The sequence below is a fragment of the Paraburkholderia oxyphila NBRC 105797 genome, assembly GCF_000685075.1.
Classification (GTDB): Bacteria; Pseudomonadota; Gammaproteobacteria; order Burkholderiales; family Burkholderiaceae; genus Paraburkholderia; species Paraburkholderia oxyphila.
On sequence record NZ_BAYD01000013.1, the window covers coordinates 112,846 to 169,124 of the forward strand.

The 56,279-nt window shown below is 59.9% G+C and carries 50 protein-coding genes, 1 tRNA gene and 4 pseudogenes (1 of these 55 running past the window's edge); 38 read left to right on the forward strand and 17 right to left on the reverse strand.

All coding sequences use genetic code 11. The features are described from left to right. Positions 1-566 carry the 5' portion of a YceI family protein gene (locus tag BO1_RS11885; protein WP_043284573.1) on the reverse strand. It extends 43 nt beyond the left edge of the window, so only the first 566 of its 609 coding nucleotides appear in the window; its start codon is at positions 564-566; the stop codon falls past the left edge of the window. A 768-nt stretch (positions 567-1,334) separates the two neighbouring features. Here BO1_RS11885 and BO1_RS11890 point away from each other — a divergent pair. The 4 genes from BO1_RS11890 to BO1_RS11905 all read left to right on the forward strand — a co-directional run bounded on the left by BO1_RS11890 (position 1,335) and on the right by BO1_RS11905 (position 4,032). Then, positions 1,335-1,937 carry a DUF1326 domain-containing protein gene (locus tag BO1_RS11890; RefSeq protein WP_028217752.1) on the forward strand — a complete coding sequence of 201 codons (603 nt, stop codon included), beginning with the start codon at positions 1,335-1,337 and terminating at the stop codon, positions 1,935-1,937. A gap of 33 nt (positions 1,938-1,970) precedes the next feature. Next, positions 1,971-2,759, forward strand: a complete 789-nt coding sequence (locus tag BO1_RS11895) for a DUF2182 domain-containing protein (RefSeq protein ID WP_028217753.1) — start codon at positions 1,971-1,973, stop codon at positions 2,757-2,759. A 176-nt stretch (positions 2,760-2,935) separates the two neighbouring features. After that, the gene (locus BO1_RS59020) at positions 2,936-3,364 is read left to right on the forward strand and encodes a hypothetical protein (RefSeq protein WP_156992222.1); all 429 of its coding nucleotides are present in this window, start codon (positions 2,936-2,938) and stop codon (positions 3,362-3,364) included. Positions 3,365-3,819: 455 nt separating this feature from the next. Then, positions 3,820-4,032: a hypothetical protein gene (locus BO1_RS11905; RefSeq protein ID WP_028217755.1), complete on the forward strand. Its 213-nt coding sequence runs from the start codon at positions 3,820-3,822 to the stop codon at positions 4,030-4,032. Between the two features lie 788 nt (positions 4,033-4,820). On the opposite strand, the gene BO1_RS11910 is transcribed toward BO1_RS11905, so the two are convergent. The 3 genes and pseudogenes from BO1_RS11910 to BO1_RS11920 form a co-directional block, all read right to left on the reverse strand. Further along, positions 4,821-5,927 (reverse strand): aromatic ring-hydroxylating oxygenase subunit alpha, encoded by a 1,107-nt coding sequence (locus BO1_RS11910; protein ID WP_028217756.1) that lies wholly within the window; start codon positions 5,925-5,927, stop codon positions 4,821-4,823. 1,447 nt (positions 5,928-7,374) lie between these two features. Further along, positions 7,375-7,704: pseudogene (locus BO1_RS57365) on the reverse strand (IS110 family transposase); the annotation flags it as partial. Next, positions 7,655-8,131, reverse strand: coding sequence for a hypothetical protein (locus BO1_RS11920; protein WP_028217758.1), 477 nt, complete (start codon positions 8,129-8,131; stop codon positions 7,655-7,657). The pseudogene BO1_RS57365 and the gene BO1_RS11920, both read right to left, overlap by 50 nt. 526 nt (positions 8,132-8,657) lie before the next feature. On the opposite strand from BO1_RS11920, the gene BO1_RS11925 reads away from it, so the two are divergent. After that, positions 8,658-10,085, forward strand: coding sequence for a pyridoxal phosphate-dependent decarboxylase family protein (locus tag BO1_RS11925; RefSeq protein WP_028217759.1), 1,428 nt, complete (start codon positions 8,658-8,660; stop codon positions 10,083-10,085). A gap of 292 nt (positions 10,086-10,377) precedes the next feature. Here the strand turns inward: BO1_RS11925 and BO1_RS61760 are convergent, their stop codons facing one another. The 3 genes from BO1_RS61760 to BO1_RS11945 form a co-directional block, all read right to left on the reverse strand. After that, entirely contained in the window at positions 10,378-10,509 is a 132-nt protein-coding gene (locus tag BO1_RS61760) for a hypothetical protein (RefSeq protein ID WP_281179180.1), read from the reverse strand. 311 nt (positions 10,510-10,820) lie between these two features. Next, a complete protein-coding gene (locus BO1_RS11940) occupies positions 10,821-11,024 on the reverse strand; it encodes a hypothetical protein (RefSeq protein WP_028217760.1) in 204 nt (67 codons plus the stop codon). 607 nt (positions 11,025-11,631) lie between these two features. Further along, positions 11,632-12,465: a GntR family transcriptional regulator gene (locus tag BO1_RS11945; protein ID WP_028217761.1), complete on the reverse strand. Its 834-nt coding sequence runs from the start codon at positions 12,463-12,465 to the stop codon at positions 11,632-11,634. A 663-nt stretch (positions 12,466-13,128) separates the two neighbouring features. Here BO1_RS11945 and manD point away from each other — a divergent pair. The 6 genes from manD to BO1_RS60180 all read left to right on the forward strand — a co-directional run bounded on the left by manD (position 13,129) and on the right by BO1_RS60180 (position 19,860). Continuing rightward, positions 13,129-14,337 (forward strand): D-mannonate dehydratase ManD, encoded by a 1,209-nt coding sequence (gene manD, locus BO1_RS11950; RefSeq protein ID WP_028217762.1) that lies wholly within the window; start codon positions 13,129-13,131, stop codon positions 14,335-14,337. Between the two features lie 82 nt (positions 14,338-14,419). Beyond that, positions 14,420-15,382: a substrate-binding domain-containing protein gene (locus tag BO1_RS11955; RefSeq protein ID WP_167338334.1), complete on the forward strand. Its 963-nt coding sequence runs from the start codon at positions 14,420-14,422 to the stop codon at positions 15,380-15,382. Positions 15,383-15,460: 78 nt separating this feature from the next. Continuing rightward, positions 15,461-17,005, forward strand: coding sequence for a sugar ABC transporter ATP-binding protein (locus tag BO1_RS11960; protein WP_084687894.1), 1,545 nt, complete (start codon positions 15,461-15,463; stop codon positions 17,003-17,005). Between the two features lies 1 nt (position 17,006). Then, complete coding sequence (locus BO1_RS11965) at positions 17,007-18,020, forward strand: ABC transporter permease (protein WP_052409431.1); 1,014 nt, start codon at positions 17,007-17,009, stop codon at positions 18,018-18,020. Further along, complete coding sequence (locus BO1_RS11970; protein ID WP_218002800.1) at positions 18,010-18,822, forward strand: SDR family NAD(P)-dependent oxidoreductase; 813 nt, start codon at positions 18,010-18,012, stop codon at positions 18,820-18,822. Before BO1_RS11965 ends, BO1_RS11970 begins: the two co-directional genes overlap by 11 nt. A 510-nt stretch (positions 18,823-19,332) precedes the next feature. Continuing rightward, positions 19,333-19,860 carry a hypothetical protein gene (locus BO1_RS60180; RefSeq protein WP_167338335.1) on the forward strand — a complete coding sequence of 176 codons (528 nt, stop codon included), beginning with the start codon at positions 19,333-19,335 and terminating at the stop codon, positions 19,858-19,860. Between the two features lie 433 nt (positions 19,861-20,293). Here BO1_RS60180 and BO1_RS60590 read toward each other — a convergent pair whose 3' ends face one another. Both BO1_RS60590 and BO1_RS61085 read right to left on the reverse strand, forming a co-directional pair. Next, positions 20,294-20,725 carry a hypothetical protein gene (locus tag BO1_RS60590; protein WP_174490593.1) on the reverse strand — a complete coding sequence of 144 codons (432 nt, stop codon included), beginning with the start codon at positions 20,723-20,725 and terminating at the stop codon, positions 20,294-20,296. Continuing rightward, a pseudogene (locus BO1_RS61085) lies at positions 20,705-21,254 on the reverse strand (integrase); the annotation flags it as partial. The gene BO1_RS60590 and the pseudogene BO1_RS61085, both read right to left, overlap by 21 nt. Positions 21,255-22,102: 848 nt before the next feature. Between BO1_RS61085 and BO1_RS11990 the strand changes: the two are divergent. Beyond that, a complete protein-coding gene (locus BO1_RS11990; RefSeq protein ID WP_028217767.1) occupies positions 22,103-23,209 on the forward strand; it encodes a porin in 1,107 nt (368 codons plus the stop codon). Between the two features lie 143 nt (positions 23,210-23,352). On the opposite strand, the gene BO1_RS57385 is transcribed toward BO1_RS11990, so the two are convergent. Next, on the reverse strand, positions 23,353-23,685 hold the full coding sequence (locus BO1_RS57385) for a BON domain-containing protein (protein WP_084687896.1): 333 nt from the start codon (positions 23,683-23,685) through the stop codon (positions 23,353-23,355). Positions 23,686-24,396: 711 nt separating this feature from the next. Between BO1_RS57385 and BO1_RS12005 the strand changes: the two genes are divergently transcribed. The 8 genes from BO1_RS12005 to BO1_RS12040 all read left to right on the forward strand — a co-directional run bounded on the left by BO1_RS12005 (position 24,397) and on the right by BO1_RS12040 (position 33,304). Further along, complete coding sequence (locus tag BO1_RS12005) at positions 24,397-25,320, forward strand: LysR family transcriptional regulator (protein WP_028217769.1); 924 nt, start codon at positions 24,397-24,399, stop codon at positions 25,318-25,320. Positions 25,321-25,565: 245 nt separating this feature from the next. Continuing rightward, positions 25,566-26,357: a fumarylacetoacetate hydrolase family protein gene (locus tag BO1_RS12010; protein WP_028217770.1), complete on the forward strand. Its 792-nt coding sequence runs from the start codon at positions 25,566-25,568 to the stop codon at positions 26,355-26,357. A gap of 24 nt (positions 26,358-26,381) precedes the next feature. Further along, positions 26,382-27,365, forward strand: a complete 984-nt coding sequence (locus BO1_RS12015; protein ID WP_043284579.1) for an acetaldehyde dehydrogenase (acetylating) — start codon at positions 26,382-26,384, stop codon at positions 27,363-27,365. 4 nt (positions 27,366-27,369) lie between these two features. Further along, positions 27,370-28,377 (forward strand): 4-hydroxy-2-oxovalerate aldolase, encoded by a 1,008-nt coding sequence (dmpG, locus tag BO1_RS12020; RefSeq protein WP_028217772.1) that lies wholly within the window; start codon positions 27,370-27,372, stop codon positions 28,375-28,377. Positions 28,378-28,437: 60 nt separating this feature from the next. Continuing rightward, positions 28,438-29,358, forward strand: a complete 921-nt coding sequence (locus tag BO1_RS12025) for a VOC family protein (RefSeq protein ID WP_028217773.1) — start codon at positions 28,438-28,440, stop codon at positions 29,356-29,358. A gap of 52 nt (positions 29,359-29,410) precedes the next feature. After that, the gene (bphD, locus tag BO1_RS12030; RefSeq protein WP_028217774.1) at positions 29,411-30,268 is read left to right on the forward strand and encodes a 2-hydroxy-6-oxo-6-phenylhexa-2,4-dienoate hydrolase; all 858 of its coding nucleotides are present in this window, start codon (positions 29,411-29,413) and stop codon (positions 30,266-30,268) included. A gap of 114 nt (positions 30,269-30,382) precedes the next feature. Continuing rightward, positions 30,383-31,456: a porin gene (locus BO1_RS12035; protein WP_028217775.1), complete on the forward strand. Its 1,074-nt coding sequence runs from the start codon at positions 30,383-30,385 to the stop codon at positions 31,454-31,456. A gap of 84 nt (positions 31,457-31,540) precedes the next feature. Continuing rightward, positions 31,541-33,304 carry an FAD-dependent oxidoreductase gene (locus tag BO1_RS12040; protein WP_028217776.1) on the forward strand — a complete coding sequence of 588 codons (1,764 nt, stop codon included), beginning with the start codon at positions 31,541-31,543 and terminating at the stop codon, positions 33,302-33,304. A 304-nt stretch (positions 33,305-33,608) separates the two neighbouring features. Here BO1_RS12040 and BO1_RS12045 read toward each other — a convergent pair whose 3' ends face one another. Beyond that, entirely contained in the window at positions 33,609-34,493 is an 885-nt protein-coding gene (locus tag BO1_RS12045; RefSeq protein WP_028217777.1) for a LysR substrate-binding domain-containing protein, read from the reverse strand. Between the two features lie 163 nt (positions 34,494-34,656). Here BO1_RS12045 and BO1_RS12050 point away from each other — a divergent pair, with 163 nt between their 5' ends. The 3 genes and pseudogenes from BO1_RS12050 to BO1_RS12060 all read left to right on the forward strand — a co-directional run. Continuing rightward, complete coding sequence (locus BO1_RS12050) at positions 34,657-35,193, forward strand: hypothetical protein (RefSeq protein WP_028217778.1); 537 nt, start codon at positions 34,657-34,659, stop codon at positions 35,191-35,193. A 13-nt stretch (positions 35,194-35,206) separates the two neighbouring features. Beyond that, positions 35,207-35,533, forward strand: a complete 327-nt coding sequence (locus BO1_RS12055) for a hypothetical protein (RefSeq protein WP_028217779.1) — start codon at positions 35,207-35,209, stop codon at positions 35,531-35,533. Positions 35,534-35,662: 129 nt separating this feature from the next. Beyond that, positions 35,663-35,914: pseudogene (locus BO1_RS12060) on the forward strand (MBL fold metallo-hydrolase); the annotation flags it as partial. Positions 35,915-36,186: 272 nt separating this feature from the next. Here the strand turns inward: BO1_RS12060 and BO1_RS50695 are convergent. Next, positions 36,187-36,744, reverse strand: a complete 558-nt coding sequence (locus BO1_RS50695) for a winged helix-turn-helix transcriptional regulator (protein ID WP_052409433.1) — start codon at positions 36,742-36,744, stop codon at positions 36,187-36,189. 272 nt (positions 36,745-37,016) lie between these two features. On the opposite strand from BO1_RS50695, the gene BO1_RS50700 reads away from it, so the two are divergent. The 7 genes from BO1_RS50700 (at position 37,017) to BO1_RS12100 (ending at position 44,764) form a co-directional block, all read left to right on the forward strand. Continuing rightward, a complete protein-coding gene (locus tag BO1_RS50700; RefSeq protein ID WP_407669938.1) occupies positions 37,017-37,535 on the forward strand; it encodes a cysteine hydrolase family protein in 519 nt (172 codons plus the stop codon). Positions 37,536-37,634: 99 nt separating this feature from the next. Then, the gene (locus tag BO1_RS12075) at positions 37,635-40,493 is read left to right on the forward strand and encodes an ATP-binding protein (RefSeq protein ID WP_167338336.1); all 2,859 of its coding nucleotides are present in this window, start codon (positions 37,635-37,637) and stop codon (positions 40,491-40,493) included. A 203-nt stretch (positions 40,494-40,696) separates the two neighbouring features. Further along, positions 40,697-41,386: a dienelactone hydrolase family protein gene (locus tag BO1_RS12080; protein WP_028217782.1), complete on the forward strand. Its 690-nt coding sequence runs from the start codon at positions 40,697-40,699 to the stop codon at positions 41,384-41,386. A 33-nt stretch (positions 41,387-41,419) separates the two neighbouring features. Next, the gene (locus BO1_RS12085) at positions 41,420-42,109 is read left to right on the forward strand and encodes an alpha/beta fold hydrolase (protein WP_028217783.1); all 690 of its coding nucleotides are present in this window, start codon (positions 41,420-41,422) and stop codon (positions 42,107-42,109) included. A gap of 123 nt (positions 42,110-42,232) precedes the next feature. After that, a complete protein-coding gene (locus BO1_RS12090; protein ID WP_028217784.1) occupies positions 42,233-42,928 on the forward strand; it encodes a dienelactone hydrolase family protein in 696 nt (231 codons plus the stop codon). A gap of 507 nt (positions 42,929-43,435) precedes the next feature. Then, a complete protein-coding gene (locus BO1_RS12095) occupies positions 43,436-44,440 on the forward strand; it encodes a dienelactone hydrolase family protein (RefSeq protein WP_028217785.1) in 1,005 nt (334 codons plus the stop codon). Positions 44,441-44,686: 246 nt separating this feature from the next. Further along, positions 44,687-44,764 (forward strand) — tRNA-Gln (locus BO1_RS12100). A 379-nt stretch (positions 44,765-45,143) separates the two neighbouring features. Here BO1_RS12100 and BO1_RS12105 read toward each other — a convergent pair. Continuing rightward, complete coding sequence (locus BO1_RS12105; protein WP_028217786.1) at positions 45,144-45,488, reverse strand: cupin domain-containing protein; 345 nt, start codon at positions 45,486-45,488, stop codon at positions 45,144-45,146. A 91-nt stretch (positions 45,489-45,579) separates the two neighbouring features. On the opposite strand from BO1_RS12105, the pseudogene BO1_RS61090 reads away from it, so the two are divergent. Both BO1_RS61090 and BO1_RS12115 read left to right on the forward strand, forming a co-directional pair. Further along, positions 45,580-45,789 (forward strand): annotated as a pseudogene (locus BO1_RS61090) (phage integrase N-terminal SAM-like domain-containing protein); the annotation flags it as partial. Positions 45,790-45,949: 160 nt separating this feature from the next. Next, the gene (locus BO1_RS12115) at positions 45,950-46,564 is read left to right on the forward strand and encodes a dioxygenase family protein (RefSeq protein ID WP_028217787.1); all 615 of its coding nucleotides are present in this window, start codon (positions 45,950-45,952) and stop codon (positions 46,562-46,564) included. Positions 46,565-46,606: 42 nt separating this feature from the next. On the opposite strand, the gene BO1_RS12120 is transcribed toward BO1_RS12115, so the two are convergent. Continuing rightward, positions 46,607-46,858 (reverse strand): hypothetical protein, encoded by a 252-nt coding sequence (locus BO1_RS12120; RefSeq protein ID WP_028217788.1) that lies wholly within the window; start codon positions 46,856-46,858, stop codon positions 46,607-46,609. A 168-nt stretch (positions 46,859-47,026) separates the two neighbouring features. On the opposite strand from BO1_RS12120, the gene hmpA reads away from it, so the two are divergent. Further along, the gene (gene hmpA / locus BO1_RS12125) at positions 47,027-48,238 is read left to right on the forward strand and encodes an NO-inducible flavohemoprotein (RefSeq protein ID WP_028217789.1); all 1,212 of its coding nucleotides are present in this window, start codon (positions 47,027-47,029) and stop codon (positions 48,236-48,238) included. Between the two features lie 599 nt (positions 48,239-48,837). After that, complete coding sequence (locus BO1_RS50710) at positions 48,838-49,341, forward strand: lipocalin-like domain-containing protein (RefSeq protein ID WP_084687899.1); 504 nt, start codon at positions 48,838-48,840, stop codon at positions 49,339-49,341. Between the two features lie 201 nt (positions 49,342-49,542). Here BO1_RS50710 and BO1_RS50715 read toward each other — a convergent pair whose 3' ends face one another. The 3 genes from BO1_RS50715 to BO1_RS12155 all read right to left on the reverse strand — a co-directional run bounded on the left by BO1_RS50715 (position 49,543) and on the right by BO1_RS12155 (position 52,241). Further along, positions 49,543-50,448, reverse strand: coding sequence for a dienelactone hydrolase family protein (locus BO1_RS50715; protein ID WP_052409435.1), 906 nt, complete (start codon positions 50,446-50,448; stop codon positions 49,543-49,545). A 570-nt stretch (positions 50,449-51,018) separates the two neighbouring features. Then, positions 51,019-51,792, reverse strand: coding sequence for an SDR family oxidoreductase (locus BO1_RS12150; RefSeq protein ID WP_028217790.1), 774 nt, complete (start codon positions 51,790-51,792; stop codon positions 51,019-51,021). 35 nt (positions 51,793-51,827) lie between these two features. Beyond that, a complete protein-coding gene (locus tag BO1_RS12155; RefSeq protein WP_028217791.1) occupies positions 51,828-52,241 on the reverse strand; it encodes an acyl-CoA thioesterase in 414 nt (137 codons plus the stop codon). 113 nt (positions 52,242-52,354) lie between these two features. On the opposite strand from BO1_RS12155, the gene BO1_RS12160 reads away from it, so the two are divergent. The 4 genes from BO1_RS12160 to BO1_RS56325 all read left to right on the forward strand — a co-directional run bounded on the left by BO1_RS12160 (position 52,355) and on the right by BO1_RS56325 (position 56,084). After that, positions 52,355-53,059, forward strand: coding sequence for a Crp/Fnr family transcriptional regulator (locus BO1_RS12160; protein ID WP_028217792.1), 705 nt, complete (start codon positions 52,355-52,357; stop codon positions 53,057-53,059). Between the two features lie 143 nt (positions 53,060-53,202). Next, positions 53,203-54,582, forward strand: coding sequence for an MFS transporter (locus tag BO1_RS12165; protein WP_028217793.1), 1,380 nt, complete (start codon positions 53,203-53,205; stop codon positions 54,580-54,582). Between the two features lie 77 nt (positions 54,583-54,659). Continuing rightward, positions 54,660-55,580: a BKACE family enzyme gene (locus tag BO1_RS12170; protein WP_028217794.1), complete on the forward strand. Its 921-nt coding sequence runs from the start codon at positions 54,660-54,662 to the stop codon at positions 55,578-55,580. 3 nt (positions 55,581-55,583) lie between these two features. Beyond that, positions 55,584-56,084, forward strand: a complete 501-nt coding sequence (locus tag BO1_RS56325; protein ID WP_052409436.1) for a 3-hydroxyacyl-CoA dehydrogenase NAD-binding domain-containing protein — start codon at positions 55,584-55,586, stop codon at positions 56,082-56,084. Positions 56,085-56,279 lie beyond the last annotated feature (195 nt).

The window sequence follows — 56,279 nt, forward strand, 5'->3', positions numbered from 1 at the left end:
GAGCCCGACAGCACGTTCAGATTCATGACTGAGCGCAGTGCTTCGACGCCGTCCTGGAGGCCGTAATCCTTCAGGTTTACGATGATTGGCGTGCGGGTGGTGACTAGCAGCGCATGGCGCTCCAGCTTTACCACGCGTAGATGCGCGGCGACGGGATTCGATTGCCCGGCGATGACGAGCGTACCGCTTACGTCCACGTCGTCGGATCCACCCGGCGGCAGCGCGTCGAGACGGTGGACGTCGACAGAACCGGTAAACACGGCCTGCGGATGTTCGCTTACCTTGAACAGCATTTGCTTGATGCGGTCGTTGCGCAGGGGGATGTTTGTTTCGACACTCGCGAGGTCGACAGCGAACTGCAAGGCACCATCGTCGCCGACCGTGCCGCTGATCTGCCTGAAAGACTGGACTTCCTCGATTGCGGAAGTGCCCGGCGCGCCGGCCTTGGTCGTCACGAAGGTGAAACTCGACTGGCCATTATCGACCTGCCATGCGGCTTCGGCAGCGGTGGCAACGAGAGAAGCGGCGACTAGCAATGCCGTCGCGACGAGCGTGGATCGGCGCATTTCAGACCTCCTGGGTTCTCATGGTTTGGCCGGCGGTTTTGCCCCGGGGAAGGACGGTGAAGCACGAGGCGTTCAGACGAAACTAGCATAGTTTTGTATCGATTCTGGAAGCGCACTCATCAATATCTTTAGCGGCATGCCAATGCCCGCGCATGGCTGGGCGCCGATAACGCCGTGAAGTGTGGTCCGCCTGCTTCAATCCGATGCTGCCGGCGTTTGGCGTGCTTATGGCCTTGCCACAGGCCGAATGCCGACGACCAGGGTACGGGCCAGCACGCCTCTGCGGTTGTCTCCGGCGGCGCCGGGATTGCTGCGTGAGCCCACGGGTCATCATTCCTGAAGCCACAGAGCTTGCGGCCCATATTGCCAGAGGCGCGGCAAGCGCTCTCATCAACTGATACGCAAAGAAACGCTCGCTTCCGATTATGGCCATCTTCGAGCTGTCATTGGCTCCGGCCTTACGGGCAGGGGAGGCCCGTCGTGATCGAAGGAAACAATGCGCTCGCCGACTGAATACGGGGCAACACGACTTCGACGACGATTTCCGTCAGGGCGGCGGGGGATCCAGTGTATGCATCCTTGAAGGGACGTTGTCCGGGCAGACCCGTTGCGTCTGACGATAGCGCTTGCCCGCGCCGAAGCCGCAGCGTGACGTCCTGGCGACGTCTTGTATCCGGCGTCACGTGGACTATGCTCGAAAGGCATTGTCCGTGGGGTACTGGGGCAGGCTGTCCTCAGGGCCGACGTGGCTGTGAATGGGAGAAAGGCATGAGCTACCAACTGCAAGGCAGCGTTCTGGAGGTCTGTAACTGTAATGTGCTGTGCCCGTGCTGCATTGGCGAAGACGCCGACAACGGCTCGTGTTGCGCCGCCCTCGCGCATCACTTCGACAGTGGCAGGATCGACGACATCGATGTTTCGGGGTTGACCGTTGCGATCGCCACGTACATACCCGGGAATATTCTGAAAGGAAACTGGCAGGTGGCCCTGTACATCGACGAGCGTGCGACCGATGCCCAGTTCGAAGCGCTTTCGAGTGCCTACCGCGGCGAGCGCGGCGGTCCGCTTGCCGACTTCGCACAGTTGTATGGAAAGATTGTTTCAATCGAGCGTGCGCCCATCACGTTCGAACTCAAGGGCGGCAAGGGCACGCTGGACGTTCACGGCGACATTCATGCGGAAATGGAGCCCTACTGGAACCCCGGCGGCTCGCCCGCGGTGCTGGTCGGCAATCCGGTGGCGACGACGCCCTGTTCGCCCGCCATCATCAGCAAGGCGAGCGCATACCGGATGAGAAATCCGGGGTTGAATGTCGATCTGAACCTGAGTGGCCATAACGCGACGCAGGGCCATTTCACCTTTCACGCGTAGCCAGCCTGAGGCCGAACATCCCGGATCGATGCGATGCCCCCGACTATCCGTGCGGACCGCGTGACGCCTGTCGTGTTGCTGGTGACGCTTGTCTCGTGGCTGACGCTGTGGGGGTGGAACAACAGCACCTATGCGCCCGGTTGGGGCGACCAGGGCTGGCTGGGGCAGATGTGGGTGGCGCACCTGTGCAGGGCGCTGAGCGGATCGTCATACGTCGCCGCGATGGCGTTCCATCTCGTGGCCTGGTTTCTGATGTTGACCGCGATGATGCTGGTCACGATGGTGCCGCTGCTTCAGCTATTCCTTCGCCTGGTTCGTGCACGGGAGAACCGCGTACAGCTGATGGCACTCCTGCTGGCCGGCTATTTCATTGCATGGACGCAGTTCGGCGTGGCCGCCCACGTGGCCAATGAGACACTTCATGGCCTGGCGGGCCAGCTCACCTGGCTGACGCTGCATCCGTGGGTCCCGGGCGCAGCGATCCTGGCGACGGCGGGGGGCTATCAGCTGACTGCATTGAAGAGACGCTGTCTCGACCGGTGCCGCTCGCCCATGACGTTCATTACGATGCACTGGCACGGCGAGCGGGAGCGACTGGCCAGCTTCGCGATTGGCTTTCATCATGGCCTGTACTGCATCGGCTGCTGCTGGGCGCTCATGCTGCTGATGTTTGCCGTCGGTAGCGCGAACCTCGGCTGGATGCTCGCACTCGCGGCGGTGATGGCCGCGGAAAAGACCTGGCCGTGGGGCCCGCGCATCCGTGTGCCAGTGGCTGTCGGGCTGCTCGGCTGGTCTGCGCTGATCGTTGCCGGGAGCCTTTAAGCGGTCGCGCCGCCTGCGAGGCCGCACGCAGGCGTGGGCAATGCCGAGTCGTTTGCGTGCGGCCTCTGCAACGCGCCGTGCCCGATCCTCATCTATGTGCGTCTCTCCCGCATCGCAGCAGGCCGTTCGGCGCCGGCTCCGCCAGGCGTGCCGCTGGTGAAGGACGGTTTCGGCGCATGTTCCGGCGTCAACGCCGCGCGACGGGCCAGTTTGCACTGCCCGTCGGCGTCACACCGGATGGAGTCCGCAGTTCGTCTGACTGTACGGGAAAGCACGTCGCTCGAGGATGCCTTCTATTTCGTCCCGCCGCCTGGAAGACGCGCTACGATCGCACGTCGCCGTCCGGCGAGATGGCTACCTTCGAGTTAACGTTCCGGGTCGTATCGCGCGAGAAGATTACGATCGGCGCGGGAACGTTTGACGCGTTCTGCGTGCGGGCCGAGGGCTGGCGGATCGATAACCACGGACGCCGCACCGTGACTTACTGGATCGCGCCCGACAAGGTGCCACGCTATCTCTCGATGGAATTCGCCCGTTACAGAAAAAGAGGCGGAGCTGCGGTCGAATACTGGCGGGAGGAACTGGTCACCTTCGACGCGGGCTAGCGACCACACAAAAGCCAATACTCGAACCTCGGCCGGCAAGGGGCAGTTCACCGTCGCGAGTTGAAAGGACGGTTTGAGCGGAATCGACACCGGAATGTCTGAGTGGCGACGGTGCTGGCGAACGGCGCTTCTTGGCCGCACCCGAACGATTGTCGCGTACCAGCGATTCGCTTTCCCGCTTGTGGTGCCGAACTTCCGTAAGCGTTATCGGGTTATTCGACGCCTGCCGATATGTGCGGAGGCATGCACATTCCTGCGGCCGATGGCAGGCATCCAATAAGCCATAACGATAGCCGCCCGACGCGGCCGGCTGCGCCCGCACAAGGGCTACAATCAAGGCTCTCGGATCGTTATCCTCTCATGTATCCACCCCGGCTCAATCAGCTTCACCCAGGGAATACGGATGGCCGGCCTGCTATGATTCCGTACATCGGCCACGCCCCGGAGAACCTGCGATGTCCAATTCCATCGTCAAACCCACGCTCCAACCTGTGCCGATCAAAGACGGAAGCGGATACTACGTTCGAGTGACGTGGCCTGACGGCGTCCAGGAAGAGATCCACGACCTGAATACCGGCGCTCCTCCGTTCGTCAGCGAAGGCGAAGCGCGTGACTGGATCGAAAGCGATTCAGCCGACTGGCTCGAGCGTCACCCACGATCAAAATAGTCGAACCGGCCTTCGCCGTGCAAGTTTAGGGACCATTCGACTTCATTGACAAGTTCGTGTGTGACGAAGCAGCCACGAGGGCAATCTTCGAAAACTTCCGAAACATGATGACCGTCGTCGCTGTTGGCGCGCGGCATGGCCAAAGCGGGGGCGTGTCGATGGCGGGGTTGGATGCTCTGGCTGGTGTAAGTCGTTCTTGTTTTTGTCGGCTTATCAACATTCGCCACCTTTTATTAGCGCTTTGAGTAGCGACCTCAAACTTTATGCAGCTGACCGGATGCCCAATCAGTTGCGTTGGACAACTGAATAATGAGCGACCGTTCGAACGATAGCTCCGTAAAACCCTTGAATTTTGGGAATTGTTCCGCGATGGGATTTGAATAGGTAGAGGCAGTCGAATAACAGTTTGCGGGTGTATCCTCGTATCGACGCGGCATCCCACGATAGGCGAGTATCGCACCGTTTGCGTCTGGCGTGAGAGGGCCGTGTGTCCGACTCCATCGGCGCCGACAACAGCATCGAGGTCCTCACGATAACCATGCTCTCCGATGGCATTGCCTGTGTGAACCGCCGAAAGTCTCGCGCAACTCGACTAGCGGACCCGATAGCTTGTTGCGTATGTCGACGTGATTGGCGGATCGACGATCAATGACCATTTTCAACAGCATCGAAGTACAACTGCCATCGCCTCCCTTGCCATGCTGGTACGGGCTACGGTTTCGACTCGCTTCGGTAGCGCACCACACGCGCCGGCCGCTGATCGACGCGTTTGCGGCGCGGCGTCTCTGTCAGGCCGTGTCGCCCACCTCGCGAATCGGGATCACGGTGCGGCTGCCGCAGTTGCGCAACAGGTCTCGCAATTCGTTGATGACAGGGAACACCTCGTGGTTCCAGTCGGCACCCTGCCTGTCGTGGGCCTCCTGCTCGCGCTCGACGATCCAGCGGTCCTCCTTGAAGATGCGTTCCGTGAACCAGACCAGCAGCGGCCACGCCAGGTCCAGTGCAAACGGGATGCCGGGCCTGCGGATGGAAAGCAGGCCAAACGTCCGGTTGGTGCGCTGCGCCGCATCCAGCGGCACGTAGACGATCCACAGGTCCATCACTAACGTGCCGTCGTCCGAGCGGATCTGGAGCGTCTGGTACGGATAGCCGGTGCGCACCGTCATCACGTCCTTGTTGTCCCGGTCGCCGTCCGTCTTGCTGGCGCCAAACACCAGCGCCTCGCCTGCAGGCTGCTTGCCTTCCCGCGCGAACGTATAGTCCACCTCCACCCAATCCTCGCCGCGACGGCGGCCCAGCGAGCGCGCACGGATCTGCCCCATCTGCCGCCGGTGCAGGAACTGATGGTTCATGTCCATCAGGTTTTCGTGCATGAAAGAGTAGTGACACTTGACCTCGCGGCCAAAGCGGCGCGTCTTGTACGCCTTGTCTGCCACCGATGGCAGACAAGGCAGTGGCCGTTCGTTGGCAAGCTCCACATTGCCGGGGAAGACAAAGATCAGGCCGTGCACCTCGCGGCAGGGATAGGCGCGCACGCCGTTGGGCAGGCGCTCACGCCCGAGGTATGGCACATCGACGCAGTGGCCGGTGCAGTCATAAGTCCAGCCGTGATAGCCGCACCGGATGGACTCACCTTCCACCACGCCCGCGTGCAGCGGCACCTGCCGGTGTGCGCAACGATCTTCCAGTGCGAATATCGTACCGGACCCGGTACGCACCAGCACGATCGGATTGCCGGCGAATTGCACGCCGACGGCTTTGCCCCGCCTGACCTCGCGCGACCACGCCAGCGGATACCAATGATCGGGATGGATGGGGACACGGCGCAGGTCGCGCACGGGCGCGCTTGCGGGCGGGTCGATGGCACTGCTATCCAGCAAAGGCACTGCGTGCATGCGTAACGCCTCCTTGCATAACGGGAGCTTCGACCGTCGCCACAAGCGCAAGCATTGGCGACCGGGGATCTGGCACAGTCTACGCGAAATCGGGTCGAATCGAAGCTCCCGGCACAGATGTCTTGCATGACGGCCGGCTCATCGCGGGAGGTCGCGCGGCGGCGGGCCGCTGGACTGATACTCGTCGATTGCCGGGTGCAGGTGGACTTCAAGGCATCAGATTCCAAAATCAAACCGTTTCGTGACTCCTGGTCCTTGAAGTTGTATCGCAAGGCCGTGATACAAGCCTTAATGGAATTCAGGAAATGGAAATCTACTTCACCATAGGAAAGTAAACATGAAGAGCCACCACTGGCGTTTACGGATGACTTTCCGACGCGGAATGTACGCTAGTGCATATACACGTTATGGCACCGCGCCTACGCGCTAATATTGCGGGTGTATCCGAAGCAGACCGTCGACTATTGCGCGCACCTGCGCGCGTACATCGACACGTCCGTCGTACCGACGCCTGCGTTCCTGTATGGCCTGCATGATGAAGATGGAAACGCACATTGCGGCACGGCGGCACTGCCCAGGCTTTGGCCGATCAGCAACGCGGCGCGCGGCGCGTCGCGCGCAGATGATCGGCCGCTGCGATCAGCATACGGCTGCATAAGCCCGGACCACTTGAAGGCGAAAAGCCGAGGGAACCCCAGATTTGCTGGTGGTCACCGACCAAATGTAACCGCTCGGTTTTTCCTTGAACGCGTGCCACATCATGTGTTCACGAGCTGCTTGAACTACTGCTGCTCAGTGTGCGAATGGGGCCACCTGGATTGATCGGTTCAGTTGGCCCAACGGGATGAGGATCAACTGGAATTGGCTTGCAACAGCTGATTGGCGGGGATGGTGGATTCGGAGGCACGACTGGCCCAGGTGCTGGCGTTGGTCCTACGGGGTGAACAATGATGGGTGGAGAGACCGTGGTTGATGGCTGAGCAAACGCAGTGGAGGCAGACATCAATGCTGCTACAGCGCATAGGGGTAATAGCTTGCGCATCATATTCTCCTGATTGAATTAAAGGGGGGATCAACAACAGTCCAGCGGTACCGCATTGCAGACAAACGATTTCTTGGGGCTACTACGTATTCGGGTATCGGACCGAGTGATGCTTGCGCAAAGACGGTCGTCAAATCATTAACGCCGAATAGCGCATTTACTGCGCTCCGTTATTCGTGAAAGCTATTAACACAGCATCACCGCCTTACCTTTCAACAACGAGACAAAAACGTGCGCTACAACACACTCACTGGTACAGCCCCCCGACGGTCCGTACGCCGGAATCATCAACCGGGAACGCGCCCCATTTACATGAATCGGTTGTATTAGCAATCTGGGGATCCGGCGGGCATGTTCACTTCAGGCCCTTTGTGCTTGCGTAGCTGCCTGACAGACCGTTACCTCCCGTTCAGCGAAGTGCTTGTGATCCACTTCATCCCGGCAGCCGGGCGTGACGAGCAGTTTGCGCATCCGGTCGCGGTGCTGCAGCACTTCCTTCTGCAATTGGCCGCGATCGCGCATCAGCTGGCGCGACGCTTCATCTTGCAGCGAAGGCACGTGCAACACGTGCATCCGGTCGCGCTCGACGCGTAGCCAGGCGCGCAGGTTGATCACCAGCTTGATCGCATCCAGCCGGTCAGTCTTCGCGCGCCGCTTGTGGCGTTCGACCGGAATGCTGGCCGGATCAACGACGTAGCATTCGATGCCGCGTGCCTGCAGTGCACGGTAGATCCAGACAATCGTCCTCCTGAAGGCCGCGTGGAAGTCCAGTTCGTTCCGGATTCACCTCCTCGCGATTCGCCAGCGCGTCGTTTGCCGCTACCCCTGCAATCAGGAAGTTGCAATGCTCCTTAGCCTCGCGCAGGAGATTGAGGTGTCGGATGCGCGAGAGGTCTTTGACCGTGCGCACCTCGATGCTCCGGTGCGCGCGCGAGGGCGAGCCCGGCGCGCACCGGTCATCGCGCCGTGTCTGAAGCGCGTGTGCCGGGCGCTTGTGTTCGGCCACAGTGCCCAGGTCTACCTCCGTGAGGCGGTCATACTCGCGGTACAGCTCCATTTTTCCGTCAGCCCGCAATTCGATGTGCCCGCGCGGGTACTCCCAGACCTCGATATTGCGGCGCACCAATCTGCGATTCTTCGGCGTATCGTCCCGAACGCGCATCGCTCGGTGCTACTTTGCCGTCAGCGACTACGTCACGTGCAGTGCCAAACTAATCTTCCCGTTCTGGCGCGTCGGCCAACACATCCGTACGGAAGTGCTGGCTGCGCGGCTTGTCCGGGACCACGGCCGCAGTTTCGTGAATAAGAACCTGCGCTGGTCGGTTCTATAGGCGCCCAACCAACCCGCCGGCCGTGCTGCAGACTGAAATCACGCAGCAAGAATCGGAGTTTTGCGAGGCGGCTCGCGGCTTATCATTCTGCTCAGACGATCGGGCGATGCCGGTGACGCTGCCCCAGTTATCTGTGAGGACTTCCAGATGAGGGAAAAAGTACACCAACAAGACCATCGTCGGTCGCTGACTCACTGAATTTTCGAGCATAGCCGTCCTGATTGCGGAAGACATCTAGATGGGACGGTAACGAATGAACTTCGCTTCAGCACCCTGTGGGTTCATATACCGAATTAGCAGTCGTTGACTCATTCGAAAGATATCCTGCAGCAGATTTGACATGAAAGAGAGATAGAAATGACCGAGGCATCCCCGTTCCGTCCAGCTCTTGAACACGCACTAAAGCATGCGCTTCAATATCTGGAAAATTTGAAGCATAGTCCCGTCGCCGCAAGTGCAAGCGCGCAGAACCTGCGTGAGCGTTTGTGTAAGCCGTTAAATTTCGATGGTCTGGCTCCAGAAAAGGTGATCGATGAATTGGTCGCCGATACGGCCGGCGGCATCATGGGTAATGCGGGTGGGCGTTTTTACGGCTGGGTTATAAGCGGTTCCTTGCCTGCAGCATTGGCGGCTGACTGGCTAACCAGCGCATGGGATCAAAATGCGGCTTCATACTCTTGCGGGCCGGCAGAGGCCATTGTCGAAGAGGCGTGTGGCACATGGTTAAAAGACTTGCTTGGTTTGCCCGCGCAAGCGAGTTTCGCCTTAACCAGTGGTTGTCAGATGGCGCATGTTACAGCGTTGGCAGCAGCTCGCAATGCGTTGCTGACACGGTGTGGCTGGCAAGTAGAACGTGATGGTTTGTTTGGCGCGCCGCCGATTCGCATTTTGAGCAGCGACCAATTTCACGGCAGTATTACGCGCGCAACCCGCCTGTTGGGGATGGGAACGCAGGTGGTCGTTGGTCTGCCTACCAATCATGCTGGACAACTGGAGACAGCGACGCTGGAGCGGGCATTGCAGGAGGCGCCGGACGTACGGACCATTGTGTTGCTGCAAGCGGGGGACCTTAACATCGGTGCCTACGATAGTTTTGCTGAATTGATTCCGCTGGCGCATCGCTACGGCGCGTGGGTGCACGTTGATGGTGCGTTCGGGTTGTGGGCCAATGCAAGCCCGCGCTATCGGCATTTCCTGGTCGGAGTAGAACAGGCCGACTCGTGGGCCACTGATGGTCATAAGTGGTTGAACGTGCCTTATGACAGTGGTTTTGCGTTTGTGGCGCACCCAGATTCCCATCGTGAGGCCATGTCATATGAGGCGAGCTATATAACGCACAACGACGAAGTCCGTGAACAAAAGGACTGGAATCCCGAGTGGTCTCGCCGCGGGCGTGGCTTTGCAGCATATGCCGCCTTGCGGCAATTGGGCAGACAAGGCGTGGCGACGCTAATCGATGCATGCTGCGAATCAGCTCATGATCTGGTCATGGGAATTGCTGCGTTGCCCGGTGCCGAATTGATTTGGGAGCCTGGTGTCAATCAAGGACTGGTCCGTTTTCTCGATCCGCACCCTAACGCCAAACAAAGTGATCACGACAACTATACCGACGCGATCGCCGAGGCAGTCGCTAAAGGCGGTGAAGCATTTTTCAGCAATACCACCTGGCGCGGCATGCGTTGCATGCGGGTGTCCGTCTGCAGTTGGCAAACCGATTCACAGGATGTGGCGCGTGCAATCGCGGCAGTCGCTCGGGCTTTGGAGCAAATAGGGTGGCGCGATTAATTGATTTAGTTGCGACTCCGCGAAATAGGCGATTATAGAAACAAAACAGTGATGGCATCTTTAGTGAGATGATTCCTTGATAAAAAATCAGACTTGGAAACATCGCTGGGCGCGAGCAGATACTAGCGGAAGACGGTTCCTCGTTTGCGGCCGCAGCCATTGATCATCGACGCGATGCACAACCCTGGCGAAGGGGCGTGCCAGACCAACACCGCCGACGTCGGATGGGAGGGGTTTTCTTTGGGCCACTCGGGGAGCAACGCCACGCTGTACGCGGCGACCGTCGGGTCGATCACGCGAGCGTGACGTGCATGCGGAACGCGAGGTCGCTCAGCGCGACGTAGGTGGCCGCATCGGTGAGCAGGTTCGTCGGTCCAGCCACCTGCTTGAGGTCGGCACTCCTCACGCGGTCCCCGAAAAGCATCAGCGAGCGCTCTTCGTCGTGCTGGCGGGAAACCCAGCACAGCCCATCCACGTCCGGGCATTGGGACTCTAACGGGTCGCGAGCCGCCGATCGCCGACGATGCAGCGGCTGGTCAGGTTCGGCTATTCACATATGCTCCCGAACGGGCAATCGCGGCCAACCGCATGGGTTGACGACTGGCCGCCAGCAATATTGCTGGCCTACAGGTGTTCAAATTTCGGGTCGGCTGGAGCGAAACGGCGCTGAGTGGCGATACGGCTCAATTCCTGAGAAACCTGCTGGCGACCGGCGCATCCCTTATCAAACCGTCGCTAGCGACGTCCGCTGCGGCCCCAGACATAGCGCACCCACCGCTGCCACCGGCGTTGCGGCGGAGCGGCCGGGTTGTGCGCAGCCTGCGCTTGGCGGTCGCGCTCGACGCTCTTCTGGACCTGTTCGTGGATCTGCCGCAACGTCATGCCGCCGGGGCCTTTCAGTTTGTCGGGATCGGAATCAGGATCGAGATCGTCTGTCATGGGAGTCGCTTGTTCCTGATGAGGCGACTTGATCTTGATACAGATGCGCCGTCGCAGCAAGCCTGTGGAAGCAGGTCGCTGACCAGCGCGTGGTCCGCAGTGGTGCAAGCGAGCCATGAGCACTGCGAGCGCCTGCCCTGAAGGTCAATAATGTTCAGTCAGGCGTCCGGCACGCAACACCGCACGGGACGCACCTCGCCATCCAAAATTCTCCATCTGTCTCCGGGTTGCGGCACGACACACGGGCGGGTTATGCGTGGCGGCCGCGCGCAGCCCCGCCGGTGACAGTCGGGCTGGAATGTCAAAAGTAGTCAGACTACGTGACCTGGCGGTGAGTGGGATGCCTGCAGCGTCGGTGATCAACGGACGCGCTGACGACAGCGCGTCGGTCCGGTGCGAAAGCAAATGGGTCCGTCGACCCTGAGCGGAACCTTCGTCTTCCTCGAAAAGGGACATTCGGCGCATCGGTGCGTGACGATACAGGAACGTCTGTTGCCTTATGTGCGCGTTGATCGTCGTGCCGATCCCGTCTGGATGTCACCGGGTGTGACACGCTCCAGGTAAACGAATCCCGCGGCAACGCGCGGAGATCAAGGAACGTTTCCGATCAGTTGGAAAGCGGTACCCGCTCAGGCTCGTCCGCCTCGAACCAGTCCGGGTAGCGTGCAGCAATCGGCCCGAGAGAAACGAGGACTTCCCGCAGATGCTGGCGCATTGCTTCCTCTGCGGCACCTGGATCGTGAGAACGCAGCGCGGACAGGATCTCCGCGTGCTGCTTGATCAGCAGGGAGAGCGGGGATACATCCGGCAGGCTCAGGTAGCGGACACGGTCCATCTGCGCCTTGATGTCCTGGATCGTCTCCCACGCCGCCGTGCAATCGATAGACTGCGCGATCGAGAAATGGAATGCTTCGTCCAGCGCGAGAAATGCAGCCGTATCGTTCACCTTTGCCGCAAGCTTCTGGTCGCGGAGATTATCGGCCAGCACCTGCAATTGCGCGTCGGTGATTGACTCGGCGGCCTTGCGGGCGACCGCCGTTTCGATTGCTTCACGGATGAATCGCCCTTCCCGCACCTTGCGCGGGGATATCTTCTTGACCAACGTGCCGCGCTGCGGCAACACCTGTAACACGCCCGTCTCGACCAGCTTGATGAAGGCCTCACGCACAGGTTGTCGGGAGACCTGAAACATGTCCGAGACTTCCTTCTCCGAGAGCGGCATACCCGGCATTATCTGTCCAGCGAAGATCGCTTCGCGCAGCGCCCGGAAAATCTGCCTGCCGATCGACTCATGTGATTCGATCGATATCTGCGCCGTTAGATCCGGCAACGCGGCGCGCGACACAGCAGCAAGCCCCACCCGCCTTCTTGCGCGCGGCGCAGCCACGGCAGGTTCAACGGTGGTAACGGATACTGAGTTGCGAGAGGCGTTCTTTGGCATACGGTTAGTCGGGTGTAGACGCTATGCGGCAGATGATTCGACCAGATTGCAGTCGAACATACATCGCCATACTACCATTCGTCTTTCATATTTTGCCATCGTTGGACGGCTCGTGTTGCGCACGAGTGAACCTGCGTCGAAGCGCTATGGCCGGAGCAGGGCGTTCTGCAGCGTCAAGAGAGTGTTCTTTTAGCGGTAGCCTCGAAGTTAGCCGATGCCAGAACGGTGCACATGACAGCCAGCGCAAGAGCCGATAAGCGGACACACAGCCACCGCCACCAACTCCTGACCGGCAGCGATGGATGAGGAGTTTCCAGTCGGCCATCCACACGCTGCGTTCCAGCCAGGCTTCAGCATGATCCGCCCCTGGCTTGCACTAAAACCGCACTGTCAGCCTGGCGACATCGTACCGGTTTGCGTCCCCCTTTGTCCTCAAGCTGAGACTGCCCACAACCCTGCGTGGCTGAAGGTTCCGATGAGCATCGACAAGCGGAATATCAGCAATCTCAGTGTAATCCCTGGATAGGATCAAAATTATACTTGTATGGTAGTATGTCTAAAACGTACATGGCGTCGTCTGCGCAGTCGTCGCCCTGTGCATCGAGCCGTGCGTTGCGCTCCGCCGCAGCGCATGGTTGTCACCGATTTTGCAAGGATGGATTCATGAAGATCGTTCGCGCCGATGTGATCGTCACCTGTCCGGGGCGGAATTTCGTCACGTTGAAGATCGTCACTGACGAGGGCGTATATGGCATCGGCGACGCAACACTGAACGGCCGCGAACTCGCCGTTGCTTCCTACCTGAAGGATCATGTTTGCCCGACATTGATTGGCCGGGATGCCGGGTGCATCGAGGATATCTGGCAGTACCTCTATAAAGGCGCGTACTGGCGCCGTGGGCCCGTGACGATGACGGCGATTGCCGCCGTCGACGTGGCGCTGTGGGACATCCTTGGCAAAGTTACCGGAATGCCGTTATACCGGTTGCTGGGCGGCGCGTCGCGGGATGGCGTGATGGTGTACGGACACGCGACGGGACACGATATCCCGGAAGCGCTCGACCGCTACGCGGAGCACGTGGAAATGGGCTATAAGGCGATCCGTGTCCAGTGTGGTGTCCCGAACGTGCGTTCCGTGTACGGCGTGCCCAAAGACAATGGCATGTACGAACCGGCGACCAAAGGTACGGTTGAAGAGCACAGTTGGTCTTCTGAGAAGTATCTCGACTTTGTGCCAAAGCTATTCGAGGCGGTGCGTGCCAAATTCGGCTTCGATACGCACTTGCTGCATGACGTTCATCATCGCTTGACCCCGATCGAGGCGGCGCGTCTAGGCAAATCGGTCGAACCATACCGTTTGTTCTGGATGGAAGACCCCACGCCAGCGGAAAACCAGGCGGCGTTTCGCCTCATCCGCGAGCATACGGTGACACCGATTGCCGTCGGTGAAGTGTTCAACAGTATCTGGGACTGCAAGCAGCTAATCGAAGAGCAACTGATCGACTACATCCGCGCAACGCTCACGCATGCCGGTGGGATCACGCATTTGCGGCGCATCGCGGATTTCGCGTCGCTCTGCCAGGTGCGCACCGGTTGCCACGGCCCGTCGGACCTGTCGCCCGTTTGCATGGGTGCAGCGTTGCATTTCGATCTGTGGGCTCCGAATTTCGGCGTGCAGGAGTACATGGGTTTTCCTGAGGCGGCGCTTGAAGTCTTTCCGCATGCATGGCGCTTTGAGCGAGGGATGATGCATCCGGGCGACGCGCCAGGGCATGGTGTCGACATTGACGAAGCGCTCGCTGCGCGCTACCCGTATACCCCCGCATATTTGCCGGTCGCGCGCCTGGAAGACGGCACCTTGTGGAACTGGTAACGATTCACTTTTGTTCTGTGGTGACTTCACCGCCCGGACCATTGTTTTCACGTCGTATCACCATAAGAGAGAGGAGATAATCATGCAACACATCAAGAAAGCGGTTGCTCTGTCCGTGCTGGCCGCAGGCCTGATTTCCGCCGGCGCCGCGCAGGCGAAGCAACTGGTCATCGCTGGCATCGTGTTCCAGCAGGATCAGTATTTCCGGACCGTGCAGGTCGGTATGCGCGACGCGGCGAAAGCAGCCGGCGCCGAACTGCTGGAGGCCAACAGCGACAACAAGCTGGAGAAGGAGTCGCAACTCATCGACACGTACATTGCACGTGGAGTGGACGCGATTGTAATCGCACCGCTCAGCGCCAAAGGGTCGATGAACGCCATTCAGAAGGCTCGCGCAAAAGGTATCACGGTCGTCACTTACGGTACTTCGGTAGGGGGTGATCTGGCCCAGGCATCTGTCATGAGCAGCGATCGTGACCTGGGTCTCAGTGTCGGGAAGGACGCGAGCCAGTACATCCTGAAACATGCGCAGCCGGGTACCAGAATGAAGATAGCGACGATCGCATTCAAGTCCCAGTTGCCAGAGCAAAGCGATGCGCGCGTCAACGGTTTCCTGGACCAGATCAAGCCGCAGGTGGATGTGGTTGCCCAGCAGGACGCGTGGTTAGCGGAGAAAGCCGTAGCGGTAGTTGGTGACATCATCACGGCGAACCCGGATGTGCAGATTATCTTCGCAGCCAACGAAGGCGGCACGGTGGGTGCAGTGCAGGCAGTCAAGAATGCCGGAAAGGCAGGCAAGATTGTGGTCTTCGGCATCGACGGTACTGAGCAGACAGCGAAAGCCGTGCTGAGTCAAGATGGCATCCTGCAGGCGGTGGCCGCGCAGCAGCCCTACCTCGTAGGCAAGGATGCAGTTGAGGCGGCCATCACGCTTGCAAACAAGAAGACACCCGCGCAGAAGGACGAGGTCGTGCCCGTCAAGCTGCTGGCTCGCCAGCAGCCGGAGCAGGTTACGAGCTTCCTCGCCGAGGTCAAAAAGTACTGACCGGACTACGCTGTTTTCGGTGCGATTCTTGTCCCTGCCGATCGTATTGCGACGGCAGGGAGATGCGGAGACAACTCGATGTACACACAACCTGACGCTTCCCGGTCTGGATTGCAAGCCCATTCTGGCGCGCCACCGTCGTCGGCGCTGTCGTTGCGGAGCCTGAGCAAGCGCTATGGGTCGATCACCGCGCTCGACTCCTTTAGCCACGATTTCGCGCCCGCGCAAGTACATGCATTGATCGGCAAGAACGGCTCAGGCAAGAGCACGTTCATCAAATTGCTGGCCGGCGCAATCCAACCCACCAGTGGGCAGATTGGGGTCGGTGGAAATACGGTTGATTTCGGAAATCCGCAAGATGCCTTACGAGCGGGTATCGCCACGGTATTCCAGGAACTTAGCCTGATACGGGAGTTGAGCGTCGCCGAGAACATCTATCTCGGGCGACTACCAACAACTCGTGCCGGGGGCCGCGTGGACTGGGCCGCGACCCACCGCCAGGCGAGCGCGCTACTCGAATCGATGGGGCTGGACATCGACCCCGCTACGCCGGTGCGGCGACTCAGCGTGGGCCAACAACAGGTCGTGGAGATCGTGAAGGCGATGTCCAACGAGCCGGACATCCTGTTGCTCGACGAACCCACTTCGGCGCTCGCTAGCAGCGAGGTCGATCATCTCTTTCAGGTGATGCGACGTCTGCGCAGCCAGGGCGTGACGATGATCTACATCTCGCACCGGCTCGCCGAACTTGAGATGATCGCCGATACCGTGACTGTGATCCGCGATAGCCGTCACATCGGCAGCGTGCCTATCACCGAAGCGAAACCAAAAGTCATTCTGGATATGATGTTCGGCGAGACCGAATTCGCGCGTCGAACCAGCGCCCCGTGCCGCAGCCGCCACACGGTGCTCAGCGTCGAACACGTTAGCCTGCCCCCCAAGCTGCACGATGTGAGTTTCACGTTACACAAGGGCGAGGTACTGGGTATTGCCGGGATGCTGGGTTCAGGTCGCACCGAGTTGCTGCGCGCAATCTACGGGCTGTTGCCATCGGCTTCGGGCAGCATCGTCCTCAACGGCCAACCGGTCAAAAATCCGACGCCGCAAAAGATGAAGGCCCTCGGCCTGGGTTACACGTCTGAGAACCGCAAGGAAGATGGTCTGGTGCAATTTGCCAGCATACGCGACAACCTCTGCCTCGCGGGCCTTCGGCGCATTGCCCCCAAGGGGTGGATCAGCAGGAAGATCGAACAGCCTTTTGTCGACAAGAACATCCGCGACCTGCACATCAAGGTCTCCAGTGCTGACAAACCCGTGTCCTCGCTTTCGGGAGGTAACCAGCAAAAGGTGGTGATCGGTAACTGGCTTAACGCCGGACCCACCGTGCTGCTTTTCGACGAACCCTCTCGCGGCGTCGACGTCGCGGCAAAGCAGCAGATTTTCCAGATCATCTGGGAACAGGCCGAACGCGGTCTTTCGTCGATCGTCGTGTCGACTGAACTGGAGGAACTGCTGGAAGTCTGCGACCGCATCCTGGTACTGCGTGATGGACGCATCCAGTGTGAGCTAGATCCGTCTACCACTGACGCTAAAGCGCTATACGCAGCGTGTATGGAGAAATAAAGTGAACCGAGTTGTCATGGAAAAGCCGGCACGCGGCCTGAAAGAAAGGCTGAATGAAGTTGTCATAGACAGGCTCAAGTCTCGTCCGATGGAGGCGGTACTCGTCCTCCTGTATGTGACTCTGATCTGGGCTGCGCCTAACTTCTTTACGTTGGAGAACCAGCTTAACGTTTTGCGAAACGCCACGTTGCAAGGCATCATTGCGTTCGGCATGACGATAGTGATCATCTCTGGCGAGATCGACCTGAGCGTGGGTTCAGGTGTAGCGTTTGCGGGGTGCGTCGTGGCGCTGATCGTCCAGCGATTTTCCGATTCGCTCGGCAACGTGATCTCGGTCCTGCTGGGGTGCGTCCTCGCCGTAACCGCGTTGAGCTGCACAGCGCTAATGTCGGGATTGCTGCGTCAATACACGCGCGTGCCAACCTTCATATCGTCATTGGCTCTGCTGACGGGGCTCTTCGGCGTCGCCAACCTGCTCACCAGCGGCTTTCCGTTGACCCCGTTTCCGGACTGGTATGGCTTTCTGGGAAGTGGCTATCTGCTCGGCATACCCGTGCCCGTCTTTTTCTTTGTCGTGATTTTTGTGGCAACCCACATGCTGATGAAGCACACCACGTTCGGCCGTGCGGTGTATGCGGTGGGCGGCAACATGGAAGCGGCCCATCTTTCCGGCATCCGCATCTGGCGCGTGAAGACCGCTGCACTGGTCATCACGTCCGTACTGACTGCCCTGAGCGGTATCCTGGTGTCATCGCAAACCATGGCCGGCAACGCGGCCGCAGCTCGCGGCTGGGAGCTCGACGTGATCTCATCGGTGATCATCGGGGGAACCAGCCTCTTCGGCGGGCGCGGTCAGATCTGGGGCACGTTGATCGGTGTCATGTTCCTCGGCATCATCATCAACGGGATGACGCTGATGAACGTCAGCGAATATTGGCAGTACGTGGTCCGGGCACTATTGATTCTGGGCGCGGTCCTGTTGAATTCCGTGTTGGAGAAGCATCGTGAGCAATGAATTCCTTAGTCATGATTTGTCGCGTGAATTCGCCGGGCGCTCTGCGCTTGTTGCGGGCGGAAGCACGGGTATCGGCCTCGCCAGCGCCAGACTTCTAGCGTGGCGTGGTGCCGCCGTGACGATTCTGAGCCACGATGCGAAGGCTAACGCGGAAGCCGTCAAACAGGCGCAGACGGACGGGCTGAAACTGCAAGCGGTGACGGGCGATGCCAGCGACGGTGCCGCAGTGGCCGAAGCCGTGCAGCAGGCAGTACGATTCGGCGAGGGACTGCATGTCCTCGTCAATTCGGTGGCGATGCATCCGTACGGCGACGCCCAGACCACGGCCGAAGCCGTGTGGGATCGCACTATCGCCGTTAATCTGAAGAGCGCCTATCTGCTCGCACACCACGGCGTGGCGCATCTGCTGTCCGCGCGCGGTGGGGCGATCGTCAATGTGGCGTCTAATCAGGGCTCGGCGTGTCAACCCAATGTCAGTGCGTACGCAACGACAAAGGGCGCGTTGCTCGCCTTTGCGCGCACGCTGGCGGTCGACTTCGGACCACAAGGGGTTCGCGCCAATACTGTCAGCCCGGGACCCGTGGCCACGCCCATGCTGCAAATGGCGGCCACCAGGTTTCGACCGGAGGAAGCACTGGACGCGGCCTACGAGCGCTTCGGAGAATCCGTACCGCTGCGGCGCGTCGCCATGCCCGAGGAAATTGCAGAACTGATTGCCTTTCTCGTCGGGCCACGCGGTAGCTATTGCAACGGCGCCGACTTTGTCGTCGACGGCGGTCTGTTGGCTGCGCTGGGTATCTGAGGCGTATCTATGACGAATGTCTGGCCCTTGGTGTGGTCTCACGGTCGTGGTTGGGTGGAAGCTGTGGGGGGGATGCTCGGCCCCGTGCATTTCCGTTTGCCAGATGATCGCGAAGTGCAGCCTTTCGCTGTGTTTCCATGGGCCGACGAAACGCCGCCGCCTGAACAACCCGTATTGACGGGACTGATTTCACGCGGACGCGGCGAATGGCCCTGTGTACCCTTTGGGCAAGGTTCCGGGCCGGTCGATGCGGAGTGGGACCCGCCTATTCATGGCGAAGCCGCACACAATCGATGGCATCGCATCGACAACGGCGAGGACCCGTCCCGAGTGCGAGTACGTTATCACTGCGCCACTGCAGGCCCAGTTGCATCTTTGGAGCGGCATGTTAGCGGAATAGATGGTGAGCCCGGCATTGACTGCCGCTTGATTGTGCGCGTCCGGCGGCCTTGCGCGCTGCCTGTCGGATTGCATCCGACATTGCGTATGCCCGCGCGCCCGGGGGGGCTTGTGATCAATCCCGGCACCTTCGCGTTTGGGCTGACCTACCCGGAAGAGGTCGAGCCTGGCAGGGACGTGGTGGCGTCCGCGCGGGAATTCGCGGACCTCGCCGCCGTGCCGCGTCGGGATGGCGGTGCAGTCGACCTGCGAACCTTACCGCTTGCGGAGTCTTCGGAATCGCTCGTGCAGTTATGTGGTAGCGACGGGCAGGTAGACGTCACGAACCTCGACGAGGCTTACCGCTTCAGCCTGCGCTGGGACCCGCGCCAGTTGCCGTCGTATGTGCTGTGGATCAGCAATGCCGGGCGCAGAAACTGGCCGTGGAACGGTCGGCACTACGCGCTGGGCGTCGAACCGGTATGTGCCGCTTTCGACCTTGGCGTGTCAGCAAGCGTCGGCGCAAATGCCATATCCGCGCGTGCCATACCCACGTCCTTATCATTGCGCCCGGAGGTACCCCTCGTGATCGACTATCGGCTCGGCGTCAGTACGGCGAGCGAGCCCACATCGCTCTCCATCGCGCCATATTTCTCATGACCTGCCGCATTGGTGGGCGATTCGACAGGTTTGGCAGCGATCCGGGACTCGATGTCGAACGTGCGTAGATGGCCGAGAGCAGTCTCATGATTCTAGTTTGCCAGCTCGGCAGTGACAAAGGTATGCGAAGGGTATATTTCTTCCCTGATGGGACATTTACGTCACTCCAAAGCGGCCATTCGCCAACCAATGAACAGCGGGTCTATCGGTGGCTGCCTGGGGAGTTGAAGTCAAGACTTGTTCGTGACAGAGCTGGCAACTTCAGGAATCGAGCACAAGTGGTCCTAATGAATTATCGATAAGAGCTTTCCATCCGCCGCCGGGCTGCTCGCGCAGGACTGTCGTTGCGACGACTTCCCTCGTGGGAACTTCCCAATTCGACTCCTTGTACTCCAGAGTCCATCGGGACAGGAACAGTGCAAACCCATCTGCTTCAAAAACGTGGGTTTTGAGCTGCCTGGCTGACGCACCCGATTTCATCGCACGTTCGAAAAAACTGCGTAGCTGTGATCGTCCGCGGACTGTTCTTCCCGGGCCCAGTGACGACGACAGCCCCATCTTCATAGAAGCCCATGACGGTATCAATGTCGCGAGTATTGAACGTTCGATCCAATAACTCCACCACATGTTCCGGGCTGCTTGCGATCACAATTTTCCTCTGAGACACATCACATCGTGGACGGGCGACCGGTCGGGTAGCCACAGCCATTAGGGCAGGGCCTTCGACCTGACTTCTATCGTATTCTGCGGGAAGATGAACAGGCTTGTCGATGATCTGGGCATCGACGCCGACGGACCGTTCTGGGCCGGACAGCGTCCGCGCGCCGACCGGCGTTGCTGCTTCAACGTTGGTTTGCTCCACCATCTCCAGCGCGTCGTCGCCCTCGATACCCAGGTATCGAACTGTGCTCTCGAGCCTATTGACTGCTGGCAATAGAGCACGATATGTGCCCTTCCTGATTATGCCTTGTAATGCGATGTGCCAGCCGGCCGTACTGGCGTGTCGACACTTGCGGCGAGCCGTGGATCCGGCTCGGAAACAGGTAGTCACCCGACGCAAGAGTTGCCGCCTTGATCCACGCTTCCACGCTCGCACCTGTCTGCTCCGTGATCTAGAACTGGAACGGCCGCCGCGTCATCTGCTGCATGACGGTTGCTCGCACCGCCACGCGCGAGCCGTGGCAAACGTCCGAGACTCGCAGCCTCGTGAGATCGCACGCCCGAAGCTTGCTGTCGATCGCCAGATTGAACAGTGCCAGGTCCTGCGTGCTGCCCGCGAGCTGAAAACGGATACGAATCGCACAGATCTCACTGAGTTTCAGCGGTGGCTTCTGGCCGGTCAGCTTTCCCTTGGTCCATGGCACGCGCCGCGCGCTGCCGACGTCAAGAGCTATTCGCGAAGTTGCCGCTGGCCGCAACCGCAGACGACTACGCCGCGCTCAATCTCAGTGTAACCCCTGGATAGGATATCAATCATACTTGTATGGTAGTATAGCTAAACCGTACGGGGCGCCGTCTGCACAGTCGTCGCCCTGTAGATCGAGCCGTGCGTTGCGCTCCGCCGCAGCGAACGGTTGTCACTGATTTTGCAAGGATGGATTCTTGAAGATCGCTCGCGCCGATGTGATCGTCACCTGTCCGGGGCGGAATTTCGTCACCCTGAAGATCGTCACTGACGAGGACGTATATGGCATCGGCAGCGCAACAGCCATGTGGGATCGCACTATCGCTGTTAATCTGAAGAGCACCTATCTGCTCTCACCCCGCTCATCGAACCCGCCGTGCAGATCTCCCGCAATGGGCTCCGGGACGAGACATCACGCCTTCGTACACGGCAAGTCACTACCAAGGCCCTTGTAGACGTACGAGACCGAAATGCCTGTAGAGGTGCGAGGGTGGATAGCTCCCGCCTCTGCGACGCCTTACCTTGTGACTGGTCGGTAAGGATTTTGCACTCGCCGCGTCCAGGCTTGATCGCGTGTTGCGGGGTGCGTCAGTCCGAATCACCGATCGAGACGTTCGAGAGCGGTCTCGGACGTTAGTTTTCCCCACGGGGTCGGTTGAAGGCGATCGAGAAGCAAGGTCGCCGCATCGCAATGTGGCTCGATGCAAACATTATAGAAAGTAATACTAAATAATCGGCGTCTCTCTCGCAAGCAACACGGAACTTCAGATGGCTGAAGTGGGCGCTCGGGCGCCATCAATATAAAGATTGTGCCTTTTATGGGTTTGGAGAACAATGATGAAAAAGATTTTGACGGCGGCCGCGCTCGCGGCACTAAGCGGCGCTGCTTTCGCGCAGAGTAGCGTCACGTTGTATGGTCGCATCGATGTGGGTGTTGACTACATCAGCGGGTTGCCGAATTCCAGCTATACGGGTTCGACATCACGCTGGCGTGCGGAAAGCGGCAACTGGGGAGGGAGTTTTTGGGGCTTCAAGGGGGTCGAGGATATCGGCGGCGGCACCAAGGTTTTGTTCCAGCTCGAAAATGCGTTCAACACAATGAATGGTCAGTCCGCGAACAACCTGATGTTCAACGATATTGCGACGGTGGGGTTCTCGCATGATTCGTACGGCACGCTGCTCCTGGGCCGAGAAGCATTTATCTCGAATGGGGATTGGGATTTTGACCCGTTCGGTCAGACTTCATGGTCGTCGGCTTCGCTGGTGCGCGGGCGCAACTGGCCGAAGTCGAGCAACAACATTTCGTACCAGTCGCCCAAGTTCGCCGGGTTTGACGTGTACGGGCAGTATTCGCTGTCGAATGCAACGAGCTGGAACGGCAACGGAACGACAGCCCAGGGGCGTCAGGACGGACTGCAGATTACGTATACATCGGCGTTGTTTCAGGTTCGCGGCATCTATGACGAAATTCGCGACCCGCAAAACGGTTTGCTCGATAACCCGTTCACCCATTCCCGGGAGTATACGGCGGGTGTGAACGTGTTTCTGGGACCAGTGACCTTGCGGAGTGTCTACCAGGCACTCCGTACCTCGGGAGGCGCCGTTGCGGGTGCCGGACCGACTTCGCTCGATCACGAGTGGGCCGGTGTGAACTGGCAGGTTACGCCGGCCGCGTCGCTCATCGCCGCTGCGTATCACGTCAACGCGAACAAGGGTGGCGGCAACGCAACCATTTACTCTGTCGGCGGTACGTACAACCTGTCCAAGCGAACCTTGCTCGACTTCCAGGTCGCTACCGTGCGGAACAGCTCAACAGCCAACTTCGGACTTGACGCAAACAGTGAGGGTCCGGGTGGGGTGCAGGCAGACGGATCCTACAACGAAAATCCGCTGCCTGGACACAGCCAGTCGGGTGCGTTCGTGGGTATGCAGCATCTCTTCTAAGGACCGTCGCTGGAAATTTGTTTGACGCTGCTGCGAGAGGCGCGTTTTTGGGTGCGGCTCATCGAGTCGCACCGCTTTTTTGCCCTCGTCGTTAGCCGCATTCCCGTCTGCGTCAATCGTTCGCGCTTCGGACCGTCGACAGGTTAGATCGATCCGCTACCAGGGGCTCTCACCGTCAGATGATTGATGACGTTCCTGACTCCGGGGACATTCGCCGCGAGCTGCGCTGCGCGATCAACCTGCTGGGCATCTGGAGTACTGCCTTCGAGCGTGACGTCGCCGGAGGCAGAAAGCACTGAAATCCGCGACGCGTTGATGCCATTGGCGCTGGCAAGGGCGCCGCGCACTTGCGTTGCGAGGCGGGGGTCTGATGATCCGGCCTGCGGGGCGGGAGCCGTGTCGGCTCCGGCGGCATATGCACCACATGCCACCGTTAGTCCGATCAGCAGTGTTACGAACGACAGTTTGCAAGGCATTTTTCTTTCTCCTTCGAATCCTCGCCTTGGAGGCGAGCGCGCGCCCGATAACTCGGAAATGAGTTGGTGTCAGCTGTTACGATGCGCTGCACGGATCATCGTCAACGAGCTGATTGCCGACTCCAGATTGCGAGAGGTCGCGGTGATCCCGGTTGCTGTGCATCGTTCGGGCGCAAGTCGGTGCTGCCACGGGAGCACTCGGCCATCATGGCACAAATTGGAAAGTCGGTCAGGCGACGCCTCCGCGCCGATGGGAAGCTCCGGCTGGATCCGAAGATATCCGAAGCGCCGCAGACAACGGGCGATAGCATTGGTGTGACTCGCGCACTCAGTAACCACGCCCTCGGTGCTGAATCGCTGCAGTTCGACGTGCCCGGCCGCGCCGACAGCACACTGATATGCCAGACTACGTGGCTGGGCGGTGCGGGGATGCCGGCGGCGGGGGGGCGCATCCAGTGAGGCGCGGACAACTGCGCGCGATAAGCCCTCACGCGCGCGAACAACTGCCTCGCGGTTAAGATATGCGCGAAGCGCCGGGCGCATGGCGAACTCGCGTGGCGTTGAAACGCGAGTCAGCGCTCCGTCCAGTGGGAAATTCCCGACATCGTCGAGCGTGTACGGTCGCCCGCGAAGAATCACCGTGATCGCGGTAGTCGGAGGTTGCGCGAGCGGTGGTTTGAAGCGGCTTCAGTGTGATGGAGAGCGTGAAAAGTGAATCCTAACAAAATTGATTTAAACCTGTTGATCGTCTTTGATGCCCTGCTGCGCACGCGGAGTACGACGCTCGCGGCACAAGAACTACATCTCACCCAATCCGCAATCAGTAACGCGCTTAAGCGCCTGCGTTTCCTCTTCGAAGACCCGTTGTTCGTGAAGGGCGGGCGCGGAATGGTGCCGACGGCATTTGCACTCGAAGTGGCGCAGCCTGTTCGCGGTGGACTTGACTTGATCCGTTCGGCCGTAACGGCGCGCGCCAGTTTCGATCCCGCAACGTCGGATCGGGGCTTCCGGATCTACATGAACGAGCTTGGACAGACGGTTCTGATGCCGCGCCTGCTCGCAGCAATCGCCGACGAGGCACCCGGGATCACGCTGACAAGCGTCGAGCTGGCGCCTAATGAAGCCTCGGCGGCGATGGAAACCGGCGAAATTGATTTCGCGTTTGGCCATATCAGTGACCTCAAGACAGGTTTTCACCGGCAAATACTGTTCGAAGAGCGCTACGTGGCGCTGGTGCGGAAGTCGCATAGCCGTATTCGAGAGCAACTGACATTGCGTGACTTCTTCGACGCGAAACATGTTGCGTACCACCCGGCGTGGATAGCGATGTCGACATTCGAGGATACGGTCGATCGCTTTTTTGAGGAGCATGGCGAATGCCGCAAGGTGGCGTTACGCCTCGCCTATTCTTTGGGGCTCGCCGGTCTGCTCGAGGCAGCGGACGTATTGGTATGTGTGCCGAGTCTGCTTGCCGGGGTGCTTGCCCAAACCGGGAACTTACATATCTTTCCGTTGCCCTTCGATTCCCCGGTCTTTCGCGTTTCCCTTGTCTGGCACGAACGTAATCAGGTCGATGCAGGGCACCAGTGGCTGCGGGAGAGGATTCAAGAGCTGTTCATCAGTGAATCTACTTAAGTAGGTTCACCGGTATTTATGGCGTAAATGAAGGAGATTTACACAAAGCGTTAGATTCAGTCCAGATCATTGCTTATATTTCCGCGAACACCCGCCGTTTGAACGGTGTGCAAGGAAACACAGGAGACAGCAATGATCAGTTCAACGCTTCGGCGTCGGAGGGGAAACCCCGCGCGCGTGACGTATCGTTCTAACGGAGCGAACTCCATTGTTCAAAGCGCGGGTCCCACGCAAGGCGGGGCGCAATGAACGAAGACAAAATCGCGCATTACGGCCTCGAACTCTACAAGGCGCTGCGACGCGCCGTGCCGGTCGAGCCTCTGACTGAGCGGGAACCGTCGCTCAGTATCGAAGACGCTTACCGCATCCAATTGCACACGCTCGAATTGCGCACGACGCGGGACGGCGAGCGCGTCATCGGCAAGAAGATCGGGGTGACGAGCCAGGCGGTCATGGACATGCTCAACGTGCGACAACCGGATTTCGGTTGCCTGACGTCGGCGATGTCGTTTGCCGACGGCGCCAGGATCGACATTCGCACCTTAATCGCGCCCAAAGCCGAAGGCGAAGTAGCCTTTGTGCTGAAGCATGACCTCCTTGGTCCGGGCGTCAGCCCGCAAGACGTCATGGCCGCGACCGAAGTCGTGCTGCCGTGCTTCGAAATTGTGGACTCCCGTATCCGGAATTGGCAGATCCGCATTGAGGATACGGTCGCCGATAACGCGTCCTCGGGCGTCTTCGTGCTCGGTAATAAGGCAGTCGATCCGCGTGACATCGATCTGGCCAGTGTCAGTATGAAACTGGTCAAGAACGGTGAGACCGTCGTGACTGGCGTCGGGGCTGCGGCCCTTGGGCATCCAGCGAATTCGGTTGCGTGGCTTGCAAACACCCTTGGGGCACTTGGTATGCCACTTAAGGCCGGCGAAGTCATTCTTTCAGGAGCGCTTGGCGCCATGGTTCCGGTGCAAGCGGATGACATGCTTCAGATGTCGCTTGAAGGTATCGGTGACGTTACCGTCTCGTTCGGCCCCCCCTGATTTCTACATGAAATATCGACAGAAATGAATCAGTTGATTACATCGCAATCCTCAGTAAATGGTAAAAGAAAACTGAAGGGCGCAGTCATTGGGTCGGGTAATATCGGCACCGATCTCATGGTCAAGATCCTGCGGCACGGCAAGCATCTGGAGATGGCGGCGATGGTCGGCATCGACCCGAATTCCGATGGCCTCGCGCGCGCCGCGCGTCTGGGCGTGGCGACCACGCATGAAGGTGTCGAAGGCCTCACGCGGCTGCCCGTGTTCGAAGCAATCGATTTCGTGTTCGACGCCACCTCGGCGGGCGCGCACGTAAAGAACGATGCGCTGCTGCGCAGGTTCAAGCCGTCGATCCGCGTGATCGATCTGACGCCCTCCGCGATCGGGCCGTACTGCGTCCCGGTGGTCAATCTCGACGCGCATATCGATGCGCCGAACGTGAACATGGTCACATGCGGTGGCCAGGCGACGATTCCCGTCGTCGCGGCCGTGTCGCGCGTGGCGAAGGTGCACTACGCGGAAATCGTTGCGTCGATCAGCAGCAAGTCGGCGGGACCGGGCACGCGCGCGAACATAGATGAGTTCACTGAAACGACCTCGAAGGCCATCGAAGCGGTCGGCGGCGCGGCGAAGGGCAAGGCGATCATCGTGCTGAATCCGGCGGAGCCGCCCGTGCTGATGCGCGACACGGTCTATACGCTTTCCGAACTCGCGGATCGCGACGAGGTCGAGCAGTCGATCGAAGCGATGGTTGAGAAGGTGCGAGCGTATGTGCCGGGCTATCGACTGAAGCAAAAGGTCCAGTTCGACGAGATTCCCGCGAACGCACCGCTCAATATTCCGGGCCTGGGGAAATTCAGCGGCCTGAAAACCTCGGTGTTTCTCGAAGTGGAAGGTGCCGCGCACTATCTGCCCGCGTATGCAGGCAATCTCGACATCATGACTTCCGCCGCGCTCGCGACCGCCGAACGCATGGCGCAGACGCTCTTGAGCGTGCAGGGAGCCTAAAACTGTGAGCAAGAAACTCTATATCTCCGATGTGACGCTGCGCGACGGCAGCCATGCGATTCGTCACCAGTACTCGATCCAGAACGTGCAGGACATCGCGCGTGCGCTCGACAAGGCGAAAGTCGACTCGATCGAAGTCGCGCACGGCGACGGCCTGCAAGGGTCGAGCTTCAACTACGGCTTTGGCGCGCACAGCGACCTCGAATGGATCGAAGCTGTGGCCGACGTGATCGAGCACGCGAAAATCGCGACGCTGCTGCTGCCGGGCATCGGCACGATTCACGATCTGAAGGCCGCGTACAACGCGGGCGCGCGCGTGGTGCGTGTGGCGACGCACTGCACGGAAGCGGACATCTCGAAGCAGCACATCGAATACGCACGCGAACTCGGCATGGACACCGTGGGCTTCCTCATGATGAGCCACATGACCACGCCGGAGAGTCTCGCGGTCGAAGCAAGGAAGATGGAAAGCTACGGCGCGACGTGCATCTACGTGGTCGATTCGGGCGGTGCGCTGACGATGAACGATGTGCGGGATCGATTCCGCGCGGTGAAGGCCGTGCTGAAGCCCGAAACGCAGACCGGCATGCACGCGCACCACAACCTGTCGCTTGGTGTGGCGAACTCGATCGTCGCGGTGGAAGAGGGCTGCGACCGCATCGATGCATCGCTCGCGGGCATGGGCGCGGGTGCGGGCAACGCGCCGCTCGAAGTGTTCATCGCGGCGGCGGAGCGTATGGGCTGGAATCACGGCACCGACCTCTACACGCTGATGGATGCCGCCGACGACATCGTGCGTCCGCTGCAGGACCGTCCGGTGCGCGTGGACCGCGAGACGCTCGCGCTCGGCTACGCGGGCGTGTATTCGAGCTTCCTGCGCCACTCGGAAGTGGCCGCGAAGAAGTATGGCCTGAAGACGGTGGACATCCTCGTCGAACTGGGCAAACGCCGCATGGTGGGCGGTCAGGAGGACATGATCGTCGATGTCGCTCTTGACCTGCTTCGAGCGTAACAGCAACGAGGCATTGCTGCCTCACCCGTCTCATCATCATTTTAGAAAGGAGACAACACGATGACTTCAGTTTCGAATCTGGGTTACCTTGTTCTTGGCGTCAGTGATCTGGATGGCTGGGAAAGATTTGCGGTCGACATCATTGGGCTCCAGTTTGGACGCCGCGTTACGGGCGAGTCGCTGGCTTTGCGTATGGACGATTACGCGCAGCGAATCGTGCTGGAGAAGAGCCCGGAAGATGACCTGCTCGCCGCGGGTTGGGAGTTCGACTCGGACGAGGAGCTTGATGCGTTCGTTGACCGGGTCAGACAATCCGGTGCCTCTGTCAACCAGGCGGAGCCTGAACTCGCGAGCCGCCGCTGCGTCCCGCGGCTGTTCACCTGCATCGATCCCGACGGCGTAAGTCACGAGTTCTATACATGCGCCGCGCGAGCGGCGGGTACCGATCCGTTCCGTTCAAAAGTGTTGCGAGGTCGCTTCAACACCGGCCGTCTAGGTGTCGGCCACTACGTTGCGGTCCCGAAATCGGTCGAACTGGCGAATGCGTTCTGCAAAGACGTCCTTGGCCTGAAGGTGAGCGACCATGCACGCGGCGAGATGGCCCCGGGGGTCGTCCTTGAGATCGCGTTCCTGCACGCCAGGACGGGGCGCCATCATTCCGTGGCGATTGCAAAGGTCCCGTTTCCATTCAAGAAGCGCATCCACCACATCCTTGTCGAAGCGACCGACTTCAATGATGTGGGTCTCGCGTACGACCGCTGCGCGAAGGCGGGTATTCCGATGGCGATGGAGCTGGGTCACCACCCGAACGATCAGATGTTCTCCTTCTATGTGCAAACGCCTTCTGGATTCGCGCTCGAATTCGGTCATGGCGGTGTCGTGGTCGACGACAGTACGTGGGACGTTCGTCAATACGCGGAGCTAAGCGACTGGGGGCATCGTGCTCACCCGCCAGGAAAGAATGATTCGAGTGCACATTAAAAAGCCGGTTCACCGCGTTTTCCCAGCCTGCAGGATAGACAAGGAGTGAAAGATGTCCGTATTGACAGAAGCATCGACCAGCAAGTTCATAACGATCGACGAAGCGGGTCTCAAGAATTTCAGGATTCACTATAACGACGCCGGTAGCGGTCCCGCAGTCTTGATGTTGCACGGCGGGGGGCCGGGCGCGAGTGGCTGGAGCAACTATTACCGCAATATCGAAGCATTCGTCGGTGCCGGCTATCGTGTACTTCTGATTGATTGCCCAGGATTTAACAGGTCCGATGAGATAGTCTCGGACGTACCGCGCAATGTGCTGAATGCACGAGCGACGAAGGGCGTGCTGGACGCGCTGAGTATCGACAAGGCACATCTGGTGGGCAATTCGATGGGGGGTGCGACGGCGCTCGCGTTTGCACTCGACTATCCGGACCGCGTGAATCGTATGGTGCTGATGGGCCCTGGTGCACAAGGCCCAAGTATCGTTCAGCCGCAACCGAGCGAAGGCATCAAGCGCATGATCAAGCTCTACGCGCACCCGACGTATCAGAATTTCGAGGAGATGCTCGACGTGTTCGTCTTCGACCCGGCAGGAATTACAGAGGAACTGCGCCGCGGCCGCTGGAAAAACATTGAGTCGAATCTCAACCACCTGAAGAACTTCGCGGAAAGCGCCAGGCTTAGCCCGTTCACGAGTTGGGATCTCTCCGCACGTTTTTCCCACATTCCGCATAAGACGCTGATTACCTGGGGGCGTGACGACCGGTTCGTCCCGCTCGATACCGGCCTGCGCATGATCAACACGCTACAGGATGCCCGTCTGCACGTGTTTTCGAAGTGCGGTCATTGGGCGCAATGGGAATACGCTGAGGAGTTCAACAGGCTCGTTTTGTCATTCCTGGAGAGCTGATCGCAGCGAGTTGTCTGCTTGCCTCGGCCGAACAGACGCGTGGTATATGCACCGAAGTCTAACGCAGTCGCTTCAATCGATAAATTTAGTATAACTATATTTGGAGACACTTGGATGAAGTCAGCGAGAAGGGTGGGACGGACTATTGCAGCCGCGACGATGGCCTTATCAGGCGCTGCTCACGCGCAAGGGTCGGTGACGTTGTACGGCGTCGTCGATGCAGGTTTTCAGATAACCAGCAAAACGGCGGGGCCCAACGGCACCAATGCCGGACGCACGTTTGCTTTGACTGATGGGGGGGCTGGTCCGTCTGTTTTTGGCCTGCAAGGAAGGGAAGACCTCGGCGGGGGACTGCAAGCGATTTTCGCGCTGGAGAGCGGCATCGATGTTGTCAATGGTGGTTTCAACAACTCAAATGGCAATCTGTTTGGTCGTCAGGCTTGGGTCGGTCTGACCGGATCATTCGGCACGATCAAGCTAGGTGAGCAGTTTTCCCCGTTTTTCCTTTCCGTGTTTGCTTCGGACCCACGAACCTTCTCGTCGTTCGGTAGCGGCATCGTGTTGTATGGCAATAACGTGTTCCTGACTGGCGCCGTGAATGCAAACGCCATTTCGTACTCGTCGCCGACGATCGCTGGATTCCAGGGTAGTGCGCTGTTTGCACCGGGTGGCATCGCCGGCGATTTTCAGGCCGGTCGCCAGTGGGCCGCGAGCATTCAGTATGACTACGGTCCGCTGACCATCAACGCCGCGATCTATGACGGTAACGCGGGGGGCCAGGCGACGCCCGTTCCCACCGGTGTCGAATTCCTGGGCCGCACGCTCGGTGTCTCCTACCGGTTCAGTCCGCTAACGCTGAAGGCGTCTTTCACCAGCTACAAAGTAGCGGGATCGTTTAACGACGACGTGTTTGGCGGAGGCTTTGACTACGCTGCGCTCCCGTCACTCGACCTGAATGGTGGGGTGTGGTACACGACCGATCGTAATAACAGTAACAACCATTCTCTGATGGGAGCGGCGGGTGTCAATTATCTGTTATCCAAACGAACGACACTCTACACTCAGATCGAGGTGGTCAACAATCATGGGGCGATGAATACGGGATTTTCAGTATCCATGCCACAACTGCTTTTCGGTGTTCCGGGAACGGCCGTTGGTGCCAACGTGGGCATTCGCCACACGTTCTAGATAACCCAATCAGTACGCGAGGCGTGCAGGCGCCTATCCCGGTCCAATGCCAGATGTAGTAGATCTAATTCAGGAATGTTCGCAATGAGTTCTCAACCCAACGCTATTGAAACCGAAGTGCTGATCATCGGCGCCGGCCCCGCTGGCTCGTCCGCGGCCGCGCTGCTGGCGACGTACGGCATTTCGAACATCATGATCAACAAGTATGGTGGGGTATCCAATTCGCCACGGGCGCACATCACCAATCAGCGCGCGGTCGAAGTTCTGCGTGACCTCGGACTGGAGAAGTCGCTGCTTGAGAGCGCGACGCCCCAGCGCTTGATGGGCGAACACGTTTATGGCACCAGCCTCGCCGGACGTGAGTTGGGGCGCTTGCGTACGTGGTATACCCATCCGCATTTTCAGGCGGAGCATGACTTGGCCAGTCCGTGCTCGGTTTGCGATATGCCGCAGGACCGTATGGAGCCGATTCTGGTCAACGCGGCGGCTAGCCGTGGCTCGACGGTTCGGTTCAACACGGAGTTTGTTCGATTCGCACAAGACGCAGACGGCGTGACGACCCGCGTGCGCGACCGCGTGTCAGGTCACGAATACGACATTCGCAGCAAATATCTGATTGGCGCTGATGGCGGCAATTCGATGGTCGCAAAGCAACTCGAACTGCCGCTCGAAGGTCAAACGGGCCTCGGTGGTTCGATCAACATCGTGTTTGATGCCGACCTGACACAGTATTGTGCCCACCGACCCGGTGATATGTACTGGTTCATTCAGCCCGGCGTCGGCATGAATGGCTTTGGTATTGGCGTGCTGCGCATGGTTCGTCCGTGGACCCGATGGATGGCTGTCTGGGGCTACGACGTCAATGGCCCGAAGCCGGAACTGACGGAAGAAGAGGGCGTCCGTATAGCCCATCAAATCATCGGGGACAAAAGCATCGTGGTGAAGGTGGAGTCGATGTCGCTGTGGACCACGAACGACATCCATGCAACGAACAATATGAACGGCCGCGTCTTCTGCGCGGGCGATGCGGTACATCGCCATCCGCCAATGAATGGGCTCGGATCCAATACTTCGATTCAGGACAGCTACAACCTTTGCTGGAAACTGGCGATGGTGCTTCGTGGGCATGCTGCGCCGTCGCTGCTCGAAACGTACCGTGACGAGCGCGTCCCGGTTGGTAAGCAAATCGTCAAGCGAGCCAACAAGAGTATGCATTTGATGCCGCCGCTATTCGGGGCGCTCAAGCTGCCACAAAGCCCGGATGTGGATACGATGAACAAGGTATTGGACGATCTGGGTGCGCCGACCGAAGAAGCGGAGCAACGTCGCCGTGACTTCGACGCTGCGCTGCAGAATACGGTGATGTGTTTCAACACGCACGGTGTCGAACTGAACCAAAGCTACACGTCGGCGGCGATTGTCGACGATGGCACCCCGAAGCGGGACGCGCCGCGCGACGAGGAAATCTATTACTGGTCGACCACGCAGCCCGGTCGCCATCTCCCGCACGTTTGGCTGATCAAGGATCAGCATCGCGTTTCAACGTTCGATCTTTGCGGCAGGGGGGAGTTCACGCTGCTGACCGGTATTTGCGGTAATCGTGCGTGGCGTGAAGCGGCTGGCCGTGTGACTGAAGAGTTGGGTGTGCCGGTGCGTGTTCACACCATTGGGCGTGGTTGCGAGTACGAAGACAGCTACAACGACTATCGGACCATGTGCGAAGTCGAAGAAGACGGTGTCCTTCTGGTTCGCCCGGACCATATGGTTGCATGGCGGGCGAAGGATGCATCGGGCGATCCGTCTACGCAACTTCGCAATGTGTTTGCGCAGATTCTCGGCCGGCAGTAAGCGCGCCGGCGTTTGCTTGCTCCCGCGACAGATCGCGGGAGCTCACCCTGGTACCCGAACCACCCGTTTTCCCGATTGTCGAGGCTTGATCGTCCAGTGTGCTGTCTCGCTGTGGAAGCAGTGGTCGCTACGACCCATAGGAGCCATTGGACCCAACCTGACCCGTTTGGCCGCTTGCAAGATACAACGCTCGTTCGTTGAGTCGCGGTGAACGGAGTTCAGTTCGAAGCGAGGCGATCACTTGGTGATGGGGCCCTGGTGAGTTTTCGGTTTGTGATGAGCTTCAGGTGCTGCTCTGAAGCCCTTAGCCTCGGGCTTCGTCGAGAATCCATGTCGCAAATGCCTGCAGTGGTGCCGCACTCAATTCGATCGGCTCGGGAAGAACGAGGCAGAAGTTTTTCGCAACCCCTTTACCCTCCGGCCAGGGCGCAACCAAACGGCCTTGTTCAAGCTCTGTTCCGATGTAAAGACGCGGCACCAATGCCACACCCAAGCCGGCTAGCGCCGCCTCAATCAGCATGGAATGGAGATCATAACGAGCACCGACCGCAGAATTGGTCAGCACGATGCCGGACTCCTGGGCATAGAGCTGCCAGGCGTCCGGGTTTTGCCGCCTGTGAAGGCGTGGCAGTTCATCCAGCGACATGTTCGCACCGGCGTCTTCGAGTAGCGCCGGACTGCAGACGGGCACTAGCACCTCCTCGAGCAGGTGGTGCAGATGCATACCCGCCCACGCGGGATGCTCGAAATGAATGGCGGCGTCGAAGCCGCTACCTGCAAGAAGGAAGGGATCCATCTGCTCTGCGATATGCACGGTAAGGTTCGGGTGCTTAGCTTGAAAACGCTTTAACCGCGGGATGAGCCAACGCGTTGCGAAGGTCGGAATTGCGGCGATATCAATGCTCGCGCCCTCGTTGGGCTGCCCCATCAGATAAAGGCTGTCCCGTTCCAGCCGATCCAGACTCTCGCGAACCTGCATTGCGTATCGCGCGCCATTCGGTGCGAGCCGAATGCGATTTCCGACTCGCTCGAATAGCGCAACACCCAAAAATGCCTCCAACCGACCAATCTGACGACTGATGGCGCCCTCGGTGAGCGCCAATTCCTCGGCGGCGCGGGCGAAGCTTCCGTGTCGCGCCGCCGCCTCAAACGCGAGAAGCGCGGAATTGCTTGGGATTTTACGTCGCATTGGAGTCTTGTCGAGGTGTTGGACGGACGTCAGCTTGAGTAAATATCACTGAAGGATGACGTTATTTCGATTTTCACGCGGAAAGTGTCAGCTTAGCATTACTTTTCCGCAATGAACGTGGCACTTGCAGCGAGATGCGCATCCGTCACGAAGGACAAATCCGATGATCTATACCGTGGAATGTAGCTTCTCCGATCCCCGCAGCGAGGCCGAATGGAACGACTTCTATAGCCTCGAAAAGTTGCCCGCTCTTATCTCGGTGACCGGCTTTCACACTTCGCAGCGCTTCAAGGCGATAAGCGATGGTTGCCCTGTCTACCTGGCCGTCCACACGATCGACCGTCTCGACGTTCTGACCGGAGACGAATATCACCGCAAGGGCGGCGGTAATTTCGCAAGGTGGCAGCAACATATCACCGACTGGCATCGAAATCTCTACAGCGATATCGGCGTGGCGCCCGCGGTTAACGCCGACGAACTGCTCGCAATGTGCGCGAGCGGCCCCGATCCCCTGATTCAGATGGGCCTCGAACCGTTGGCCATGCAAGCTGTTGCGCTGGAGAGGTTTCCGGAACGCCGTTGGCTCGCAAAACTGCCTCGGAGTAACGCCCGGCTCATCGAGAACCTTGAAGGCGCTCATCTTTATTCGCCAATGACGGAACAACTGACGAGCGCCCACACCGTTTCGACCGAGCGGTAAATATAGGTCTGCGATGCCCAAAGTCACTTTCTATATTCATGCGGTGCAGATGCCGTCCGATGAACGTCTTGCCGCGCTTTCCGGCGACTGCGTCGAACTCTGTACGAATGTCCTTGAAGCGGACCTCAAAAACGTTCACGTCATCTACGTGGATGTTCGGCATGGACATGGACATCCCGTCTTCGTGGAAGTCCAATATCGCCTTGCGACGCTTCGCACGTGCGCCGTAATGAACCAGTTCATGGAAGCGCTGGAGAACGCCATCGCGTGCCGCACGGGTCTCACGGCGCGCATCCGTTGTTTTGGCTATGCGGCGTCGAACATCCACGCCCGAAACTAGCAGGTCTGGAGACGAATGGTGCCCACCCTTAACTTTCCACGTCAGCGCGTCGGCGATTTCACGATTACCGCGATCAGCGATGGCTATCTCACTGCGAGTCTCGACTTCCTTGCGAATATCGACACCGCAGAGGCCACCAGAATGGGTCTGCTGGTTTGGGGAGACGTGGTTCACTTTCCTCACATTCAAATTGAGCGGCCGGACGTATCGATCGCATTCGATCAAGACGCGTCGTTGGCCGCCTCCACACGATCCCGGCTTTTGGACCAGGTCAGTTCCGAGCGGCTTCTGATCGCCGGCATGCATTTGGGTGAAGCCGGTTTCGCGCGGATAAAGCGAACGAGGGGGAAATACGGTCTGCTTTACGAGACCGAAGCATGAGCCCCATCGGCCGCTGACTGTGAGTCGCTTGCCGTGGACGTATGCGGCCGGGGCTTTACGAAGCACTCGGGGCGGCGTCCGCCCGTTTGCCTTGTCCGACCCGTGTCTTACGACGGTTGCCGAGGCTGAAGCTGCCGCTCAAAGCGCAAACTGGCGAGATGGGCGAGTGACGCCTCTTGGCGTGCGCCGTGACAAGGCGGCGCTTTTCCGCGGACGCTCGCTGAATCGCCTTGCGACGGCATCAACCCTGGCCAGCGAACAGGCATCAAGGATCAATCCTTAACGGAAACAGCATTGCGCTTTCGAGGGGCACGCCTCGAAACCTGGGTCTTCCGCTCAAGAGCAAAGGCCTCTGCACGAGCGGCGCGTTCGGCCGCCCACGATGGATTGACCTGCGTTTCAACCTGGCTAAAGCTAAAGGGCAGGTCGGCTTCTTCGGGGTGCCAGTCTGCGTCGATGGTCGCGCCGGTCCGACGATGCGTCATCGTCACTGCGCTTTCAGCCTCCGGATCGAGCCCGCAGTGCCGCATTCCCCACAGGCGAAGGGTCAGCATCATCCCATCGAGCTCGCGCGTCTTGTCCGTGACGCAGTAGGCGTACCGCTTGGGGCGCTCTTGATAGAGCCGCCGCTCGACGAGTTCGTTGTCCTCCATGGTTTTGAGGCGCTGGGCAAGCAGGTTGGGCGACATCCCGGTCTGTGCCTGAATGCCGTCGAAGCGATCGTTGCCCATTCTCAGTTCGCGCAGAATCAAGATGGTCCAGCGATCCGCAATGACGGCAGCCGCGCGGGCAAGGGGACAAATCGTCTCGCCGGTATCCTGTTGTTTCATCTCGATCCCTCATCAAACCCCACATTTTGAACCTGTCCGCGCAGCGAACCAAGATCGCTGACGTTCATCGCTCCAATCTTGGGCCTTTACAAGCTATGTGACTTCAAATATTGTAGCAACACATCCAACGTACCGGAGGGATCCTCAAAATGGCCAATCAATCTGCGTCCGGGCTGACGTATGAGCCTGATTTGACGGGACTGCTGATCGTCGATCCCTATAACGACTTCCTCTCGTAGGGCGGCAAGCTCTACGAACTCTGCCGCAGCACCCTGGAGGCGAACAACGTCGTCGAGCATATGCGCCAGATCCTCGCTGCTGCTCGAGCGGCGGGTGTGCAAGTCTTCATCGCCCCTCATCATCGTTGGCGCGAAAGCGATCTGCACAATCACTGGAAGACCATTCCGCCCATCGGGGCCGCCGCCGACAAGGGGCGTGTCTTTGCTGACGGGACTTGGGGCGGATGTTTTCACCCTGATTTCGAACCGCGCCCCGGTGAGATCGTCGCGCAGGAACATTGGCTCTCGAGCGGGTTCGCCAACACGGATCTCGACTTGCAGCTCAAGAAGCATGGTCTGCGCAAAGTCATCGTGATTGGCATGCGCGCGAACACCTGCATTGAATCCACCGTTCGTTTTGCGGCCGAGCTGGGCTACGAAGTCACGCTCGTGAAAGATGCCATCGGCAGCTTCGGACAAGCCGAGATGGACGCCTCGCTACAGTTCAACATGCCGGCTTACGCATGCGCCATTGTCTCGACTGACGAAATCATCGGCAAGCTCTCAGTCTGAGGGGCTGGAGGTGCAGCACTGCGTCGAGGACGTCGCCGGGCGCAGCCAACGCTCACATCTGCGGTTACGCTGTCTCCCGTACTCATCGCGGAGTTCGACGTGCACCCCAATGCTCTCTCCCCGAATGACGGCATCGCGTTTGGCCCGTTCTTGCTGCTTCCGGCACGGCGCGAGCTATTGAAGGATGGCGAATCGGTCACGATAGGCAGTCGCGCGCTCGAAGTCCTGATCGCGCTTGTCGAGCGCCACGGTGAAACGGTGGAAAAGCGCGATCTGATTGGCAGGATCTGGCCGCGGACTGTCGTTGAAGAGTGCAATCTGAAAACCCACGTGGCGGCGCTGCGCAAAGCCCTGCAGGACGATGGGCACGAGCATCGCTACGTGGTGAACGTACCGGGCCGGGGCTATTGCTTCGTTGCTGCCATCGAGTACATCGGGCGCGCGCCCCCGCCCGCGCCGCTCACCAACGAACTCCAGCCGGCGTTACGCATCCCCTCCCGACTCAGGCGCCTCGTCGGGCGCGAAAGCGCGATCGAGACGATTGACTCGAAGCTTCTCGACGGGCGTATCGTGACGATCGTCGGACCCGGCGGAATCGGCAAGACGACCGTCGCGCTGGCCGTTGCACACAAACGCCGGGCCGAGGCGGGCGGGCTGGTCAGCTTTGTCGATCTCGCACCGCTAAGCGGAGCGGCGCTGGTGCCAAGCGCGCTCGCCACGGCGCTCGGCAGCGGCGTCCGGTCGGACAACCCGATTCCAAGCCTCGTTGCGTGGCTCGCCGGCAAGCGCATGCTGATCGTTCTCGACAGTTGCGAGCACCTGATCGACGCGGTTGCGTCGATGGCCGCCGAACTGCTCGAAGGCGTGCCCGATCTGCAGATCCTTGCCACGAGCCGCGAGCCGGTCAAGGTGACGGGCGAGGTCCTGCATCGTCTGCCCCCGTTGAGCACCCCCACGGTGTCGGACGCACTGACGGCGTCGAGCGCCATGGGCTACGCGTCGATCGAACTCTTCGTTGAGCGAACCTCCGAGCGTCTCGGCGCGTTCCAGCTTGGCGACCCGGTTGCGCCCATTGTCGCGGATATCTGCCGAAGGCTCGATGGCAATCCCCTCGCCATCGAGCTTGCCGCGGGACGTGTCGACGCGTTTGGTGTGGAAGGGGTGTCGTCTCTGCTGACTGACCGCTTTGCGCTGTTGACAGGGGGGCGGCGCGACGCGCCAGCGCGTCAGCAGACGTTGATGGTCACGCTCGACTGGAGTTACGACCTGCTCCCGGAAGTCGAGCGGATTGCCTTCCGGAGATTGGGCATCTTCGCAGGCTACTTCGATAGGGAGGCGGCCGCCCGGGTAGCCGCGTACGATGCCGTCACTGCCGCGGACATGCTCGGCATCGTGGCGAATCTCGTCGACAAGTCACTGGTCTCTGCCGATATCAACAGCGGCGTCACCCGCTACCGACTGCTTGATACGACCGTTGCGTACGCACGCAAACGCCTTCTCGATCTCGGCGAATTCGACGAGCTGGCGAAGCGGCACGCGAGCTGGTATCTGCAATTTCTGCAGCAGACGGATGAAGCCGATCAACAACCCCTGGACGGTATTCAACGCGGTGAGCGAGGCAATGTGGCAGACAATGTCCGCGCGGCGCTCGACTGGGCCTTTACCGGGGGAGGGGATCTGAATCTCGGTATCCAGCTCTCGATCGCGTCGGTTCCGCTGTGGCTGAGGCTCTCGCTGATGAACGAGTGCCGGATCCGCATTTACCGCGCGATCGAGGCCAGGGCCGCTGCGAATATCGACGATGAGTGGATCGACATGCAACTCCAGACTGCGCTCGGCGTTGCCTTGTATTCGATCGGGCCTGGTCCTGAAGCGAGGTCGGTATGGACCAGGGTCTTGCAGATCGCCGAGCGGCTCGACAACACGGACTATCGCCTGCGTGCGCTTTGGGGGCTTTGGGTTGACACGGTCACGGGCGATAACCACGCAACCGGGCTGACCCTTGCGAAGGAGTTTGCGCAGCTTGCCTCGAAGGTGGACGATTCGCTGGCATGGTTCGTTGGCGAACGGCTGGTGGGGACCTCGCTTTATTTCCTGGGCGAGCAGGGCGAAGCGCGGACGCACTTCGAGAGGATGCTGAGCCGGCCGCCCGCAGCGAGCCATCAATCGCAGATCCGTCGCTTTCAGTTCGATCAGATCGTGGCCGGCCGAGGCTTTTTTTCGCGGATTCTCTGGGTGCAGGGCTACCCCGATCAGGCGTTTCGCGAAGCCCAGGCCAGCGTCGATGAGGCATTGGCCCATCAGCATTCTTTGTCGCTGTGCTACGCGCTTGGACAGTCCGCATGCGCTGTCGCGCTGCTCGTCGGCGACTTCGAAGCCGCCCGGCGCAACGTCCAGTTGCTAATCGAGCACGCCGCGAGGCACGAATTGCGGCTATGGCAGAGCATGGGCCGTTGCTTCAGTGGCATTCTTCAAATCAAGGTTGGCCACAAGAACGCGGGAATCGAACTCCTTTCGCAAGCGATCAATGAGCTTCGCAATGCCGGGTTCGCGCTGTATCACACGGCTGCGCTCTGCGAGTTCAGTGCCGCGCTCGGCAGCATCGGTGAACTGCACGCGGCGCAGCGTGCAGTTGATGAGGCGCTCGAGCAATCGTCGCGAAACGATGAGCGGTGGTGTCTGCCCGAGTTGCTGCGCACCAAAGGCGAGCTATTGCTTGCCCAGTTTGGTACGAGCGCGGCGCCGGCCGCCGAAGATCTTTTTCAACGATCACTTCAACTCGCGCTGAGCCAGGGCGCGCGCGCCTGGCAGCTTCGCACGGCTTCTAGCCTCGCGAAGTTGCACCGCGAAGCGCCCGATCAGGCATCCCACGCGTTGCTCGCGCGCACGCTCGAATGGTTCACAGAAGGATTGAAAACGCCTGACCTCATAGAGGCCCGAGCGCTGATGGACAGATAGTCCACCCAGCGCCGATCCCGGCGTGCCTCGCCCGCTCCAGCGGCGCGATGGAGCGCCATTCACCACGATTCACCGCGATTCACTGACGCCCGCATCCGCCAGCGGCTAGCCTACGTCGTGCGATCCACAAGCGCATCCTCAGACCATGTGGCGTGTCGTGCGTCCGCAAGACGGTCGCGGCGCGCGTGCAAAGGGAGGTGGCCATGGCGTCGAGCGTCGAAGTCATTGTGCCCGACGGGGCCTTTTACGCCTATCTGGCAGAGCCCGTTTCGGTGCCGGCGCCCGCCGTGGTGGTCGTGCAGGAAGCGTTTGGCGTCAATGCCGACCTTCGCACGACCTGCGACGAGCTCGCATCGAAGGGGTTCATCGCCGTGAGTCCCGATCTGTACTGGCGTCAACAGCCGCTCGTCGAGCTGTCCGACAAGACCGATTGGCCGCAGGCGCTCGCGTTATACGCGGCGCTTGACCTCGACAAGGCCGTTTCCGACCTGCAAGCGACGGTCGAGCACGCGCGCGCGATGACCTGGTGCACCGGGCGCGTTGGCGTGGTCGGATTCTGCCTCGGCGGGTTGCTTGCCTATCTGGTCGCTGCGCGCTTTGGCGTCGATGCGGGCGTCGGCTATTACGGCGCAAGAACGGACGAATTCCTCGATGAGGCGCGGGCGGTGCGTGGGCCGCTGCTGATGCACTTCGGCGATCAGGACGAGTCCATCGGCCCCGCCGCGCACAAGGCGATCCGCGACCGCCTCACGCCGCTCGGTGTCGAGATTCGGACCTATGTTGGCTGCTCGCACGCGTTCGCGCGCCATGACGGTGCGCATTTCGACGCCGGGGCGGCCGCGCAGGCCAGCATGAGAACCGTTGAATTCCTCAACCAGCATCTTTTTGAGTGAGGGGCGCGCAAGCGCTCATCTTGGGAGAGCACGATGAAGCCAAGTATCGTTTTCGCGCACGGCATCTGGGCCGATGGGTCCTGTTTTCAGAAGCTGATCCCGACGCTGAAAGCGGAGGGGCACGACGTGATGGCGGCGCAATATGGCCTCGATACGCTGAAAGGCGATGTCGACGCGACCGTGCGCACGATCGCACGAGTCGAAGGCCCGGTGGTGCTGGTCGGCCACTCCTACGGCGGAACGGTCATCACCCACGCCGGCATGGACCCCAAGGTCGCTGCCCTGGTGTATATCGCCGCCCTGGGCCCGGATGAGACCGAGACGTCGCAGGGGCAGCAGGACAAATTCCCGAAGACCGAAGTCTTCAACCACATCGAGGTGGCCAACGGCCGCGTCTGGCTCAAGCATTCCGGGCCGGCCGCGTTCGCTCAGGATCTGTCGCCGGAAGAGCAGGAGATCGTCTATGCGACCCACTTCGCGCCGGCGCTCGACCTCTTCAACCAGAAGCACGAGGGGATCGCCTGGCGTACGAAGCCGAGTTGGTCGATCGTCGCCACGGAGGACCGAACCGTCCATCCGGACCTGGAGCGCTTCGCCGCCAGGCGCATGGGTGCCACGACCGTCGAACTCAAGGCCAGCCACGTGCCGATGCTCTCACAGCCGCAGGCTGTGCTCGACGTCATCCGCAAGGCCTGTGCCGCGGTCGCCGCCACGCAGGGATAGGCGCTCCGGGGCAGCGCTTCTGCCCGGCTCGCCGCCGCCTGGCGAGCGCGCCGAAGCGCTGCGTGTGACGTTCCGGCGACCGCGGCGGGACGCTGGGAAATGGGGTCGTGAAAGGAGATAGCGATGGAAAGCCGTATCGTCATCGAGGGCCGGGAGGGTGCCTTCGGCGCCTATATTGCGCGGCCGGCCGATCTACCCGCGCCGGCTGTCGTGGTGCTGCAGGAGGTGTTCGGGGTCAACGCCGATATCCGCAAGCATTGCGATGAGCTGGCCGGATTGGGCTTCATCGCGGTGGCGCCCGATCTGTACTGGCGACAAGAGCCCGGCGTCGACCTCGACGTCAGATCAGAACCTGACTGGCAGCATGGGCTGCGTCTCTATCAAGCCTTCGACCGGGACGCCGGCGTGAGGGACATCGAGGATACCGTCACGACCACGGCGGGGCTACCCGAGTGCACCGGGAAGGTCGCCGTGCTGGGCTATTGCCTGGGAGCCCTGATGGCATTTCTCGTCGCGGTCCGCTCTGAGGTTGATGCCGCCGTGGCCTACCACGGCGGCGACACCGAACGATACCTCGATGAGGTGGGCGGCCTTCATGCGCCACTGCTGATGCACCTGGGGGAGGAGGACGAATTCATCTCCAGGCCAGCTCAGGAGGCGATCAAGGCGGCGCTCGCTGGCAAACCGGATGTCGCGGTCTACAGCTACCCCGGCCAGCGCCACGCGTTCTCTCGCAACAATGGTGCCCACTACGATGCCGCCGCTGCCGCCCTGGCCAACGGTCGAACCCGCGACTTCCTGAACCGCGAGCTGCGGTGATCCTTGTCGATCCTGGCTGCTCGCGTTGTCGGAGAGCGGTGGGGTGGGTTGTCATGGATTGGCGCACGCTCAACAGGTGGCCGTTCAACCTCGGAAAGCCGCTATTGAACGGATCACACGCGATTGGCCGCAACGGGTCGACTACGGCGAACCGTGTCAGGCGGTAGTCGGCCAGTTGTTGCCGTTCGCAAAAGATATAAAGCCGCCATTCCAACGGCCGATTCACTCAGTGAACGGACAATTTTCCGGTGGACATGCTCGTCACCTCCCAGGTCCGGGAAGTCGCGCTGCGCGGTCCGCATACACAGCAGATGACGGTCCGCTTTGGCGAGCCTGTCGCGGGCTTTTGCTGTCGAATCCCGTTGGCGGCGACTGGATCGACAGTTGACCGGACACTCAGGCCGGCCACTCGGCAAGAGCAGTTTGGCAGTCAGGAATCCTCTGTCTAGAATACTTGGGCCCGACGCTGCGAACTTTCGCGCGATGTGAGTTGAAGGAGGGCGTGCCATGAAGGCAGCCATTACTGGCTTCGTTGCCCAACTTGCTTTGCTATTTGCGCTCGAAGACCTGTCAAGCGCCGGAATGGCACAAGTGGTCCGGACTGAGGTCATTGCGGTCCCGTCTGTCACGATGACGGATCAGGAATTCCTGACCGGTCGTGAGGACGGGCAACCGGTCACGATCGCAGGCGAACTTCGACTTCCCAAGGCGGCGGGGGGGCGAGTTCCGCTCGTGGTCCTGCTGCATGGTTCAGGCGGAATTGGCAGTTCGGTGACCGACTGGGAGCAGGATCTGCTTGCCATGGGCGTTGCCACCTTTGTCCTGGATAGCTTCTCGGGACGCGGCATCATCAACACAATCAACGATCAGGCTCAACTGCCTCGTCTGGCACAAGCCGAGGACGCCTTCCGCGCGCTCGCGATTCTTTCGAAACATCCCAGGATCGACCCGGCAAGGATCATGGTCATGGGATTTTCGCGAGGCGGGCAAAATGCACTGTATGCAAGCCTGAAGCGGTTCCACCGATTGCATGCCTCACCCGGGACTGAGTTCGCGGCCTATGTGGCGTTCTATCCAGACTGCACTTACACGTACCGTGAAGATGACGATCTTGTTGCAAAGCCTGTAAGAATTTTCCAGGGCGGCGCAGACAACTACGACCGGGTTGCCGCATGCCGTGCCTACGTAGAACGGCTAAAGGCAAAAGGTAACGATGCTCAGCTGACCGAGTATCCAGGGGCCAGTCATGCCTTCGACTCGGCGGCGCTCACGCAGCCGGTTCAGTTTCCGAAGGCGCAAACGACCAGAAATTGCAGGACCATCGAGCAGGAAAACGGACTGCTGGTCAACGCGCGGACAGGGGAGCCCTTTACCTACAACGACCCCTGTGTCGAGCACGGGGTGACGACGGCGTACGACGAACAGGCGGCAAGGGCGGCAAAGCAGGCTGTTCACGAGATAGTGGTGACAGTGTTAAAGCCCAGCGTTGCCGCCTCAGCGGCACACCCGTGATCATGGGGAGGGCGCCCCGGCGTTGGATGCGGCGATGGCTGCAGATAAAGGGATGACTGTTGTACGGCTCAAAGCGGTCGCACAGATAGCGCCGGGTTCTACGTCCGTAGTGGGTCGGCACCGGTTCTCGCCCCCAGCTCCATACCGTCATCGCACAGTGGAAGTCTCACCAGACTCGGTGACGGCCGAACCGTCCTGCGCTACCCTTTGCTCATTTCCAATCCTCTGGTACGATCTCGCCCTCGTAGGGGAGTCGCCAAGCTGGCCTAAGGCACCGGATTTTGATTCCGGCATTCGAAGGTTCGAATCCTTCTTCCCCTGCCATCACGCCCCCCAAGCATTATCGATCCAGGCATAAGTCTTTCTGGCTGCGATCATTCGCCAGGACGCTCTGCGTAGAGCCCACCAGCCCGTCAGCTGCCGGGAGGATTGCGAAAGCGCTGGGCCTCCGATCACGCTGCGTTGATCAGTCCAAGTTGTCGCAGCGCGGTCACGAACTGGTCTAGCCGCCGCCATCGAGCCTGTCAAAACAGAGTTACTGGCAGGCGCCATCGTCGACGTTCCTGTGAAGGAGCCCGGGGCCGACAAGTCGTCGGCGAGCGTCTCATGCAGCCTCGGGAGCGGACAGTAAGGCACGAGTTTCTGAGCGACTCAAGCGGGTCCAGACGACAACGATATGCGTGAGTCGAATCGATAGGCCTGCTCAGGCGAAGACAAAGTACTTGCGCACCGTCTCCACCACCTCCCAGGTCCCTTTCATGCCGGGTTCGATCACGAACACATCGCCTGCCTTCAGGTGCACCGACTCCTCGCCTTCCGGCGTGATAATGCAGTAGCCGTCGAGGAAGTGGCAGAACTCCCATTTCTCGTAGTTCACCTCGAACTTGCCCGGTGTGCAGATCCAGGTGCCCATGATCTTGCTGCCGTCCTTGGAGAGGTAAGCGTTGAGGTTCACTGTGTGCGGATCGCCGCCGATGCGCTTCCACTTGGTGGCATCAAGGACCGGAGTCGGGCAGGTTTCGCGCAATATGGTTATAAAATCGGACATGTCAGCTCCAAACGATCGAATAAGAGGTCCATCACCTTAGTCCAAAAGGGCTAATGGGGCTTGTATGCTTCCGACACCGACGCATATATTTCCGACAACGACTCCCCTGTATCTGCGCATCGTGCGCGAGATCGCCCGGTTTCTCGAGCGCTCGCCTGAGACAGCCACCGTCGAGGACCTACGGCGCTACCCGTTGCATCTGGTCGATCACGGCACATCACCCGTCTCACTGAACCGCACGATTACCGGCCTGAAGTTGTTCTTCACAGTCACGCTCGACCAGCCAGAGCTGATGGCGCAAAGGAATGTGCGGCCGGCTCACCGGACCAGAAGTTTCGGCTTACCATGGTTGGCACTGTACAGGCTCTGGTAACTTCGACGGGACCTGCACGGAGGCCTGTCGACTCCGCACCGCGGATCGCGCGGCGTGACGATCGAGCGCGAAACAAGGAGGGTCCACGATGCGCGCACGAAGTATGAGCCAGGGGCGGCGCGATTTTCTTCGCAGATCGGGTGCGCTGCCGTCCACGTTGCTGCTGTTGGCGCTCGGAAAAACCGACGAAGGCCGGGCCGACGCAGTTTCACCGACGCCCGCCTGCGACGATGGTCACGGACCGACGCCGCCGCAGACGGCAGGCCCGTTCTTCCTGCCGCGATCGCCGCAACGCACATCGCTGTTCGAACCGGGGATCAATGGAACGAAGATCGTCCTGACCGGGCAGGTGCTGTCGAAACGATGCAGGGCGGTGTCGGGGGCTTTGCTCGATTTCTGGCACGCTAATGACGCCGGGGAATACGACGTTGAGGGGTTCCGGCTGCGCGGTCACCAATTCGCTGACCGCGAAGGACGCTACCGCCTCGAGACCATCGTGCCGGGTCTGTATCCGGGACGCACACGACACTTCCACGTGACGGTGCAAGCGCCGAACGGGTCTACCCTCACGACCCAACTTTACTTTCCGGGCGAGCAGCGCAACGCTCGCGATTTCCTGTTTGATCGCCGGCTGCTGATGACGATCGACGACCACGGCGGGCGCAAGGCGGCCCGGTTCGATTTCGTGCTCGCGTTCGCGTAGCGCAAGTCACGGATTTCGATGGCGCCCGGGATCTCATTCCGGTCAGCCGAAGACGCCCGCGTTGAGATCTCTCGTGAAATGCTGTAGCCAATCGCTTTCGTCGCATAACGGGTATTCCTTCGTAACCTGCGTCGATAGCCTGGTTATGCAGACATAGCCCTGTAGACCGCAGTTCTCGTCACTCTTGGGGTCTGTCGTGTCGGTTTCCCGAAGACTGAAATCTCCTTCTGACAAACCGTTGCGCCGCAGGGTCGCGAGAAAATCTTTGTGTTCGTCTGGTTCGATCAGGCGCATGTTCGTCCCCCCGATGTGTTCAACGGAGATATCGTCAACCATTGCCAGTATGCTCCCGGCCGCCGCTTTCGGCTCGCGCCGGGCCGACTTGGTATCATCAAATGCGGCATCGTTGTATAGACTTGAGCCAGGTGGGGATGCTCCCCAGCGTTGTGAAGGAGCCAGGTCATGCTGACGCAGCGAACGAAGGACATCGTCAAGGCCACCGCGCCCGTTCTGGCCGAATATGGCTACCCCATCATCCAGCGCTTCTATCAGCGCCTGTTCGAGACCCATCCTGAATTGAAGAATGTGTTCAACATGGCACATCAGGAACAGGGCCAGCAACAGCAGGCGCTCTCGCGTGCCGTCTATGCGTACGCGGAAAATATCGAGGACCCCGCGAGCCTGACGGCAGTGCTGAAAAACATTGCCAACAAGCATGCGAGCCTCGGCGTGCTGCCGGAGCACTATCCGATCGTCGGCGAGCACCTGCTTGGCGCCATCAAGGACGTGCTCGGGACCGCGGCGACCGAGGATATTGTTTCTTCGTGGGCACAGGCCTACAGCAACCTCGCAGACATGCTGATCGGCATGGAAAGTGAGTTATACGAAGGCTCCGCGGAGAGGCTGGGCGGCTGGACCGGCTGGCGCACCTTCGTCGTTCGCGAGAAGCGGCCGGAAAGCAGCGTCATCACATCGTTCGTTTTTGAACCGGCCGATGGCGGACCCGTCGCCAACTTCGAACCCGGGCAATACACCAGTATCGCCGTGAACGTGCCGGCTCTGGGTTTGCAGCAGATTCGGCAGTACAGCCTCTCGGATATGCCAAATGGACGCAGCTACCGCATCTCGGTCAAACGCGAGAGCGGCGGTGCGCACACGCCAGGCTATGTCTCCTGCCTGTTGCACGATCACGTCAATGTCGGAGACGAGGTCAAGCTGGCCGCGCCATATGGCAGTTTCCATATCGATGTGGGCGCCAGTACACCCATCGTGCTGATCAGCGGAGGCGTGGGGCTAACGCCGATGATCAGCATGCTCAAGAAGGCCATACAGGATCCGCAGCGGCTGGTGGTATTTGTCCACGGTGCTCGCAACAGCGCGGTGCATGCCATGCGTGACCGGCTGCGTGAGGCAGCCGCGGTGCATGCCAATTTTCATCTGGTGGTGTTTTATGACGCGCCATTGCCCCAGGATACTCAGGGCCGTGACTACGATCACGCAGGCTTCGTCGACGTCAATCTGATCAAGAGTTCGATCCTGTTGCCGGACGCCGATTACTACATCTGCGGACCGATCCCCTTTATGCGCATGCAACATGACGCGCTAAAGGAGCTCAGCATCCATGACGCCCGCATTCACTACGAAGTGTTTGGTCCGGACCTGTTCGCCGAATAAGGACGGCGGAGCCTTGCAAGACAAGGGTTTCGGCCACGCGAAGTAAAAGTATCACCGGCGATGGCCGGTTCGTGGAGCGACTCGCGAGTTTCACCACTGTCGGCTGGCAATTGGAACACAAGCGGGTGGCCGTCCGGTGCCGCGCGCAATGGCTATGTCTCAACGCGGCCACTTTCAGCCATTCGCTTGAGCGCTCCTGCGGTCACTCAAACGTCAGGTCAAATCGCATAGCGGCCCCCCGCCGCTTGACGGCAGGTAGTTCGAGATGTTTTTTGTGCAAGTGCCGCGCCGCCGCGCCCGTGGCGTGATCAATACCAATCAGGGCCTGTCCACTAGATCGCGGCGAGCGTGAAGAAGTCGATCCACAGCGCGACGCGGCGGTGCATATTCTTCTCGTGCGTGGTTATGGCCTTCAATTGCTGCATTTCTGTCGTTCGCCCGATGCGCGCTCGCCTAATATGAATCATCACATCTCGGGCTCCGCGCGGACGACGTGAGGCTGTCCACCCTCGCACTGAGGAACGGCAATATGCCCGATACCGACTCTGCACCGCCCTGACAGCACACGAAGCTCCATACGCTTGGAGAGAGGAAATTAAATGAAACGCTCTGCTGCCGTGATGTGCTGTGTACTTTCTCTCGGAACGATAGATGCTGCCGGTCAACAGCGTCAGAACTGCACCGGTCCGCAGCTCGGAACCTGGAAGCTACAGTCCTTCACAACTGAAGACATGGCGACTGGCCAGAAGACCGAATTGTTCGGTGCACACCCAAGCGGCTATCTCAGCTATGGGCCCGACTGCCGGATGTATGCGATCCTGATTAAGGACGGGCGAAAGGCGCCTGACACTGTTGTTCCAACCGACGAGGAGCGAGTCGACCTCTACAACGGGCTTGTTGCATACGCGGGGACCTATAGCATTGAGGGCGACAAAGTTAGCCACCATGTTGATGCATCGTGGAATCAGTCGTGGACAGGGACCACACAAGTGCGCCAGTTTAGAATCGACGGGGATTTTTTATACATCAGGACGCTGCACGCGAAGAGCCCGATAACTGGCAAGGAAAGCTCATCCGAATTGGTCTGGATTAAGGTTAAGTAGACAACAAGTAACACTGCCGCGCAGGAAGAGCCATTAAGCGGCCTGCGCGAGGGTTAGCTGGCTCGTTTGCGAGTTTGCTTTTCGGAGGAGGTGCACTACGTAACGCACGAAGCTCCGGATGGTCCGAACTGCCAGTCCATTGTCAGATGGAGAACTGATTGTATTGCGACCGGGTTCAATACAACGCGGCTCGTAAAGGGATCAGTTTGGCGCGATCCCTTGGGCGGCCGGAGGTTGTCCGAACGCATTCATAAAAAACTGAACGAGATCGTCCCGAGCTTGTTCGCGCGCCGCCGGATCAGGGCGGACATGGACGATTCCCCCGTGCCGGCAGTTAGCTCTTGGATCGTTAAAGTCGCGCTCACCATCAAATACATCGAACTCGTGCGTCGCTCCTGGAAAAGCACGTATCGACAGATGAGTAGCATCAGAAGGTGACAGACTGCGCAAAAGATCCTCGCATGCGGCTTCTCCACCGTCGTAATCGTCCGACGTGCCTACAAAAATCCGAATCGGCGCATCAACGAGCTTTCTGAAATCGGCGCCCGGCACATGGTTGAAGCGCCAACAGATGGGGTACAAGGCGACCGCGGCCTTTAAATGGACGCCGTCACCAAGAAGCGCATCGCTATGCTGGTGGGTCATCATCAGCATCGTTTCGCCGCCGCCCATCGAGCTACCCATGATGCCGATCCGCGATGCGTCGATCTCGGGGCGCCCCGCCAGCAGGCGATAGGCGCCGGCGATGTCGGGCAAATTGGCGTCGACGTTCTGGGGACGGCTGGACGCCTCCCCAGCAAGGTCACGTCCACCCCACTGATCGATCTCGAGCGTTGCGATACCGGCGCGATTGAGCGCTGCGGCGTAGTAAACGCCGCGATAGCTGACGCCTGAGGTGCCATGCAGGATGATCACTGCCGGAAGTGGGCCTTTTACATTCAGCGGCACTTGAAATCGCGCGCCGATCATGATCGTGCGGCCGTTCCAAGCCACGGGGTAGGCGAGGTAGTTGACACGCAGATGCGGTGTTTCTTCCCAAGCCTTTGCGCTGCCTGTGAGCAGCATGGACAAAACGACAGCGATCAACCCAGCGAACGCTCCTTTCATTTGCCTTTCCCTCTCAACATCACGGATAGTCTCGATCCATGCTCCCTCTAGTCAAATCATAGGCTGCCCGAGTCGTTGAAATTGCATCTGCATATCGAGTGCGCCGAGGGTGTGGCTACCAATAATGTGCGCCAGACTCAATGTCCGGTTCACCATGGAAACGGCTGTTGTCCTTGCACTAGCGCGTAAGGCCGCAACGGGTCGTCTTTTGCCATTTGCATCGCGAGCACGCCCGAGACGATCATCGCGTTCAGGCGTCGGTTCTATCCAGGAAGCGGTCGTTCAATTTGCGACATCGAACGTTGCTTCGTTGGCCAATGCCGACGGTCGTCGATCGGAAGGTGTGGAGCTGCTGTTGGTTGCTCTGCTGATGTTCGCTAACCGGCAACATTAGACGGTAAGCGGCCATCTGAGGGTTCTCATTTTCAACGAGACCATGATGCTGACGTTGAAGTTCATGAGCGAGCCTCACCCGAGCAGCACGCCAACGAGCGTCGCTAAACCACGAGCAGACTCGTCGGGCGTGACCGACCTGACGACTTCAGGTATTCACGGACGCTTATCCCGACCTCAGGATGCGCTTTGCGAATCTCCATCAATTGGGATCATTTGCCCGGAAATGGAACGTCCGGCATCGGATGCCAGAAAGACAGCAAGCGCCGCGATCTCCGCCGGATCCACGAAATGTTTGATGGACTGATTGGCGAGCGCAGCCGACTCTTCCTGAGCGACGGAGCGGCCGCTGGCCGCGGCCCGGCCCGCCAGCACTTGCTGAATACGTGGCCCTTCCACGGCGCCCGGCAAGATTGCGTTGACGCGTATGCCAAATTCACCCAACTCACGCGACAAGGTCTTGGTGAATCCAATGAGGCCCCACTTGGTCGTTGCGTAGGGGCTGCGGTTCGGATAGCCGAAGCGGCCGGCCAGCGACGACATGATCAGAATGACGCCCGCGCGCGATTGCTTCAGGTGAGGGATGGCTTGTTGCGTGACCGTGAACGTACCAGTGAGATTCAAACGCAGTACGGCTTCCCAGGCATCCGGATCCATGTCCGCGACACTCGCCGTCGGTCCCGCAATGCCCGCGTTGTTGATCAGGACGTCCAAACCGCCCAGCGCGGACGCGGCGTCGGCGACCATGCGCGTAGCTGCCGCCCGATCTGCGATGTCGCACACCGATGTCGTCACGCCCGGCAATTGCGCCTGGATTTGCTCAAGCGCTGCTTCGTCGATGTCGCAGACGTGGACGCCAGCGCCTGCCGTTACGAAGGCTTCCGTGATCGCGCGCCCGATACCCCCGGCGCCAGCGGTCACCAGCACGCGCAGGCCTTTAGATGTGGTCATGTAACCCTCCTTTCTGACTCGATCATGCTCGCCGCTCAGTCGCACGCGGCACGTATGAATTCAGGCACACCAACGGCCTTCAAACGTCCATCGTCCTGCTTGACACACAAAGCGCGAGTCGCGTTACCCTCGCAGATCAGCGTATCGTTGCGCATGATCCGATGGCTCTGGATGAACACTTTGCCTCGCCATTCCTCAACACGGGTATGCACCTCCAGACTTTCGCCGTAGGTCGCCGAGGTGTGAAAGCGTGTATGAATCTCCAACAGCGGCGCGCCGATGCAATTGGGCAGCGCTTGCATCTCCCGCCATGGCGGCAGGCCGCACTGTATAAAATAATCGTGCGATGCGGCGTCCATCCAGCGCGAAAAATTCGGAAAAAAGACGATTCCCGCCGGGTCGCAATCGCCGAATTGCACGTCGATACGATAGACAGTCTCTCTACTCACGGATCTATGCTCCTGCTTTCAGTTCAGCCATTGTGCGCGTATTGCACGCGCGACACTGTCGATGCAGCGACATTTCACATCGGCGGCCAAACGCTCCACGCGGAGGGACGGCAATGACCAGGCAAAAGCGGATGGTCACGATGTCGCTTACGCTCGACGAACTGCTCGCTCAGTCGCCGTGGTTCGTCCGACTAGACGAACCCACGAAGTCGCGCGTGCGCACTGATGCGTCGGAGCGCGCCGTCGCAGCCGGTCAGGCTTTAGGGCACCACGGCGAACGACAACACGCCTGGTTCGGCATGCTCGAAGGCCTCATCAAGTGGTCGATCACCGCCCGCGATGGACAAACTGTGACTTTGGGGGGACAGTCGGTCGGCAGTTGGTTCGGAGAGGGCACGCTGATTCGCAACGCGCCGCGCGAATCAGATCTCATCGCCTTGCGTGACAGCCGTGTCGCGCAGATTCCCCGCGCGACCTTCGATTGGCTTCGGGAGCAGCAACCTTCGTTCAACGAATTCTTGCTGCTACAGGTCAACGAGCGTCTGCACTGGTTCATGGGCGCTGTCGCCGCGCACGGGTTGCTCGACACCGACAGTCTTGTCGCCAGAGCGCTGGTGGGTATGGTGCAACCGCTGTCCAATCCGAGCGGCGCAGGGCATTTGCCGCTGTCCCAGGAAGAACTCGCCAACCTCGCCACCGTGTCGCGTCAGACATGCAATAAGGCAATGACCCGCTTCAAGAACGCAGGCCTCGTGCGAACGCAGTACGGCGGCATCGTCGTGCTCGATTTGCCCGGGCTCCGCGCTTTGGCCGGATAGCGACGCATCGCTCTCATTGCAATTGAGGCGCCCGTGTACCTGGGCGCCTCGGTGTTTACGCTGTCCCGAACTGTCGCGCCATAGACAGTCGCGGCAGCGCTCGCCCGAAATAATGCGTGTCATCCAAGATCAGGAGACACGCAATGAATCGCGCCCATTCGCTGCCCCCCGCAGTCGCGCCTGTCGAGAGTCCATCAGGTCGCATCGTGGAAGACGCCGTCTTTCGAAAAATCAGTTGGCGCGTGATGCCGCTGATTCTGATCGCCTACATCTGTGCGTTCCTCGACCGCATCAACATTGGCTACGCGCAGTTGCAGATGAAGCAGGACCTCGCTTTCTCCGACGCGGTATATGGACTCGGAGCCGGTATTTTCTTCGTTACCTATCTGCTGTTCGAGGTGCCCAGTAATCTGCTGCTTGAAAAGATCGGCGCGCGACTCACCTTCCTGAGAATCATGGTGCTGTGGGGCCTCACGTCCACGGCCACCGCGTTTGTCACGGTGCCGTGGCAATTCTATGGAATCAGGCTGTTGCTCGGCTTATTCGAAGCGGGCTTCTTCCCCGGCATCATTCTTTATTTGACGTACTGGTATCCGAGCCAGCGGCGCGGCCGTGTGACGGGTCTGTTCCTGTTCGGCATGCCAATCACGGGCGTCCTCGGCGGCCCGCTGTCGGGAACGATCATGAGCCGCCTGGAGGGGCTTGGCGGCATGCACGGCTGGCAATGGCTGTTCCTCGTCGAAGGCCTGCCGACAGTCCTGCTGGGGATTCTGCTGTATTGCATGCTTCCGGACCAGCCGGCCCGCGCGGCGTGGCTGAACGAGGCAGAGAAGGCGCTGGTGCAGTCGGTCCTGGATGCCGACCACGGCGGCGAGACCCGGGCTGGACGTCATGGCCAGCCTCATGGTCGACTCAAGGCGGCGTTGGCAGACCCGAAGACCTATGTGCTGGCTTTCGTCTATTTTTGCTGCGCTTGCGCCGTCTACACGCTGACGTTCTGGTTGCCGACGATGATTAAAGGCCTGGGGGTCGCGTCGATCGACACGATCGGCTGGTACACGGCAGTGCCTTATATCTTCGGCGCGCTGGGTGTTCTGGTCATCAGCCGCAGTTCGGATCGTTTCAAGGAGCGCCGCTGGCATGTCGGGGGAACCCTGGTCCTCGGTTCGGTGGTCCTGGCCTTGACCTCCTGCCTTGGCACCACTGTTGTGCCGGTGATGGTCCTGCTGTGCGTGGCCTCGTTCTTCATCTTTGGCGGCGGCTCGCTCTTCTGGTCGATCCCCCCGACCTACCTTGGCCGGGATGCGGCCGCGGCCGGCATCGCAGTCATCAGCTCGCTGGGCATCCTCGGCGGCTTCGTCAGCCCGACGCTGATCGGTTGGATCAAGGGGACGACCGGCAGCATCCAGATGGGTCTGCTGGCCCTGACCGCGGTTGTCATCGGAGGCGGCCTCACGATCCTGCTGGGCCTGCCGAAGAGCGCAGTCCGGGTAGGCCCAGGCGATGGCGCGAACGCGCACTAGTCGGGCCGTCATCGTCAATCCTGTTGCTTCGATCCATTCAATCCATTCGATCCATTTCAACTCTGGAGTCAACCAGCATGAGCAAGCCCAAAGTCATTGTGACCGTTGCCCCGACCGGCGGCATGGCTACCAAGAAAATGAACCCGCACCTGCCGACCCAGCCGCAAGAGATCGCCGACGATACCTACCGCTGCTATAACGCGGGCGCCAGTGTCGTTGCAGTGCATGCACGGCGTCCCGACGACGAGGCCACCTGCGATCCGGCAATCTATAGTCACATCAACCGGCTGATTCGCGACAAATGCGACATCATCCTGAACAACTCCACCGGTGGCGGCATCAATGGCGACATGGTTCGCGAACTCGACAACGGCCTGTGGGAAATCCAGTGGGAAGAACGACTGAAGGGCATGCAGGGCGACGGCGTCGAGATGTGCACGCTCGATGCACAGACCGTGATTGCCAGTTTCGGCGGCAAGGAGATTCTGGTGGCGACGCCGCCCTCGCGAATCCGGCAGATAGCAGAGATGATGAAAGAACGAGGCATCAAGCCCGAATGGGAGGTGTTCGGCCTTGCCGACATCGTCCAGGATGTTCAGCGTGCCATCAATGAGGGACTCGACGACGCGCCGCACTTTATCAATATCGTGATCGGCGCCAATGCGTTCCAGGGCGCGTTGCCCTACACGCCGCGGTTGTTGCAGACGATGGTCGACCATCTGCCCCGCAACACCGTCTTCAACGTCAGCGCCATCGGCGCGGCACAGTTACCCGCTGCGATGAACTCGCTGTTACTGGGAGGGCACGTGCGCGTCGGGCTCGAGGACAACCTCTACTACAGACAGGGTCAGTTGGCTACCAATGTCCAACTGGTCGAGCGGCTGGTTCGCCTGGTACGCGAGATGGGCTATGAGCCGGCCACGCCTGCTGAAGCACGGGAGATCATTGGACTGCGGCCGTTGCGCAAAACCATCCACGCTGCCTGCCAGGAGGGTTAGGCAATGGCAACGCGAGCCGTCAACGTCGCCGTCGTCGGCACGGGTGTCATTGGCGCCGGTTGGGCGACACACTTCCTGGCTCATGGTTTCGCCGTCACGGCGACGGATCCGGGCCAAGGGGCCGAGTCGCGCCTGCGCAACTGGATCGACGATAGTTGGCCTGTAGTCGAGAGGCTCGGACTGGCAGATGGCGCCTCGAGGGACAAGTTGACATTCACGACCGATGTGGGCTTGGCGGTGCGCAACGCCGATTTCATTCAAGAAAGCGGCCCCGAGCGTCTGGATGTCAAACGCGCGTTGATCATGAGCATCGAATCGGCGGCCAGAGACCTGGGCATGTATCCCGAGACAGACGACTACATCGAATCTATTGCGAGTGGCGTCGATGCGGAACTTCAGTCATACGACTTTCCAGAAATGCTTCGCCAGCGCGATCAATTGCTGATTCAACTACTGGAGGCGAAGCGAAATCTTTCTCAGATCCCCAAGCCGGACGGTACCTGAAGATGAGCGGGATGGAGATTGGCATGAGCACATCAACCAACACCGGTCCGCAGCGCGTAACCGCTTGTTCGTGCCAAGGAATTTTCAACGTACTTCGCTCTGCCCGAAGACGGCCGATGATCAAGAAAAAACGCCACTGGCGCAAGCCAGTGGCGTCTTTCACTGCATCGACCCACCGCCGTCAGGAGCCACCGC

Bases quoted from the DNA above. Each gene is read 5' to 3' on its own strand.
- BO1_RS11890 (WP_028217752.1), top strand. From the start codon at position 1,335: ATGAGCTACCAACTGCAAGGCAGCGTTCTGGAGGTCTGTAACTGTAAT.
- BO1_RS11895 (WP_028217753.1), top strand. From the start codon at position 1,971: ATGCCCCCGACTATCCGTGCGGACCGCGTGACGCCTGTCGTGTTGCTG.
- BO1_RS59020 (WP_156992222.1), top strand. From the start codon at position 2,936: ATGTTCCGGCGTCAACGCCGCGCGACGGGCCAGTTTGCACTGCCCGTC.
- BO1_RS11905 (WP_028217755.1), top strand. From the start codon at position 3,820: ATGTCCAATTCCATCGTCAAACCCACGCTCCAACCTGTGCCGATCAAA.
- BO1_RS11910 (WP_028217756.1), bottom strand. From the start codon at position 5,927: ATGCACGCAGTGCCTTTGCTGGATAGCAGTGCCATCGACCCGCCCGCA.
- BO1_RS11920 (WP_028217758.1), bottom strand. From the start codon at position 8,131: ATGCGCGTTCGGGACGATACGCCGAAGAATCGCAGATTGGTGCGCCGC.
- BO1_RS11925 (WP_028217759.1), top strand. From the start codon at position 8,658: ATGACCGAGGCATCCCCGTTCCGTCCAGCTCTTGAACACGCACTAAAG.
- BO1_RS61760 (WP_281179180.1), bottom strand. From the start codon at position 10,509: ATGCTTTTCGGGGACCGCGTGAGGAGTGCCGACCTCAAGCAGGTGGCT.
- BO1_RS11940 (WP_028217760.1), bottom strand. From the start codon at position 11,024: ATGACAGACGATCTCGATCCTGATTCCGATCCCGACAAACTGAAAGGC.
- BO1_RS11945 (WP_028217761.1), bottom strand. From the start codon at position 12,465: ATGCCAAAGAACGCCTCTCGCAACTCAGTATCCGTTACCACCGTTGAA.
- manD (WP_028217762.1), top strand. From the start codon at position 13,129: ATGAAGATCGTTCGCGCCGATGTGATCGTCACCTGTCCGGGGCGGAAT.
- BO1_RS11955 (WP_167338334.1), top strand. From the start codon at position 14,420: ATGCAACACATCAAGAAAGCGGTTGCTCTGTCCGTGCTGGCCGCAGGC.
- BO1_RS11960 (WP_084687894.1), top strand. From the start codon at position 15,461: ATGTACACACAACCTGACGCTTCCCGGTCTGGATTGCAAGCCCATTCT.
- BO1_RS60590 (WP_174490593.1), bottom strand. From the start codon at position 20,725: ATGGTGGAGCAAACCAACGTTGAAGCAGCAACGCCGGTCGGCGCGCGG.
- BO1_RS11990 (WP_028217767.1), top strand. From the start codon at position 22,103: ATGAAAAAGATTTTGACGGCGGCCGCGCTCGCGGCACTAAGCGGCGCT.
- BO1_RS57385 (WP_084687896.1), bottom strand. From the start codon at position 23,685: ATGCCTTGCAAACTGTCGTTCGTAACACTGCTGATCGGACTAACGGTG.
- BO1_RS12010 (WP_028217770.1), top strand. From the start codon at position 25,566: ATGAACGAAGACAAAATCGCGCATTACGGCCTCGAACTCTACAAGGCG.
- BO1_RS12015 (WP_043284579.1), top strand. From the start codon at position 26,382: ATGAATCAGTTGATTACATCGCAATCCTCAGTAAATGGTAAAAGAAAA.
- BO1_RS12025 (WP_028217773.1), top strand. From the start codon at position 28,438: ATGACTTCAGTTTCGAATCTGGGTTACCTTGTTCTTGGCGTCAGTGAT.
- bphD (WP_028217774.1), top strand. From the start codon at position 29,411: ATGTCCGTATTGACAGAAGCATCGACCAGCAAGTTCATAACGATCGAC.
- BO1_RS12035 (WP_028217775.1), top strand. From the start codon at position 30,383: ATGAAGTCAGCGAGAAGGGTGGGACGGACTATTGCAGCCGCGACGATG.
- BO1_RS12040 (WP_028217776.1), top strand. From the start codon at position 31,541: ATGAGTTCTCAACCCAACGCTATTGAAACCGAAGTGCTGATCATCGGC.
- BO1_RS12045 (WP_028217777.1), bottom strand. From the start codon at position 34,493: ATGCGACGTAAAATCCCAAGCAATTCCGCGCTTCTCGCGTTTGAGGCG.
- BO1_RS12050 (WP_028217778.1), top strand. From the start codon at position 34,657: ATGATCTATACCGTGGAATGTAGCTTCTCCGATCCCCGCAGCGAGGCC.
- BO1_RS12055 (WP_028217779.1), top strand. From the start codon at position 35,207: ATGCCCAAAGTCACTTTCTATATTCATGCGGTGCAGATGCCGTCCGAT.
- BO1_RS50695 (WP_052409433.1), bottom strand. From the start codon at position 36,744: ATGAAACAACAGGATACCGGCGAGACGATTTGTCCCCTTGCCCGCGCG.
- BO1_RS12080 (WP_028217782.1), top strand. From the start codon at position 40,697: ATGGCGTCGAGCGTCGAAGTCATTGTGCCCGACGGGGCCTTTTACGCC.
- BO1_RS12085 (WP_028217783.1), top strand. From the start codon at position 41,420: ATGAAGCCAAGTATCGTTTTCGCGCACGGCATCTGGGCCGATGGGTCC.
- BO1_RS12090 (WP_028217784.1), top strand. From the start codon at position 42,233: ATGGAAAGCCGTATCGTCATCGAGGGCCGGGAGGGTGCCTTCGGCGCC.
- BO1_RS12095 (WP_028217785.1), top strand. From the start codon at position 43,436: ATGAAGGCAGCCATTACTGGCTTCGTTGCCCAACTTGCTTTGCTATTT.
- BO1_RS12105 (WP_028217786.1), bottom strand. From the start codon at position 45,488: ATGTCCGATTTTATAACCATATTGCGCGAAACCTGCCCGACTCCGGTC.
- BO1_RS12115 (WP_028217787.1), top strand. From the start codon at position 45,950: ATGCGCGCACGAAGTATGAGCCAGGGGCGGCGCGATTTTCTTCGCAGA.
- BO1_RS12120 (WP_028217788.1), bottom strand. From the start codon at position 46,858: ATGCGCCTGATCGAACCAGACGAACACAAAGATTTTCTCGCGACCCTG.
- hmpA (WP_028217789.1), top strand. From the start codon at position 47,027: ATGCTGACGCAGCGAACGAAGGACATCGTCAAGGCCACCGCGCCCGTT.
- BO1_RS50710 (WP_084687899.1), top strand. From the start codon at position 48,838: ATGAAACGCTCTGCTGCCGTGATGTGCTGTGTACTTTCTCTCGGAACG.
- BO1_RS50715 (WP_052409435.1), bottom strand. From the start codon at position 50,448: ATGAAAGGAGCGTTCGCTGGGTTGATCGCTGTCGTTTTGTCCATGCTG.
- BO1_RS12150 (WP_028217790.1), bottom strand. From the start codon at position 51,792: ATGACCACATCTAAAGGCCTGCGCGTGCTGGTGACCGCTGGCGCCGGG.
- BO1_RS12160 (WP_028217792.1), top strand. From the start codon at position 52,355: ATGACCAGGCAAAAGCGGATGGTCACGATGTCGCTTACGCTCGACGAA.
- BO1_RS12165 (WP_028217793.1), top strand. From the start codon at position 53,203: ATGAATCGCGCCCATTCGCTGCCCCCCGCAGTCGCGCCTGTCGAGAGT.
- BO1_RS12170 (WP_028217794.1), top strand. From the start codon at position 54,660: ATGAGCAAGCCCAAAGTCATTGTGACCGTTGCCCCGACCGGCGGCATG.
- BO1_RS56325 (WP_052409436.1), top strand. From the start codon at position 55,584: ATGGCAACGCGAGCCGTCAACGTCGCCGTCGTCGGCACGGGTGTCATT.